Annotated in this window: 51 protein-coding genes (1 of these 51 only partly in view); 29 read left to right on the top strand and 22 right to left on the bottom strand. The window is 61.4% G+C overall.

The features are described 5' to 3' along the window. Positions 1 to 475, top strand: partial view of an SdiA-regulated domain-containing protein gene (locus AC1Z1G_RS25895; protein WP_483623317.1) — the 3' portion only. Its footprint begins 440 nt before the window's first position; the window shows 475 of its 915 coding nt (coding positions 441-915); its start codon lies beyond the left edge, outside the window; it ends in the stop codon at positions 473 to 475. Between the two features lie 146 nt (positions 476 to 621). Here AC1Z1G_RS25895 and AC1Z1G_RS25890 read toward each other — a convergent pair whose 3' ends face one another. Further along, positions 622 to 2,568 carry an autotransporter domain-containing protein gene (locus AC1Z1G_RS25890; protein WP_483623315.1) on the bottom strand — a complete coding sequence of 649 codons (1,947 nt, stop codon included), beginning with the start codon at positions 2,566 to 2,568 and terminating at the stop codon, positions 622 to 624. Between the two features lie 308 nt (positions 2,569 to 2,876). Further along, positions 2,877 to 3,548: a ribose-5-phosphate isomerase RpiA gene (rpiA, locus tag AC1Z1G_RS25885; RefSeq protein ID WP_483623313.1), complete on the bottom strand. Its 672-nt coding sequence runs from the start codon at positions 3,546 to 3,548 to the stop codon at positions 2,877 to 2,879. 352 nt (positions 3,549 to 3,900) lie between these two features. Here rpiA and ilvA point away from each other — a divergent pair, with 352 nt between their 5' ends. Then, complete coding sequence (gene ilvA / locus AC1Z1G_RS25880) at positions 3,901 to 5,415, top strand: threonine ammonia-lyase, biosynthetic (protein WP_483623311.1); 1,515 nt, start codon at positions 3,901 to 3,903, stop codon at positions 5,413 to 5,415. A gap of 39 nt (positions 5,416 to 5,454) precedes the next feature. After that, positions 5,455 to 5,880, top strand: coding sequence for a DUF2269 domain-containing protein (locus AC1Z1G_RS25875; protein WP_483623309.1), 426 nt, complete (start codon positions 5,455 to 5,457; stop codon positions 5,878 to 5,880). A gap of 167 nt (positions 5,881 to 6,047) precedes the next feature. Here the strand turns inward: AC1Z1G_RS25875 and AC1Z1G_RS25870 are convergent, their stop codons facing one another. After that, positions 6,048 to 6,704: a histidinol-phosphatase gene (locus tag AC1Z1G_RS25870; RefSeq protein ID WP_483623308.1), complete on the bottom strand. Its 657-nt coding sequence runs from the start codon at positions 6,702 to 6,704 to the stop codon at positions 6,048 to 6,050. Positions 6,705 to 6,847: 143 nt separating this feature from the next. On the opposite strand from AC1Z1G_RS25870, the gene AC1Z1G_RS25865 reads away from it, so the two are divergent. Further along, positions 6,848 to 7,327 carry an RNA pyrophosphohydrolase gene (locus tag AC1Z1G_RS25865; RefSeq protein WP_008064982.1) on the top strand — a complete coding sequence of 160 codons (480 nt, stop codon included), beginning with the start codon at positions 6,848 to 6,850 and terminating at the stop codon, positions 7,325 to 7,327. Positions 7,328 to 7,349: 22 nt separating this feature from the next. Continuing rightward, a complete protein-coding gene (gene ptsP, locus AC1Z1G_RS25860; protein WP_483623307.1) occupies positions 7,350 to 9,629 on the top strand; it encodes a phosphoenolpyruvate--protein phosphotransferase in 2,280 nt (759 codons plus the stop codon). 161 nt (positions 9,630 to 9,790) lie between these two features. On the opposite strand, the gene AC1Z1G_RS25855 is transcribed toward ptsP, so the two are convergent. Then, a complete protein-coding gene (locus AC1Z1G_RS25855) occupies positions 9,791 to 10,537 on the bottom strand; it encodes an NRDE family protein (protein ID WP_483623305.1) in 747 nt (248 codons plus the stop codon). Positions 10,538 to 10,669: 132 nt separating this feature from the next. Between AC1Z1G_RS25855 and AC1Z1G_RS25850 the strand changes: the two genes are divergently transcribed. The 5 genes from AC1Z1G_RS25850 to AC1Z1G_RS25830 all read left to right on the top strand — a co-directional run bounded on the left by AC1Z1G_RS25850 (position 10,670) and on the right by AC1Z1G_RS25830 (position 15,574). Continuing rightward, the gene (locus AC1Z1G_RS25850; RefSeq protein ID WP_483623304.1) at positions 10,670 to 11,452 is read left to right on the top strand and encodes a sulfite exporter TauE/SafE family protein; all 783 of its coding nucleotides are present in this window, start codon (positions 10,670 to 10,672) and stop codon (positions 11,450 to 11,452) included. 96 nt (positions 11,453 to 11,548) lie between these two features. Further along, on the top strand, positions 11,549 to 12,358 hold the full coding sequence (lgt, locus tag AC1Z1G_RS25845; RefSeq protein WP_347902568.1) for a prolipoprotein diacylglyceryl transferase: 810 nt from the start codon (positions 11,549 to 11,551) through the stop codon (positions 12,356 to 12,358). A gap of 63 nt (positions 12,359 to 12,421) precedes the next feature. Beyond that, complete coding sequence (locus AC1Z1G_RS25840; protein WP_483623302.1) at positions 12,422 to 13,393, top strand: thymidylate synthase; 972 nt, start codon at positions 12,422 to 12,424, stop codon at positions 13,391 to 13,393. A 352-nt stretch (positions 13,394 to 13,745) separates the two neighbouring features. Next, complete coding sequence (locus AC1Z1G_RS25835; RefSeq protein WP_483623300.1) at positions 13,746 to 14,333, top strand: undecaprenyl-diphosphatase; 588 nt, start codon at positions 13,746 to 13,748, stop codon at positions 14,331 to 14,333. A gap of 59 nt (positions 14,334 to 14,392) precedes the next feature. Then, positions 14,393 to 15,574, top strand: a complete 1,182-nt coding sequence (locus tag AC1Z1G_RS25830) for an MFS transporter (RefSeq protein WP_483623299.1) — start codon at positions 14,393 to 14,395, stop codon at positions 15,572 to 15,574. On the opposite strand, the gene cadR is transcribed toward AC1Z1G_RS25830, so the two are convergent. After that, the gene (cadR, locus tag AC1Z1G_RS25825; RefSeq protein ID WP_483623298.1) at positions 15,571 to 16,020 is read right to left on the bottom strand and encodes a Cd(II)/Pb(II)-responsive transcriptional regulator; all 450 of its coding nucleotides are present in this window, start codon (positions 16,018 to 16,020) and stop codon (positions 15,571 to 15,573) included. The two genes, AC1Z1G_RS25830 and cadR, sit on opposite strands and share 4 nt — an antisense overlap. A gap of 85 nt (positions 16,021 to 16,105) precedes the next feature. Between cadR and AC1Z1G_RS25820 the strand changes: the two genes are divergently transcribed. From AC1Z1G_RS25820 to AC1Z1G_RS25785, 8 genes are all read left to right on the top strand, one after another. After that, entirely contained in the window at positions 16,106 to 18,385 is a 2,280-nt protein-coding gene (locus AC1Z1G_RS25820) for a heavy metal translocating P-type ATPase (protein ID WP_483623296.1), read from the top strand. 16 nt (positions 18,386 to 18,401) lie between these two features. Then, a complete protein-coding gene (locus AC1Z1G_RS25815) occupies positions 18,402 to 19,265 on the top strand; it encodes a LysR family transcriptional regulator (protein ID WP_483623294.1) in 864 nt (287 codons plus the stop codon). 222 nt (positions 19,266 to 19,487) lie between these two features. Further along, positions 19,488 to 20,564 (top strand): putative 2-aminoethylphosphonate ABC transporter ATP-binding protein, encoded by a 1,077-nt coding sequence (locus AC1Z1G_RS25810; RefSeq protein WP_483623292.1) that lies wholly within the window; start codon positions 19,488 to 19,490, stop codon positions 20,562 to 20,564. Then, positions 20,564 to 22,288, top strand: a complete 1,725-nt coding sequence (locus AC1Z1G_RS25805) for a putative 2-aminoethylphosphonate ABC transporter permease subunit (RefSeq protein WP_483623290.1) — start codon at positions 20,564 to 20,566, stop codon at positions 22,286 to 22,288. Before AC1Z1G_RS25810 ends, AC1Z1G_RS25805 begins: the two co-directional genes overlap by 1 nt. Positions 22,289 to 22,337: 49 nt before the next feature. Beyond that, positions 22,338 to 23,363 carry a putative 2-aminoethylphosphonate ABC transporter substrate-binding protein gene (locus AC1Z1G_RS25800; RefSeq protein WP_483623288.1) on the top strand — a complete coding sequence of 342 codons (1,026 nt, stop codon included), beginning with the start codon at positions 22,338 to 22,340 and terminating at the stop codon, positions 23,361 to 23,363. Positions 23,364 to 23,552: 189 nt separating this feature from the next. Then, positions 23,553 to 24,686, top strand: coding sequence for a TIGR03364 family FAD-dependent oxidoreductase (locus tag AC1Z1G_RS25795; RefSeq protein ID WP_483623286.1), 1,134 nt, complete (start codon positions 23,553 to 23,555; stop codon positions 24,684 to 24,686). Further along, the gene (locus AC1Z1G_RS25790) at positions 24,686 to 25,285 is read left to right on the top strand and encodes a phosphonate degradation HD-domain oxygenase (protein ID WP_483623284.1); all 600 of its coding nucleotides are present in this window, start codon (positions 24,686 to 24,688) and stop codon (positions 25,283 to 25,285) included. Before AC1Z1G_RS25795 ends, AC1Z1G_RS25790 begins: the two co-directional genes overlap by 1 nt. Positions 25,286 to 25,351: 66 nt before the next feature. After that, entirely contained in the window at positions 25,352 to 25,783 is a 432-nt protein-coding gene (locus AC1Z1G_RS25785; RefSeq protein ID WP_483623282.1) for a hypothetical protein, read from the top strand. Between the two features lie 36 nt (positions 25,784 to 25,819). Here the strand turns inward: AC1Z1G_RS25785 and AC1Z1G_RS25780 are convergent, their stop codons facing one another. Together AC1Z1G_RS25780 and AC1Z1G_RS25775 are read right to left on the bottom strand one after the other, a co-directional pair. Continuing rightward, a complete protein-coding gene (locus AC1Z1G_RS25780) occupies positions 25,820 to 27,196 on the bottom strand; it encodes a GTPase/DUF3482 domain-containing protein (protein WP_483623280.1) in 1,377 nt (458 codons plus the stop codon). Continuing rightward, positions 27,189 to 28,559 carry a DUF2868 domain-containing protein gene (locus AC1Z1G_RS25775; protein ID WP_483623279.1) on the bottom strand — a complete coding sequence of 457 codons (1,371 nt, stop codon included), beginning with the start codon at positions 28,557 to 28,559 and terminating at the stop codon, positions 27,189 to 27,191. Before AC1Z1G_RS25775 ends, AC1Z1G_RS25780 begins: the two co-directional genes overlap by 8 nt. A gap of 85 nt (positions 28,560 to 28,644) precedes the next feature. On the opposite strand from AC1Z1G_RS25775, the gene AC1Z1G_RS25770 reads away from it, so the two are divergent. Further along, positions 28,645 to 29,157, top strand: coding sequence for a dihydrofolate reductase (locus AC1Z1G_RS25770; protein WP_483623277.1), 513 nt, complete (start codon positions 28,645 to 28,647; stop codon positions 29,155 to 29,157). Positions 29,158 to 29,308: 151 nt separating this feature from the next. On the opposite strand, the gene AC1Z1G_RS25765 is transcribed toward AC1Z1G_RS25770, so the two are convergent. Then, a complete protein-coding gene (locus AC1Z1G_RS25765; RefSeq protein WP_483623275.1) occupies positions 29,309 to 30,700 on the bottom strand; it encodes an L-cystine transporter in 1,392 nt (463 codons plus the stop codon). A gap of 239 nt (positions 30,701 to 30,939) precedes the next feature. Between AC1Z1G_RS25765 and AC1Z1G_RS25760 the strand changes: the two genes are divergently transcribed. From AC1Z1G_RS25760 to AC1Z1G_RS25745, 4 genes are read left to right on the top strand one after another with little or no spacing between them, the layout of a single operon-like run. Then, positions 30,940 to 31,995 carry an HAD family hydrolase gene (locus tag AC1Z1G_RS25760; protein ID WP_483623273.1) on the top strand — a complete coding sequence of 352 codons (1,056 nt, stop codon included), beginning with the start codon at positions 30,940 to 30,942 and terminating at the stop codon, positions 31,993 to 31,995. Between the two features lie 43 nt (positions 31,996 to 32,038). Beyond that, a complete protein-coding gene (locus tag AC1Z1G_RS25755) occupies positions 32,039 to 33,610 on the top strand; it encodes an MBOAT family O-acyltransferase (RefSeq protein ID WP_483623272.1) in 1,572 nt (523 codons plus the stop codon). Then, positions 33,597 to 34,736, top strand: coding sequence for a DUF459 domain-containing protein (locus tag AC1Z1G_RS25750; RefSeq protein WP_483623271.1), 1,140 nt, complete (start codon positions 33,597 to 33,599; stop codon positions 34,734 to 34,736). Before AC1Z1G_RS25755 ends, AC1Z1G_RS25750 begins: the two co-directional genes overlap by 14 nt. A gap of 1 nt (position 34,737) precedes the next feature. Continuing rightward, the gene (locus AC1Z1G_RS25745) at positions 34,738 to 35,964 is read left to right on the top strand and encodes an SGNH/GDSL hydrolase family protein (RefSeq protein WP_483623270.1); all 1,227 of its coding nucleotides are present in this window, start codon (positions 34,738 to 34,740) and stop codon (positions 35,962 to 35,964) included. 102 nt (positions 35,965 to 36,066) lie between these two features. Here the strand turns inward: AC1Z1G_RS25745 and ilvD are convergent, their stop codons facing one another. Continuing rightward, positions 36,067 to 37,908: a dihydroxy-acid dehydratase gene (gene ilvD, locus AC1Z1G_RS25740; RefSeq protein WP_483623269.1), complete on the bottom strand. Its 1,842-nt coding sequence runs from the start codon at positions 37,906 to 37,908 to the stop codon at positions 36,067 to 36,069. Positions 37,909 to 38,262: 354 nt separating this feature from the next. Here ilvD and AC1Z1G_RS25735 point away from each other — a divergent pair, with 354 nt between their 5' ends. Beyond that, positions 38,263 to 39,984, top strand: coding sequence for a DUF4153 domain-containing protein (locus AC1Z1G_RS25735; protein WP_483623268.1), 1,722 nt, complete (start codon positions 38,263 to 38,265; stop codon positions 39,982 to 39,984). 6 nt (positions 39,985 to 39,990) lie between these two features. Here AC1Z1G_RS25735 and AC1Z1G_RS25730 read toward each other — a convergent pair whose 3' ends face one another. From AC1Z1G_RS25730 to AC1Z1G_RS25715, 4 genes are all read right to left on the bottom strand, one after another. After that, a complete protein-coding gene (locus AC1Z1G_RS25730) occupies positions 39,991 to 41,196 on the bottom strand; it encodes an MFS transporter (protein ID WP_483623266.1) in 1,206 nt (401 codons plus the stop codon). Continuing rightward, the gene (locus AC1Z1G_RS25725; RefSeq protein WP_483623264.1) at positions 41,189 to 42,148 is read right to left on the bottom strand and encodes a diiron oxygenase; all 960 of its coding nucleotides are present in this window, start codon (positions 42,146 to 42,148) and stop codon (positions 41,189 to 41,191) included. Before AC1Z1G_RS25725 ends, AC1Z1G_RS25730 begins: the two co-directional genes overlap by 8 nt. After that, complete coding sequence (locus AC1Z1G_RS25720; protein ID WP_483623262.1) at positions 42,148 to 43,230, bottom strand: SagB family peptide dehydrogenase; 1,083 nt, start codon at positions 43,228 to 43,230, stop codon at positions 42,148 to 42,150. Before AC1Z1G_RS25720 ends, AC1Z1G_RS25725 begins: the two co-directional genes overlap by 1 nt. A 441-nt stretch (positions 43,231 to 43,671) precedes the next feature. Further along, on the bottom strand, positions 43,672 to 44,868 hold the full coding sequence (locus AC1Z1G_RS25715; RefSeq protein ID WP_483623260.1) for a class I SAM-dependent rRNA methyltransferase: 1,197 nt from the start codon (positions 44,866 to 44,868) through the stop codon (positions 43,672 to 43,674). Positions 44,869 to 45,069: 201 nt separating this feature from the next. Between AC1Z1G_RS25715 and AC1Z1G_RS25710 the strand changes: the two genes are divergently transcribed. Genes AC1Z1G_RS25710 through AC1Z1G_RS25700 form a run of 3 tightly spaced genes read left to right on the top strand, consistent with a single transcriptional unit; the run spans position 45,070 to position 47,107 of the window. After that, complete coding sequence (locus AC1Z1G_RS25710) at positions 45,070 to 45,885, top strand: HDOD domain-containing protein (RefSeq protein WP_483627991.1); 816 nt, start codon at positions 45,070 to 45,072, stop codon at positions 45,883 to 45,885. A gap of 30 nt (positions 45,886 to 45,915) precedes the next feature. Then, the gene (mutM, locus tag AC1Z1G_RS25705) at positions 45,916 to 46,728 is read left to right on the top strand and encodes a bifunctional DNA-formamidopyrimidine glycosylase/DNA-(apurinic or apyrimidinic site) lyase (protein WP_483623258.1); all 813 of its coding nucleotides are present in this window, start codon (positions 45,916 to 45,918) and stop codon (positions 46,726 to 46,728) included. A gap of 55 nt (positions 46,729 to 46,783) precedes the next feature. Then, positions 46,784 to 47,107, top strand: a complete 324-nt coding sequence (locus AC1Z1G_RS25700; protein WP_483623256.1) for a multidrug transporter — start codon at positions 46,784 to 46,786, stop codon at positions 47,105 to 47,107. 99 nt (positions 47,108 to 47,206) lie between these two features. Here AC1Z1G_RS25700 and AC1Z1G_RS25695 read toward each other — a convergent pair whose 3' ends face one another. The 5 genes from AC1Z1G_RS25695 to AC1Z1G_RS25675 all read right to left on the bottom strand — a co-directional run bounded on the left by AC1Z1G_RS25695 (position 47,207) and on the right by AC1Z1G_RS25675 (position 51,882). Then, complete coding sequence (locus tag AC1Z1G_RS25695) at positions 47,207 to 47,458, bottom strand: YfhL family 4Fe-4S dicluster ferredoxin (RefSeq protein WP_003195146.1); 252 nt, start codon at positions 47,456 to 47,458, stop codon at positions 47,207 to 47,209. Between the two features lie 104 nt (positions 47,459 to 47,562). Further along, positions 47,563 to 48,042 (bottom strand): pantetheine-phosphate adenylyltransferase, encoded by a 480-nt coding sequence (gene coaD, locus AC1Z1G_RS25690; RefSeq protein ID WP_008019993.1) that lies wholly within the window; start codon positions 48,040 to 48,042, stop codon positions 47,563 to 47,565. 115 nt (positions 48,043 to 48,157) lie between these two features. Beyond that, positions 48,158 to 49,753, bottom strand: a complete 1,596-nt coding sequence (locus AC1Z1G_RS25685) for a GMC family oxidoreductase (RefSeq protein WP_483623254.1) — start codon at positions 49,751 to 49,753, stop codon at positions 48,158 to 48,160. A gap of 127 nt (positions 49,754 to 49,880) precedes the next feature. Next, the gene (locus tag AC1Z1G_RS25680; RefSeq protein WP_483623252.1) at positions 49,881 to 50,426 is read right to left on the bottom strand and encodes a twin-arginine translocation pathway signal protein; all 546 of its coding nucleotides are present in this window, start codon (positions 50,424 to 50,426) and stop codon (positions 49,881 to 49,883) included. A 25-nt stretch (positions 50,427 to 50,451) separates the two neighbouring features. Further along, on the bottom strand, positions 50,452 to 51,882 hold the full coding sequence (locus tag AC1Z1G_RS25675) for a coniferyl aldehyde dehydrogenase (RefSeq protein WP_483623250.1): 1,431 nt from the start codon (positions 51,880 to 51,882) through the stop codon (positions 50,452 to 50,454). 146 nt (positions 51,883 to 52,028) lie between these two features. On the opposite strand from AC1Z1G_RS25675, the gene AC1Z1G_RS25670 reads away from it, so the two are divergent. Together AC1Z1G_RS25670 and AC1Z1G_RS25665 are read left to right on the top strand one after the other, a co-directional pair. Then, positions 52,029 to 52,700, top strand: a complete 672-nt coding sequence (locus AC1Z1G_RS25670; protein ID WP_483623248.1) for a TetR/AcrR family transcriptional regulator — start codon at positions 52,029 to 52,031, stop codon at positions 52,698 to 52,700. A gap of 34 nt (positions 52,701 to 52,734) precedes the next feature. Continuing rightward, positions 52,735 to 53,589 (top strand): sulfurtransferase, encoded by an 855-nt coding sequence (locus tag AC1Z1G_RS25665; RefSeq protein WP_483623246.1) that lies wholly within the window; start codon positions 52,735 to 52,737, stop codon positions 53,587 to 53,589. A gap of 15 nt (positions 53,590 to 53,604) precedes the next feature. Here AC1Z1G_RS25665 and AC1Z1G_RS25660 read toward each other — a convergent pair whose 3' ends face one another. The 4 genes from AC1Z1G_RS25660 to AC1Z1G_RS25645 all read right to left on the bottom strand — a co-directional run bounded on the left by AC1Z1G_RS25660 (position 53,605) and on the right by AC1Z1G_RS25645 (position 56,563). Then, a complete protein-coding gene (locus AC1Z1G_RS25660) occupies positions 53,605 to 53,934 on the bottom strand; it encodes an AzlD domain-containing protein (RefSeq protein WP_483623244.1) in 330 nt (109 codons plus the stop codon). Further along, positions 53,931 to 54,650: an AzlC family ABC transporter permease gene (locus AC1Z1G_RS25655; protein ID WP_483623242.1), complete on the bottom strand. Its 720-nt coding sequence runs from the start codon at positions 54,648 to 54,650 to the stop codon at positions 53,931 to 53,933. Before AC1Z1G_RS25655 ends, AC1Z1G_RS25660 begins: the two co-directional genes overlap by 4 nt. 77 nt (positions 54,651 to 54,727) lie before the next feature. After that, on the bottom strand, positions 54,728 to 55,561 hold the full coding sequence (locus AC1Z1G_RS25650) for an AraC family transcriptional regulator (RefSeq protein ID WP_483623240.1): 834 nt from the start codon (positions 55,559 to 55,561) through the stop codon (positions 54,728 to 54,730). Between the two features lie 3 nt (positions 55,562 to 55,564). Further along, positions 55,565 to 56,563, bottom strand: a complete 999-nt coding sequence (locus AC1Z1G_RS25645) for a hydrolase (protein WP_483623238.1) — start codon at positions 56,561 to 56,563, stop codon at positions 55,565 to 55,567. Between the last annotated feature and the right edge of the window lie 48 nt (positions 56,564 to 56,611).

Below are 56,611 nucleotides of genomic sequence, written 5' to 3'. Positions count from 1 at the left end.
CCTCGACGCCGCGGACGCCGAACAGATCACTCTTGGCGTGCACATGCGCAGCAACAAGGGGTTTGAAGGGCTGGCTTACGATTCGGTGGGCAAAAGGTTGTTCGTGGCCAAGGAGCGCGACCCGATGCTGATCTATGAGGTGCAGGGCTTTCCCCACTACAACCCGGAGAAGTCCTACGCCGTGCATGTGATCAACAACCCCAAGCGCGATGCCGGGTTGTTCGTGCGGGACTTGTCGAGCCTGCAATACGACGAGCGCAGCGGTCATTTACTGGCGCTGTCAGATGAGTCGCGGCTGGTGATCGAGCTGGATGTCGACGGTCGGCCGCTGAGCACGATGTCATTGCTCAAGGGCCGCCAGGGTTTGCGTGAAACCGTGCCGCAAGCGGAAGGGATCGCCATGGACGATGACGGCACGGTGTACCTGGTGAGCGAGCCGAACCTGTTTTACGTGTTCAAACAGCCGGCCCGCTAAGGCTTAGGGTCTGTACGAAAACTCGCCGAACGGCGATCAGGCAAGGCAAAAACAGGCAAGGAAGCGGAGTTTAGGTCCCTAAATGAGCATTCCGAACCTGTTTTTAACGCAGCCTGGTCGACGCGCAGGCCGTTTTAGTACAGGGCCTAGAACATCCATTGCACGCCGAGGGAGTAGCCGGTCTGGCTGCCTTCGTCGTGGCCGATGCGGCTGTTGACCTCCGCGAACACCCCAAGCTGTGGGGTGATTGCCAATTGGCTGCCGACTTGTGCGCGGCCAAAGCTCTTGTCCACGGAGCCCAGTTCGGCAACGCGTACCTGGCCGTCGGCATGGCTAGTGAGGTCGAGGTCTTCCAGGCGGCCGTCACCCAGTTCCTTGACCCAGGCGATGTCGCCGTAAGGCAGCAGGCTCATGCCGTAAGGCAGGCCCAGTGTGCCGCGTACGCGCCAGCCGAGGCTGGCTTCCAGCGAGTCGAAGCGTTGTTCCTGATAACCGAGGGCGGTGCGCAGGTCCTGTTTCTCGTGGAAGCCGTCGACGCGGTAGTGGTTGTAGTCGAGGCCGGCGAAGGGGCCGCTCTTGACCGGGCCGAAGTCGAAGTCATAACCGCCGAGCACTCGCGCGCCGAGGGTCAGGGCGTCGGTGTCACCGGTGAGCTGTTGATTGAGCAGCACCGGGCCGCCATTGGCCTGGATCAGCAGGTTACGTTTCGAGTCGAAACGCGTATGGCCGACGCTCAGGTCACCCGCCAGCCATTGCGGCCCGCCATCATTGAGCAAGGCGTAGACCGCTGCCTGCCAGGTGTCGCTGTCGAGTTTGCCGCCGTGCTCAAGTTTGTCGCGACCGTTGAGGTAGCTGAGGCTGGCGCCAATGTTCAGGCTTGAACTCAACTGATAGTCGCCGAGTGCGTGCACGCCCAGCCGTCGCGCTTCGGGGTTGGGCGCCGTGTCGAAACCGCTGTCGGGATTGTATTCGCCGTCGACGCCGATTTCGCCATCGAAACTGCCGACCTCGCGGCTCATGGCTTGCAGCGTCAGCCAGCGGCGGTCATGCAGGCGCACCATGGCTTGATGCTGGCGTTGCAGGTTGTCCTGCTGATTGCGCGCCACCGCGCCACCCGAGGCGGTGGAGGCCAGCAGGTCGGCGTTGGTCAGTTCCAGCACGAGGCGGCTGAGCAGGCGCGAGTAGTCGCGCAGGCGCTGGTCGATACGTTCCTGGCCGAAGGCGTTGGTCAGGACTTTCTCGTTGTCTTCTGCCGGGTCATGCCAGGTCGAACCGCCGGGGATCGCCGGGTTGCTGGTCTGGGTGTAGCCGTCCATGGCGCCCAGTTCCCAGTTGGTGGCTTCTATATAGAGAATCGGGATGTTGAGCTTCTCAAAGGCCTCGCCGTCGCTGCAGCAGCCGGTGCCTTTGGGGTAGGCGGGGTCCAGGCCAGGGTTGGTGAACAGGTTGATGTTCAGTTCCCTGGCGATTTTCAGGGTGTGTTCCCGCAAGGACGCCAGGGCCGGGTTGTCGATGCTGTTCTGGCCGGCGTGGGCATACATCATGTCGCCAGTGATCAGGCTGTCGAGGTTGATCATGGCCAGCATGTTGGCGCGCTGGCTGGCGCTCAGGGACTCGACAAACGCCTTGGAACCGCGCAGGCCTTCTTCTTCGGCGCCGAAGCCGACCACTTGCAGGCCGTTCTCCAGTTTCAGGCCGCCGAGGTTACGGGCGATTTCTGTCAGCACGCTGGCACCGGAGCCGTTGTCGTCCAGGCCTTGCAGGGTCGGGCGGCCGAAGTAGGTGTCGAAGTGCGCCCCGACCACGACGTACTGTGGTTTCGTGCCGGCGGCGTAGGCGACCACGTTCTGTGAACGGCGGCTGCCACTGTTCCAGCTGAAATCCTGACGGCTGATGCTGTAGGCGTTGCCCATCTGGCTTTGCATCCAGTCGGCGGCACCGGAGAAGTTGGCGGTGCCGCGATAGCGGCCGGGGTAATCGTTGATCAGGCGATCCAGGGTGGTGGCGGCATGTTCGCCGTATTCGTAGGCCTGGCTTGGGAGGGAGAGCAGGGCGCTGGCAACACTGACAGCAAGCGCGAGGGGCTTTATCACAGGAATCTTCCTTGAGCATGGTGGGAAAGTCGGGACGTTTGCACAATGCGCGCCTCATTCCGTGGGCGGCCGTGGTTTGGCGCATGGCTTATAGGGAGCGTCGCATGGCTGTAATTTGTAACGGTTTTGATACCGGATGTCGCGCACCGGGCTGCGACGCACTGCGCAAAATCGGGCACTAGTTCGCCGAAATGCTGCGAAAAGTAGCACTTGTGGTTGCGCAGGGAGGGGGTGTGGCGGGGGATGTATCGATATTCTTACGTTATCGACCCCGCGCAGGACGCGTGGGGTCGATCAATCTGTCAGGCTCAGGCCTTGAGGGTTTTCACGCCTTCAGGGGTGCCCAGCAGCAGCAGGTCGGCCGGACGGGCGGCGAACAGGCCGTTGGTGACGACGCCGACGATGGCGTTGATTTGGGTTTCCAGTTCCACCGGGTTGGTGATCTGCATGTTGAACACGTCGAGGATGATGTTGCCGTTGTCGGTCAACACACCTTCGCGGTACACCGGGTCGCCGCCCAGTTTCACCAGTTCGCGGGCTACGTGGCTGCGGGCCATCGGGATCACTTCGACCGGCAGTGGGAACGCCCCGAGTACCGGCACCAGTTTGCTGGCGTCGGCGATGCAGATGAAGGTCTTGGCCACGGCCGCGACGATCTTCTCGCGGGTCAGGGCTGCGCCGCCGCCCTTGATCAGGTTCAGGTGCTCGTCGCTCTCATCGGCACCGTCGACGTAGAACTCCAGGTCGCTGACCGTGTTCAGTTCATACACCGGAATGCCATGGCCCTTGAGCCGCGCAGCGGTGGCTTCGGAGCTGGCGACCGCACCGTCGAACGCGCCTTTGTGCAACGCCAGTGCATCAATGAAACAGTTGGCGGTGGAGCCGGTGCCGACCCCGACGATGCTTTTGTCGTCGAGTTTTGGAAGGATGAAGTCGACAGCGGCCTGGGCTACTGCCTGTTTGAGTTGATCCTGGGTCATGCGGGCTCCGAGGTGCCAAAGGGTAACGAAAGGCCCGCATTATAAGCCCCGTGGCGGTGAAGGTCATTGCCCGATTGGCGGGGCGGCGGCGCACATTGGCTTTTGTGGCGAGGGAGCTTGCTCCCGCTCGGCGGCGCAGCGGTCGTAAAATCAGTGTGCAAGATCTTTCTGATTTGTCTTGCGGTCTGGACCGCAGGGGAGCGCTTCGCGCTTCAGCGGGAGCAAGCTCCCTCGCCACAATGAATCAATGGTGGCTGGACGAGGGCTAAAACCTCTGGATTCGTGTGGTCGCCCGGTCAAAAGCCGGGTTAGACTCGTTGGCCCTGCCCAACCCGCTCAGTGATGCTTTCCGATGCTTGAACAGTACGTCAAAAAGATCCTCACCTCGCGCGTTTATGACGTTGCCGTAGAAACCCCATTGCAGACTGCTCGCCAGCTCTCCGAGCGGCTGGGCAACAAGATCTGGCTCAAGCGCGAAGACTTGCAGCCGGTGTTCTCGTTCAAGATTCGTGGCGCTTACAACAAGCTGACCCAGCTGAGCACTGAAGAGCGCGCCCGTGGCGTGGTCACGGCCTCAGCGGGCAACCACGCGCAGGGCCTGGCCCTGGCGGCCAAGGTGTTGGGCGTGAAAGCGACCATTGTCATGCCCAAGACCACCCCGGAAATCAAAGTTGAAGGCGTGCGTTCACGCGGCGGCAAAGTGGTGCTGCACGGTGATTCCTTCCCGGAAGCGCTGGCCTACTCGCTGAAACTGGTCGACGAAAAAGGCTACGTCTACATTCACCCTTACGACGATCCCCACACCATTGCCGGGCAGGGCACGGTGGCGATGGAGATTCTGCGCCAGCACCCCGGGCCGCTGGACGCGATTTTCGTGCCGGTGGGTGGTGGCGGCCTGATTGCCGGGATCGCGGCGTACGTGAAGTACCTGCGTCCGGAAATCAAAATCATCGGCGTCGAGCCAGACGACTCCAACTGCCTGCAAGCGGCCATGGCGGCCGGCGAGCGCGTGGTGTTGCCGACCGTGGGCTTGTTCGCCGATGGCGTGGCGGTGGCGCAGATCGGTCAGCACACGTTTGATATCTGCAAAGACTATGTCGATGAAGTGATCACCGTCAGCACGGACGAGATCTGCGCGGCGATCAAGGACATCTACGACGATACCCGTTCGATCACCGAGCCTGCCGGTGCCCTGGGTGTGGCCGGGATCAAGAAGTACGTCGAGCTGCGTGGCGTTACCGGGCAAACCCTGGTGGCCATCGACTCCGGCGCCAACGTCAACTTCGACCGCTTGCGCCATGTGGCCGAGCGCGCTGAGCTGGGCGAAGGTCGCGAAGCGATCATTGCCGTGACCATCCCCGAGAAGCCGGGCAGCTTCAAGGCGTTCTGCGAAGCCATCGGCAAGCGCCAGATCACTGAATTCAACTACCGCTACAGCACCGGCAGCGAGGCGCACATCTTCGTGGGCGTGCAGACGCATCCGGAAAGCGATCCACGCAGCGCATTGATCGCGAGCCTGACTCAGCAGGGCTTCCCGGTGCTCGACCTGACCGACAACGAACTGGCCAAGTTGCACATCCGTCACATGGTCGGTGGCCGTGCGGCGCATGTCGTTGATGAAGTGGTGTTGCGCTTCGAGTTCCCGGAGCGTCCGGGCGCGCTGTTCAACTTCCTGCATAAACTCGGCGGGCGCTGGAACATCTCGATGTTCCACTACCGCAACCACGGCGCGGCCGATGGCCGGGTGGTTGCCGGCCTGCAAGTGCCCGATGACGAGCGTCATCTGGTGCCGGCGGCGTTGGCAGAAATCGGTTACCCGTATTGGGATGAAAGCAATAACCCGGCCTATAAGCTGTTTCTTGGCTGAACGGCTACGCTGATGGGCAGGCCTTAAGGAAATCAAACCATGGAAACATTAACCGCCCTCAAGGCTGCGCATGTCGCGGCAACGGTCGTGCTGTTGCTGAGTGCACTGGGGCTGGCGATCTGGGTCTGGCGTGCGCGCCGCAACGGTGACGTTTCGGCGCCTGGGCGGACATTGCAACGGCCCTGGGTCTTTGTCTGGTTGCTGATGGGCCTGGCGTTGCTGAGCATGCCGTTTACCGGTTGGTGGCTGGTCCATCTGGTGGGCTGGCCGCTGGGGCAGACCTGGTTGCTGGCCTCCAGTGTGCTTTACACCGTCGCGGCGTTGGGCTGGTTCTGGTTGCTGGTGCGGCTGAACAAGCTGCGCAAGGCGAAGGCGGGCGGCGGAAAGTTCACCTTCGCATTGGCGCTGTTCAGCTTCGTGTGTTTTATCGCCATCGCGGGGTTGATGGGCGCCAAGCCGGTTTAACCTGATTCACGCTATCAACTGTGGCGAGGGAGCTTGCTCCCGCTGGAGCGCGAAGCGCTCCTGAAGTCTGCAAGGACGTTTTGTCAGGCGGAACGCGTCGGCCATATTTACGGCCTCTGCGTGACCGAGCGGGAGCAAGCTCCCTCGCCACAGGTAAAGCGCTGATATCAGTCGCGCAACGACATCACCGGCCAGCCACGTTTCTGTGCCTCGGCCCGCAAGTTCGGGTCCGGGTCCACGGCCACCGGGTTTGCCACCTGCTCCAGCAGCGGCAAGTCATTCATCGAGTCGCTGTAGAAATAGCTGTCTTCAAGCGACAACCCCGTTTCTTCCAGCCAACGATTCAAACGTGTCACCTTGCCTTCGCGAAAGCACGGCACGTCGGTGCTGCGCCCGCTGTAGCGGCCGTCGATCATTTCGCATTCGGTGGCAATCAGGGTTTCAACCCCCAGGCGCTCGGCAATCGGCCCGGTCACGAAGCGGTTGGTGGCGGTGATGATCACCAGTTTGTCGCCGGCGGCGCGGTGTTTGGCCAGCAGTTCGAGACCCTTGGGCAACACAATCGGCTCGATGCAGTCGCGCATGTAGTCGCGGTGCCATTCATCGAGCTGGGCCATGTCGGCGCGGCCGAGGATCTCCAGGCAGAAGTTCAGGTACTCGGCGTTGTCCAGCTTGCCGGCCAGGTAGTCCTGGTAGAACTCGTCGTTGCGTGCCTTGTAGACGACAGCATCGAGTATCCCGCGTTCGCACAGGTAATCGCCCCAAGCGTGATCACTGTCGCCGCCCAGAAGGGTGTTGTCCAAGTCGAATAAAGCCAGGCGCATTGCAGTTACCCGCTGAAAAGTCTGTAAAAAGGCCACAAGAATACGGTCTTTTCACAAGAGTGCACATAAGGTAGGAAGCTTCGTTGCCGCATTCACAACCTTTGTGGAACAATGCGGCGACATGCGTTTGCGAGGTTGTTGCCGTGATCGACCCCGATGGTTTCCGCCCCAATGTCGGGATTATTCTCACGAATGATGCTGGCCAGGTGCTATGGGCTCGCCGTATCAATCAAGATGCCTGGCAGTTTCCTCAAGGGGGGATCAACCCGCAGGAGACGCCGGAAGACGCCTTGTACCGCGAGCTGAACGAAGAAGTGGGTCTGGAGCGCGAAGATGTTGAAATTCTCGCCTGCACCCGGGGCTGGTTGCGCTATCGTTTGCCGCAACGTCTGGTCAGAACCCACAGCCAACCGCTGTGCATCGGCCAGAAACAGAAATGGTTTCTCCTGCGCCTGGTCTCCAACGAGCAGCGGGTGCGGATGGATTTGACCGGTAAACCGGAGTTCGATGGCTGGCGTTGGGTCAGTTATTGGTATCCGTTGGGCCAGGTGGTGACATTCAAGCGCGAGGTGTATCGCCGCGCTCTCAAAGAGCTTGCCCCGCGCCTTTTAGCGCGCGACTGACGACGGAGTTCGACCCCGAGCCATGCTCAATACGCTGCGCAAGATCGTCCAGGAAGTTAACTCCGCCAAGGATCTCAAGGCGGCGTTGGGGATTATTGTATTGCGCGTCAAAGAGGCCATGGGCAGCCAGGTCTGCTCGGTCTACCTGCTCGACCCCGAGACCAACCGCTTCGTGCTGATGGCCACCGAGGGCTTGAACAAGCGCTCGATCGGCAAGGTCAGCATGGCGCCCAACGAAGGTCTGGTCGGCCTGGTCGGCACGCGTGAAGAACCCCTGAACCTCGAAAACGCCGCGGACCACCCGCGCTATCGCTACTTTGCCGAAACCGGCGAAGAGCGTTATGCCTCGTTCCTCGGTGCACCGATCATTCACCACCGCCGCGTCGTCGGCGTGTTGGTCATCCAGCAAAAAGAGCGTCGCCAGTTTGACGAAGGTGAAGAAGCCTTCCTGGTGACCATGAGCGCCCAGCTTGCCGGCGTAATCGCCCACGCCGAGGCCACCGGTTCGATCCGTGGCCTGGGCCGCCAGGGCAAAGGCATTCAGGAAGCCAAGTTCGTTGGCGTACCGGGTTCGCCCGGCGCAGCGGTCGGGACCGCGGTGGTCATGCTGCCGCCAGCCGACCTGGACGTGGTGCCCGACAAAACCATCCACGACATCGACGCCGAGCTGGGTCTGTTCAAGACCGCCATCGAAGGCGTGCGCGCCGACATGCGTGCCTTGTCCGCCAAACTCGCCACCCAGTTGCGGCCCGAAGAACGGGCGCTGTTCGACGTCTACCTGATGATGCTCGACGATGCCTCGCTGGGCAGCGAAGTAACCACCATCATCAAGACCGGCCAGTGGGCCCAGGGCGCTTTGCGCCAGGTGGTCACCGATCACGTCAACCGCTTCGAACTGATGGACGACGCCTACCTGCGCGAACGCGCCTCGGACGTCAAGGACCTCGGTCGTCGTCTGCTGGCGTACTTGCAGGAAGAGCGCCAGCAAACCCTGGTCTACCCCGACAACACCATTCTGATCAGCGAAGAACTGACGCCGGCCATGCTCGGCGAGGTGCCGGAAGGCAAGCTGGTGGGGCTGGTGTCGGTACTCGGTTCCGGCAACTCCCACGTGGCGATCCTGGCACGTGCCATGGGCATCCCGACGGTGATGGGCCTGGTCGACCTGCCGTACTCCAAGGTCGACGGCATCGACATGATCGTCGACGGTTACCACGGTGAGGTCTACACCAACCCCAGCGACGTGCTGCGCAAGCAGTTCGCCGAGGTGGTCGAGGAAGAGAAGCAACTGGCCCTCGGGCTGGATGCACTGCGCGACCTGCCGTGCGTGACCCTCGATGGGCACCGCATGCCGCTGTGGGTCAACACCGGCCTGCTGGCGGACGTGGCGCGGGCACAGAAGCGCGGCGCCGAGGGTGTGGGCCTGTACCGCACCGAAGTGCCGTTCATGATCAATCAACGGTTCCCGAGTGAAAAGGAGCAGCTGGCGATCTATCGCGAGCAACTCGCCGCCTTCCACCCGCAACCGGTGACCATGCGCAGCCTGGACATTGGCGGCGATAAGTCACTGTCGTACTTCCCGATCAAAGAAGACAACCCGTTCCTGGGCTGGCGCGGGATTCGCGTCACCCTCGACCACCCGGAGATTTTCCTGGTACAGACCCGCGCCATGCTCAAGGCCAGTGAAGGCTTGAACAACCTGCGCATTCTGTTGCCGATGATCTCCGGCATTCACGAACTCGAAGAAGCGTTGCACCTGATTCACCGCGCCTGGGGTGAAGTGCGTGACGAAGGCACCGACGTGCCGATGCCGCCGGTTGGCGTGATGATCGAGATTCCGGCGGCGGTGTATCAGACCAAGGAGCTGGCGCGGCAGGTAGACTTCCTGTCGGTCGGTTCCAACGACCTGACCCAGTACCTGTTGGCCGTAGACCGCAACAACCCGCGAGTGGCCGACCTCTACGACTACTTGCACCCGGCGGTGCTGCAAGCTCTGCAAACCGTGGTACGCGACGCTCATGCCGAAGGCAAGCCTGTGAGCATCTGCGGCGAGATGGCCGGTGACCCGGCAGCGGCGGTGCTGTTGATGGCAATGGGTTTCGACAGCTTGTCGATGAACGCCACCAACCTGCCGAAAGTGAAGTGGATGCTGCGTCAAATCAACCTGACGTGGGCCAAGGACCTGCTCGCCGAGCTGATGACCATCGACAACCCGCAAGTTATCCACAGCTCGCTGCAACTGGCGCTGAAGAACCTTGGGTTGGCACGGATGATCAATCCGGCGGCGATCAAGAGCCTCTGAAACGCTGACGGCCCTTGTGGCGAGGGAGCTTGCTCCCGTCCGGCTACGAAGCAGTCGTAAGCCGGCCAATGCGATCTTTCTGAAAGAGCGCATTGGCTGAATTGGGAGCGCTTCACGCTCCAGCGGGAGCAAGCTCCCTCGCCACTATTTATGACCTGCCTTTAAATTCTCAACGCCACTTCCCCCAAATGCCCGCCATACGGCCCGAAACTTCTTTCGACCATATGCCGCGTCCCATCCGCCTGCACAATCAGCGCAGTACTTGCTCGCGTCCCGTAACTCGGGCTGGCAATGAACACACTCGACAACAAACTCTCGGTCGCCAACCCGACGCCGGTATCCGGCAGTTCGGCGGACGGCGCGGTCTGCGGGTCGTTCAACAGCGCCAGCAACGCCTGCGGTTGTGGATCGTCCAGCACTTCGCTCAACGCCGCCTTGGCCTTGAGGACCTTCGGCCAAGGGGTGTCGAGCCCGGCATTCGACAACCCGTAGACACCTGCAGCCAGCAGCGTCGGTTCAGAGGCCAATGAATGGTAGTGCCAGAGTTCGTGGGCGTTGCCGACTAACAGGTTGAAGCCGGCATATTCCAGTGAGCGTCTGGAAACGTCGGCTAAATAGTCATCAATCGGCATTTCACCGCTGAGAAAACGCGCCACCAATTCGCCTCGGGATTTACGCGCGGGGGGTTGGTGAGGGTTGCGGATGTTGGTCAGCGCAGCAAAGCGTCCGTTGGCGCCAATGCCGAGCCAGGTGCCACCGGCTTCCAGGTCACGCCCGGCATACACCTGCGGGGCTTCGGGCCATTGGGCCAGCGGCCGGCTGGGGCGGGCATAAAACTCATCGCGGTTGGCCGCGACGATCAGCGGCGTCGCGTGGCCGGGGCGCCAGGCGAAAACGATCAGGCACATAAGGCTGTCCCTTGGTGTTTTTTGCCACTCTACGCAGACATCGGCCGGGTATCCATCGCCATTCAGTGGAGCTTGAGGCCGTGCATCCGTTACCATGCCGCGGCTATTTTTGAGAAGCGGATAAGGACTGTCATGGAATTTCTGCTCTACATGGTGCTGGGCGCCTGCGCAGGCGTATTGGCCGGGCTGTTCGGGGTTGGGGGCGGGATCATCATCGTCCCGGTGCTGGTGTTCAGTTTCTCCTTGCAGGGCTTTGATCCGTCGGTGCTTACCCATCTGGCGGTCGGCACGTCGCTGGCGACCATCATCTTTACCTCGGTCAATGCGGTTCGCGAGCATCAGCGCAAAGGCGCGGTGCGTTGGCCGATCTTTGTCTGGATGACCCTCGGGATTCTCATTGGCGCCGGTTTTGGTGCGCTGACCGCCGAAGCGATTTCCGGTCCGCATTTGCAGAAAATCATCGGCGTGTTTGCCCTGGTGATCGCCGTGCAAATGGCCCTGGAGCTCAAGCCCAAGGCCAGCCGAACCGTTCCCGGCAAGGTGGGCCTGACCCTGGCCGGCAGCGTGATTGGCTGGGCCTCGGCGATTTTCGGGATTGGCGGCGGTTCGTTGACTGTACCGTTCCTGACCTGGCGCAGCGTGCCGATGCAGCAAGCCGTGGCGACTTCGTCGGCCTGTGGCCTGCCAATCGCATTGGCCAGTGCATTAAGTTTCATGATTCTGGGCTGGCATGAACCGCTGTTGCCTGCCCATAGTCTGGGGTTCATTTACTTGCCGGCGCTGCTGGGGATTGCCCTGACCAGCATGCTGTTCGCCCGCTTCGGTGCACGGCTGGCCCACAAGCTGTCGCCGCGTTTGCTCAAAAGACTGTTTGCCGCTTTGCTGTTGTGCGTGGGCATCAGCTTTTTGCTCTGAGCCTTTTGCTTCGAGCCGTGGCGCAATCCTGGCTTAATCCCGGCGTGGCACGGTCGCGCCAGGAATTTTAGGTTTCAACTCTAACGAGGAGTCGTAATGCTGCCTTACCCGCAGATTGACCCGGTGGCCCTGGCCATCGGCCCGCTGAAAATCCACTGGTACGGCCTGATGTACCTGATCGGCATCGGCGGCGCGTGGTTGCTGGCGTCGAGCCGGATGAACCGCTTCGACCCGACCTGGACCAAGGAGAAGCTCTCCGACATGGTCTTCTGGATGTCGATGGGCGTGATTGTCGGCGGCCGCCTGGGTTATGTGCTGTTTTACGACCTGAGCGCCTACATTGCCAACCCGCTGCTGATTTTCGAGGTGTGGAAGGGCGGCATGTCGTTCCACGGCGGTTTCATCGGCGTGATGCTGGCGGCGCTGTGGTTTGGCAAAAAGAACGGCAAGTCGTTCTTCCAGCTGATGGACTTCGTCGCACCGATGGTGCCGATCGGCCTGGGTGCCGGGCGCATCGGCAACTTCATCAACGCCGAGTTGTGGGGCAAGCCGACCGACCTGCCGTGGGCGATGATCTTCCCGACCGATCCGGCGCAGTTAGCGCGCCACCCGTCGCAGCTGTATCAGTTCGCCCTCGAAGGCGTGGCATTGTTTGTCATCCTTTGGCTGTACTCGCGCAAGCCTCGGCCGACCATGGCGGTCTCCGGGATGTTCGCGCTGTTCTACGGGATCTTCCGGTTCGTCGTTGAACTGGTGCGGGTGCCGGACGCGCAACTCGGCTACCTGGCGTTCGGCTGGGTGACCATGGGTCAGGTGCTGTGCATTCCGATGATTGTCGGTGGCCTGTACCTGATCTGGCTGGCCTACAACCGCGCCCCGGCGACTCCCGCTACTCCGGCGCCTTGACGCGCCGCGCTCTACATTCGAAACGCAGGGCTGCGGCCCTGCGTTCAAGGACACAGGTAATTCATGAAGCAATATCTCGATCTGGTCGCCCACGTCATCAAGAACGGCACCAAACAAGCCAACCGAACCGGCGTGAACACCATCAGCTTTCCCGGTGCGATGCTGCGTTACGACCTGAAAGACGGTTTCCCGGCGATCACCACCCGCAAGATGGCCTTCAAGTCGGCCATCGGCGAGATGTGCGGCTTCCTGCGTGGCGTGAACAACGCGGCTGAGTTCCGTGCGCTGGGCTGCAAGGTCTGGGACCAGAACGCCAACGAAAACGCTCAGTGGCTGGCCAACCCGTTCCGCCAGGGCGAAGACGACCTGGGCGAGATCTACGGTGTGCAATGGCGCAAATGGCCGGCGTACAAGCAGATTCCGGTCAGCAATCAGGCTGCTATCGAGCAGACGTTGAGCCAGGGCTATCGGCAGATCGCCGAAGGCGAAGAAAACGGCCAGGCCTACGTGGTGCTGTACAAGGCCATCGACCAGATTCGCCAGTGCGTCGACACCATCATCAAGGACCCGGGCAGCCGCCGGATCCTGTTCCACGGCTGGAACGTGGCGCAGCTCGATGAAATGGCCCTGCCGCCGTGCCACCTGCTGTATCAGTTCCACCCGAATGTCGAGACCCGGGAAATTTCCCTGACCCTCTACATCCGCTCCAACGACTTGGGCCTGGGCACGCCGTTCAACCTCACCGAGGGCGCCGCGCTGCTGAGCCTGATCGGTCGCCTGACCGGTTACACGCCGCGCTGGTTCACCTATTTCATCGGTGACGCCCACGTCTACGAAAACCATCTGGACATGCTCAACGAACAGCTCAAGCGCGAGCCGTTCCCGATGCCGAAACTGGTGATCAGTGATCGTGTGCCGGAGTTTGCCAGGACGGGTGTGTACCAGCCGGAATGGCTGGAGCAGATCGAGCCAAGCGACTTCTCGCTTGAGGGTTATCAGCACCACGCGCCAATGACCGCGCCGATGGCGGTCTAAGCCTTAACGCAATCCCTGTGGGAGCGAGCCGGCTTGCGAAGAAGGAGTGTCAGTCAACATCTCTGTTGAATTTGATGGCCTCTTCGCGAGCAGGCTCGCTCCCACATTGGTTATGCGGTGTTCTTAGTGGCCGTGACTGCGGCCAACAGGTGAGGGCTTGGCCTCACTCGCTGCAACCCCGGCGCTAAAACATTACGGATCAAGCCCCTGACCGCTTTTGTGATTGTTTCCCAGATGTGGACTTCCGAGCCTGCCAGAGTTGAAGGCGGCGATGGCAAGGTTCAGTCTCGGGTGGATGCTGCACACGGTATTGCTGCGTGGCATTTTCTGAAGATCCGGATGGCGTCTATTTGTGGAAGAACTCAATCGCAACCTGTTCCTGGCGATCAACGCCAGCGCGGACGTCTCGGCGCCGATGCTGTCCCTTGCGATGTTTTTGGCGCAGTGGCTGATCTACGGTGTACCGATTTTGCTGATCGGATTGTGGCTGCGAGGGGCACGTCAGGAGCGGGTGGCGGCGGTTACCGCGACGCTAAGCATCGTCTTCGCACTGGGTTGCAATCTGCTGATCAGCAGCCTCTGGTTTCACCCGCGCCCGCTCATGCTGGGGCTGGGGCAACAGCTTCTGGCGCATGCCGCTGAGTCCTCCTTCCCCAGCGACCACGCTACCGTGATGTTCACGCTGGCCTTTGGCTTGATACTGGCAACGCTGCGCAAACTGGGCCTGCTGGTTCTGCTGCTGGGTGCGTTGGTTGGCTGGGCGCGTGTTTACCTGGGCGTACACTTTCCATTCGATGTTGCCGGGTCGATACTGGTTTCGCTGGCCAGCGCCTGGCTGGTACGGGAAGTGTTGGGCTACAGACAACTTGGCGAGCACCTGCTCGATGCTCTCGAGCGTGTGTACCAGCGAATGTTTCCAACACTCAGTCGTAGGGGCTAGCGCCCGGGTATCTGTTTCATTACCGCCGCGCAGGCGTTGGAGCATGACAGGGTGAACAGGTGAGCCAGGCCAGGCCAGAACCTCCTCGTATTCCACGAACCGTTTGGGCCTTGGGTTTTGTCAGCCTGTTCATGGATGTTTCATCCGAATTGGTGCACAGCCTTTTGCCGGTGTTTCTGGTCACGACCCTGGGCGCCAGTGCGCTGACCGTCGGCCTCATCGAGGGCATCGCCGAGGCGACAGCGATGCTGGTCAAAATCTTCTCGGGTGCGATCAGCGACTTTATCGGTCGGCGTAAAGGCTTGCTGTTACTGGGGTACGGTTTGGCTGCGTTGACCAAACCGTTGTTCCCGTTGGCTCACTCGGTGGACGTGGTGTTCACCGCGCGCTTTCTGGACCGCATCGGCAAGGGCATTCGTGGTGCGCCGCGCGATGCCTTGGTGGCGGACTTGGCCCCCCCGCAGATTCGCGGTGCCTGCTTTGGATTGCGTCAGTCGATGGATACCGTCGGTGCCTTTGTCGGTCCGGCGCTGGCTATCGTGTTGATGCTGTGGCTCGCCGATATCCAGCAGGTGTTGTGGTTTGCCGTGATCCCGGCCGCTATCGCGGTGGCGTTGATTGTCACGGGCGTAAAAGAGCCTGGGCACGCGGTCAGAGAACACACCTTTCGATCACCAATTCATTGGCGAGTCCTTCAGGACTTTTCGTCCAGGTACTGGTGGGTGGTGCTCGTGGGCGGGGTGTTTACGCTGGCACGTTTCAGTGAGGCGTTTCTGGTATTGCGGGCGCAGCAGGCTGGCTTGTCCACCACGTGGGTGCCGCTGGTGATGGTGGTCATGTCGGTGTTCTATGCGGTGTCTGCGTACCCGGCCGGCTGGCTGTCCGACCGGATCAGTCGTACCCGGCTGCTTTTTCTCGGTATGGGACTTTTGGTGCTGGCGGATCTGCTGCTCGCACAAAGCCATTCGACCCTGACGATGCTGCTGGGCGTAGCCCTGTGGGGACTGCACATGGGGTTCAGCCAGGGCATCCTCGCCACACTCATCGCCGACACCGCACCCAACGAACTGAAGGGTACGGCGTTTGGCATTTTCAATCTGATCAGCGGCGTCTGCCTGTTGGTCGCCAGTGTTCTTGCAGGCTGGCTGTGGCAAACGGTTGGTGCACCAGGCACGTTCCTCACAGGCGCGCTGCTGTCGGGTTTAGCCATGCTGTTGCTGGTGCTACGCGGCGCCGCTTAATGCCCGTGGCTTCTGCCGACATGTGACGGCTCGGCCTCACTCGCTACCACGCCGCCGCTGACCTCCAGCCGCTGCAAAATCCCGCACTGTTCGATATCCGGCCCTTCGCTGCAGCGTTGGCGCAGGTCGATGAGTTGTGCCTGCAAGGCCAGCAGGCCATCGATCCGTGCCTTGACGTGGAGGATGTGCTCATCGACCAGCGCGTTGACGCTTTCGCACTGATCCTGCGGGCTGTCACGCAGGGCCAGCAGGCTGCGGATTTCTTCGAGGGTCATGTCGAGGGTGCGGCAGTTGCGGATGAAGGTCAGGCGTTCGGTGTGGGCCTGGGTGTAGACGCGGTAGTTGCCTTCACTGCGGGCTGGTTCCGGCAGCAGGCCTTCGCGTTCGTAATAGCGGATGGTTTCGACCGCGCAGTCGGTCAGTTTGGCCAGTTCGCCGATCTTCATTGCAGCAATCTCCAATGGGGTGCTTGACCCTATAGTGGCTACAGGGTCTTTACTTGGCAACAGGCACCTTTATGGACGCGACCCGATGAGCGATTCCCTGCACACCCACAAGCCCCACGCTGATCACGATCACGATCACGATCACGATCACAGCCACACGCTCAAGCCTGTGGAGAAACACGATCACGCCAGCCATGGCGGTTCTTGCTGCTCCAGCGCGGCGGCGCCGTCACTGATCAAGCTCAGTGAAACGCCGACCGATGGTGCACGCCTGAGCCGATTCCGGATCGAGGCTATGGACTGCCCGACCGAGCAGACGCTGATCCAGAACAAGCTGGGCAAGCTTTCGGGTGTGCAGCAACTGGAATTCAACCTGATCAACCGCGTACTCGGCGTCACCCACGACCTGCCGACCACCGCGTCGATCATCGCCGCGATCAAGTCCATCGGCATGGTCGCCGAACCGATCGAGGAGGGCGCCGACGCGCAAACCGGCAGCCCGGCCCCGGTGAAAAAGCCCTGGTGGCCGTTGGCGCTCTCGGGTGTCGGTGCCTTGGCGGCCGAAGTGATTCACTTCACCAGCGCCGCGCCGACTTGGGTGGTGGCCATCGTCGCGCTGATTTCGATCCTCAGCGGCGGTTTGGGCACCTACAAAAAGGGCTGGATCGCCCTGAAGAACCTCAACCTGAACATCAACGCACTGATGAGCATCGCGGTGACCGGTGCTGTGCTGATCGGCCAATGGCCGGAAGCGGCGATGGTGATGTTCCTCTTCACCGTGGCCGAGTTGATCGAAGCCAAATCCCTGGACCGCGCGCGCAATGCCATCAGCGGCCTGATGCAGATGACACCGGAAAAGGTCACCGTGCAGCAGGACGGTAACTGGATCGAGTCTGAAGCCAAAAACATTGAACTGGGTGCGCGGGTGCGGGTGCGCCCCGGCGAGCGTATTGGGCTGGACGGTGTCGTGGTGTCCGGCAACTCGACCATCGACCAGGCGCCGATTACCGGTGAAAGCCTGCCGGTGGAGAAAACTGTCGGCGACAAAGTCTTCGCCGGCACCATCAATCAGGCTGGTTCCCTGGAATACACCGTGACTGCCGCCGCCAACAACTCGACCCTGGCGCGGATCATTCATGCCGTGGAAGAGGCGCAAGGCGCACGGGCGCCGACCCAGCGCTTCGTCGACAGCTTCTCGAAAATCTACACCCCGGTGGTGTTCATTTTTGCCTTGGGCGTGGCACTTGTCCCGCCGCTGTTCATGGGCGCGGCATGGTTTGACTGGATCTACCGCGCACTGGTACTGCTGGTGGTTGCATGCCCTTGCGCACTGGTGATTTCCACCCCGGTAACCATCGTCAGCGGCCTCGCGGCGGCGGCGCGCAAAGGCATCCTGATCAAGGGCGGCGTGTACCTGGAGGGCGGTTACAAACTCGATTACCTGGCGCTCGACAAGACCGGCACCATCACCCACGGCAAACCGGTGCAGACCGATTACCTGTCCCTGGACCCAACGGTGGAGGCCACCGCGCAGGTGCTTGCCGCCAGCCTGGCCGGGCGCTCGGATCACCCGGTGTCGCTGGCCATCGCCAACGCGGCTGTGGATAAACAGCTGGCGCTGCTCGCTGTGGATAACTTCGAAGCACTGACCGGTCGGGGCGTGCGCGGCGAGATCAACGGTCAGGTGTACCATTTGGGCAACCACCGCTTGGTCGAAGAGCTGGGCCTGTGCTCGCCTGCGCTGGAAGAAAAATTGTTCGCCCTGGAAAAACAGGGCAAGACTGTAGTGTTGCTGCTCGACACCTCGGGACCGTTGGCGCTGTTTGCCGTGGCGGACACGGTCAAGGCGTCCAGCCGTGAAGCCATCCGGCAGTTGCATGACCTGGGTATCAAAACCCTGATGCTGACCGGCGACAACCCGCACACTGCGCAGGCGATTGCCGCGCAGGTGGGCATTGATCAGGCCCGGGGCGACTTGCTGCCGACTGACAAGCTCAAGGCCATCGAAGAACTGTACGCCCAAGGGCACCGGGTCGGCATGGTCGGCGACGGCATCAACGACGCACCGGCGCTGGCCCGTGCGCAGATCGGTTTTGCGATGGCCGCGGCTGGCACTGACACGGCGATTGAAACCGCCGATGTCGCCTTGATGGACGACGATCTGCGCAAGATCCCCGCCTTCATTCGCCTGTCGCGCCAGACCTCCACTGTCCTCACGCAAAATATCGCCTTGGCGTTGGTCATCAAGGCGATCTTTCTTGGGGTAACCTTCGTAGGCCTCGCCACCATGTGGATGGCGGTGTTTGCCGACATGGGCGTGGCCCTGCTGGTGGTGTTCAATGGTCTGCGCCTGTTGCGCAAGTAAATGAAGTGAGGGTGTCGTGCTGAGTGCCGAGCTGAAGGCTTTTTACATGGTCGCGCGTTTGGGCAGTATTACCCTGGCAGCGAAAAAGCTCGGCCTGAGCCAACCCACGGTGACGACCCAGATTCGGCACCTGGAAAGCCAGTATTCGGTTGAGTTGTTCTACCGTGGCGGTCGCCGGCTGACAGTCAGCGATGAAGGGGCGCGGTTGCTGCCGATGGTCAAGACGCTGATGCAGCAGGAGGCCGACATTGAGTTTTTCCTGCGCAACAGTGGTCAGGTCCAGGGCGCGCTGCGTATCGCCGCGACAGCGCCGTATTACATCCTGGATCTGGTGAAGGCATTTCGCGAGCGCTTGCCGCAGGTGGACGTCTCGGTGGAAATCGGCAACTCCCAGCAGGTGCTCGAAGCCCTTGAGGACTACCGGGTCGACCTGGCTGCGTCCTCGCAGTTGCTGGAGGACGCGCGATTGACCCGCCGGGTACTTGGCACCGACCCGCTGGTGCTGGCGGTGCATCGTAACCATCCACTGGCGGTGCATGATCATGTGCAACTCAGCGCGCTGGCCGGGCACACCTTGTTGATGCGCGAAACCGGCTCGACCACCCGGCGCCTGACGGAAGAACTGCTGGCCAGCGCGGGTGTGAGCTTTGGCCCGTTACTGGAGATCGGCAGCCGCGAATCGATCCGCGAAGCGGTGCTGCGCAACATCGGCATCAGCATCATCGCCCGCCAGGAAGTTCCCCACGACCCGCAGTTGCGGGTGCTGACCCTCGAGAACGCCCCGCAGATCCCCGAATATCTGTACTGCCTCAAGGAGCGCAAAAACGCCCGCCTGCCAGCGGCATTCCTCGGCCTGGCCCAGGAAATGGCCCCGGCCTGAGGCATGTGTTGTATGTGACGGCCCCTTCGCGAGCAAGCCCGCTCCCACAATTGACCGCGTAACCCTGTGGGAGCGGGCTTGCTCGCGAAAGCGTCCGTCCAGACACCGCCGATCTTGAACCAAAATCCCCGAATACCACTATCGGCCGTTTTTGCCTCGCTGCCACATGACGGACGCATTACAACTCTAGGATAGCCTGCATCTGCTAGATGAGGCCCGTCCATGAACCACCCGAACGCAACTGCCCAGGTCTTTCCCGGCGCACCGATGAAGGTGCGCGGTATCGAGAAGCGCTTCGGCGCCTTCACCGCGCTGGATAACGTGTCGCTGGACGTCGAGGCCGGTGAACTGGTGTGCCTGCTCGGGCCTTCCGGTTGCGGCAAAACCACCTTGCTGCGCTGCATCGCCGGTCTGGAACGTCAGGATCGCGGCGAGTTGTTTCTCGGTGATCGGGACGTTTCCCTGCTGGCACCGCAGGCTCGGGACTACGGCATTCTGTTCCAGTCCTACGCGCTGTTCCCCAACCTCACCGTTGAAGCCAACATCGCCTACGGCCTCGCTGGCAGTGGCCGCGATGAGGTGCGCAAACGCGTCGGCCAGATGCTGGAACTGGTCGGCCTGATTGGCAGTGAGAAAAAGTACCCCGGCCAATTGTCCGGCGGCCAACAGCAACGGGTCGCACTGGCCCGGGCCTTGGCGCCGGCCCCGTCGTTGCTGCTGCTGGACGAGCCCATGTCGGCTCTCGACGCCCGGGTTCGCGAGCACCTGTGCACCGAGTTGCGCCAGTTGCAGCGCAACCTCGGCATCACCACGTTGATGGTCACGCACAATCAGGATGAGGCCATGCTGATGGCCGACCGCATCGCCGTGATGAACAACGGCAAGGTCGAGCAGTACGCCACGCCCCAGGAAATCTACAACCGACCGGCCACGCCGTTCGTGGCGGAGTTCGTCGGGCAGGGCAACTGGCTGCCGTTCCAGCGCAGCAGCGACAGCCATGCGCAGGTCGGCGGAATGAACCTGCGCCTGGCCGATAACAGCGGCAAAGCCGCGTCGGGCCGACTGTTCTGCCGCCCGGAAGCCATCAGCATCAACCCGTTGGTGCATGAAGAAAACCTGTTCCCGGCCAAGGTCCGCGAGATCACGTTCCTGGGCAACCGTTGCCGGATGAGCTTCGAGTTAAACCAACTGCCGGGCCATGCGCTGCTCGCCGAACTGGCACCCGAAGCCATGCCGCGCCTCGGTGCCCAGGACATCATGGTCGCCCTGCCGCCGCGCAGCCTGCAGGTGTTTGCCTGATGAGCGCGCCCATCGCGCTGCCGATACCGCACAAGCAGGTTCGGCAGGCCTCCCGCGCCGAAATCGGCGACCGGGTGTTCGTGGTCGGCGGCAAGGTTCTGCTGCTGTGCCTGCTCTGCGTTGCAGTGTTGATGCCGCTGCTGGCGATCTTCTGGCGTGGCTTCAGTAGCGACGCCGGGCAGGGCGGTGGCCTGGTCGCCGCCCGCACACTTGTGACCAGCGCCAACTTCCACTGGCTGCTGGGCAATAGCCTGAAAGTCTCCCTCAGCGTCGCGGCCATCGTCGTGCCGCTGGCGTACCTGTTTGCCTACGCCCTGCAACGCACGCTGATTCCCGGCAAAGCGATCTGGCGCGGCATGTCGCTGCTGCCGTTGATGGCGCCGTCGATGCTGCCGGGCATTGCTCTCGTATACCTGTTCGGTAACCAGGGCATGTTGCGCGGGCTGCTGTCGGACAACATCTACGGCTTCTGGGGCATTGTGCTGGGCGAGGTGATTTACACCTTTCCCCACGCCTTGATGATTCTGCTGTCGGCGCTGTCCCTGGCAGATGCGCGGTTGTTCGACGCCGCGTCGAGCATGGGCGCCAGCCCGGCCAAGGCGTTTCGCAGCATCACCTGGCCCGCGACCCGGCAAGCGGTATTCGCCGCGTTCTGCCTGGTGTTCACCCTGACCATCACCGATTTTGGTGTGCCGGTGGTGGTCGGTGGCGACTATCAGGTGCTGGCGCTGGAAGCCTACAAAGCCGTGGTCGGTCAGCAGCAATTTGGTCGGGGTGCGCTGATCGGCATGGTGCTGTTGCTGCCGGCCCTGTTCAGTTTTGGCGTCGACGCCTGGCTGCGCCGTCGTCATGGCGACTCCATGAGCGGTCGGGCGCAAGTCTTCCAACCGGCACCGTCGCGGTTGCGCGATGGTTGCTACCTGACCGTCGTGTTGCTGATCTGCGCTGCGCTGTTGCTGGTGTTCGGCATGGCGGTGTACTCCTCGCTGGTGAAATTCTGGCCGTACAACCTGTCGCTGTCGCTCAATCACTACCAGTTCGGCGACACCGCCGGCGGTGGCTGGCTGGCCTACGGCAACAGCGTGAAGATGGCCTTGTGCACGGCGTTGATCGGCAGCGGTTTGATTTTTACCGGTGCCTACCTGATGGAAAAAACCCGTGGCCAGCGCGGCTTGAACCTGGCGCTGCGCATGCTCAGTTTCGTGCCGATGGCGGTGCCGGGGTTGGTGTTGGGCCTGGGCTACGTGTTCTTCTTCAACCTCACCGGCAACCCGTTGCACGTGTTCTACGGGACCATGACCCTGCTGGTGGTCTGCACCATTGCGCACTATCTGACCACCGCGCAAATGACCGCCACCACCGCGCTGCGCCAGCTCGACGCCGAGTTCGAAGCCGCCGCGCTGTCGCTCAAGGCGCCGCTGTACCGCCACTACCTGCGCGTCACCGTGCCGATCTGCCTGCCGGCGCTGCTGGACATCGTGCGCTATCTGTTCGTCTCGGCGATGACCACCGTTTCAGCGGCGATCTTCCTCTACAGCCCCGACACCATCCTCGCGGCGGTGGCGGTGCTGAACATGGACGACGCCGGCAATGTCGGCGGCGCGGCCGCCATGTCGACCCTGATTCTGTTCACCTCGGCGGGCGTTTCCCTGCTGCTGGCTTGGGCTTCGCGCGGCTTGTTGCGCCGTTCCCAGGCCTGGCGGCAAACCGCGCCCGGCAATTGATCCCGCTCACACCCAACCACTCTGATCTGCACTTAAAAGGAACCGCACCATGTTCAAGCCCCTGGCTCTTGCCGCTGCTGTCCTCGCTGCTTTCAGCCTGAACGCCTTCGCTGCGAAAACCGAGTTGACGGTGTACACCGCCCTCGAAGCCGAACAGTTGAAGACCTATAAAGAAGCCTTCGAAAAGGCCAACCCGGACGTGGAGATCAAGTGGGTACGCGATTCCACCGGGATCATCACCGCTAAACTGCTGGCCGAAAAAGCCCGTCCGCAGGCTGATGCGGTGTGGGGCCTGGCGGCCTCCAGCCTGGCGATCCTCGACCAGCAAGGCATGTTGCAAAGCTACGCACCCAAGGACCTGGGCAAGATCGGCGGTAACTACCGCGACGCTGCCAACCCGCCAGCCTGGGTGGGCATGGACGTGTGGGCCGCGACCATTTGCTTCAACACCGTCGAGGCCCAGAAGCAAGGCCTGACCAAACCGGTGAGCTGGCAGGACCTGACCAAGCCTGAATACAAAGGCAAGATCGTCATGCCGAACCCGGCGTCGTCCGGCACCGGTTTCCTCGACGTCAGCGCCTGGCTGCAAACCTTCGGCGAGAAGCAGGGCTGGCAGTACATGGACGACCTGCACCAGAACATCGGCCAGTACGTTCACTCCGGTTCCAAGCCATGCAAGTTGGCGGCTGCGGGTGAATTCCCGATTGGCATTTCCTTTGAATACCCGGCCGTGCAGCTCAAACGCCAGGGCGCGCCGCTGGACATCGTGCTGCCGAAAGAAGGCCTGGGCTGGGAAATCGAAGCCACCGCCGTGATCAAAGGCACGCCCCACGAAGACGCCGCGAAGAAACTCGCCGACTTCTCGGCAAGCCCTGCCGCGATGGAGCTGTACAAGGAAAACTTCGCTGTCCTCGCCCAGCCTGGCATCGCCAAGCCACAGACCGAGCTGCCGGCCGACTACGAGCAACGCCTGATCAAGAACGACTTCGCCTGGGCCTCGAAAAACCGCGACGAGATCCTCACCGAATGGCGCAAGCGTTATGACGGCAAGTCCGAGAAAGTGGTTGCCAAGTAACTGACGAAACCCTCTGTGGCGAGGGAGCTTGCTCCCGCTCGGCTGCGTAGCAGTCGTAAACCGGTTGACGCGTGGTATCTGAATAATCGCGGTATCAAGGTTTTGGGACCGCTTCGCGGTCCAGCGGGAGCAAGCTCCCTCGCCACAAGGGACTGTGTTGTACGCAGGATTTTTGCAGGACAAAACTCAATGACACACCACCGCGACATGCTGATCGTCGGCGCCGGTATTCTGGGCTTGTCCCATGCTTATGCCGCCGCCAAACGCGGCCTCAAGGTCAGCGTCTTCGAACGTAGCGAAACGCCGTTGGGCGCTTCGGTGCGCAACTTCGGCCAGGCGCTGGTCACCGGGCAACCGCCGGGCCAGATGCTCGAACTGGCCAAGGCCAGCCGGGAAATCTGGGGCCAATGGGCGCAGCTTGCGGGTTTGCAGCTCAAGCGTAACGGCTCGTACCTGTTTGCCCGCACCGAGGCCGAAGAACACCTGCTGGACGTCTTCTGCGAAGGGCGCGCCATCGAGCACGGTTACCGCGTCGACCTGCTGCGCGGCGCTGCACTGCGCGATCTGTACGGCGGCCAGTTCAGCCATCACCGCGCCGCGCTGCACGGCATGGACGATCAGCAACTGTATTCGCGTGAAGCCATTCCGGCGTTGATCGACTACCTGCGCCGCGAACTCGGCGTAGCGTTTCACTTTTCCACCCTGGTGCGTGACATCGAGCCAGGTCGCTTGCACAGCACGGCTGGCAGTTTTACCGGGGAGCAGATCATCGTCTGCTCGGGCCACGATTATCAGACCTTGCTGGCCGAGCCGATCGCTGCGCTCAATCCGCAAATCTGTCGCCTGCAAATGCTCCGCGCCCGGCCGCAGATCAACCTCAACCTGCAACATGCGCTGCTCACCGGGTTGAGCTGTGTGCACTACGGCGCCTTCGCCGATTTGCCGGAAGCGGCGGCGGTGCAGGCGCAGATTCTGCGCGAGGCGCCACACCTGCATGAGCATGGCATTCACTTGTTGATCAGCCCGACGCCACATGGCGAGCTGATCATCGGTGATTCCCACGACTACGGCAGGGACCCATCGCCGTTCAATGCTGAACAGGTCGATCACTGGATGCTCGAACTGGCCGAACAGACGTTGGGTTGCAAGGTGCAGGTGATCGAGCGTTGGCAGGGCGTTTATGGGGCTCGCGGGGCGGTGCCGTTCTCGTTCTTGCAGGCCGCACCGGGCGTGCACGCGGCGTTGATGCATACGGGCGTGGGCATGAGCGTCGGGCCGGCGATGGCCGAACGTAACGTCAGGACCTTGCTGGGAGAGCCCTGATGGATCGCACCTCGCAGGTCATTGCCGAGGTGTTCGGCTGGTACGAGCGCTTTGGCGACAGCGACTACATCGGCGAGCCGGTGTCGCAGGTCGAGCACATGTCCCAGGCCGCTGAACGGGCCATGGCCGAAGGCTTCGACGATGAAGTGGTGCTGGCGGCATTCTTCCACGACATCGGGCATCTCTGCGCCGAAAACGCCGGGAGCATGGGCGGTTTCGGCGCGGTCAGCCACGAACGCCTCGGTGCCGATTACCTGCGCCGCCTGGGCTTTGGCGAGCGCATGGCGCGACTGGTGGAGTATCACGTTCAGGCCAAGCGTTACCTGACGTTGACCGAGCCGGGCTATTACGCACGATTGAGCGAGGCCAGTCGGCGCACGCTGGACTATCAGGGCGGTGTGATGACGGCTGTCGAGGCGCAGGCGTTTGAGCGGGACCCGTTGTGTGGGATCAGCCTGCGGATGCGCCAGTGGGATGAACAGGCGAAGGTGTTGTGGGTGCCGGTGATTGATCTGGAGGTATTGAAGGCGAAGGCCTACAGATTATTGCGCAGCAGCATCGTGACGCTCGACGGCGCTGAGGTATCTCACGGCAAATAGCGAAACGAGGCATGGACCGCCTTGATGCAAGGATTTAGCTTGGTCTTTTGAGAAGGAAACGCACGGATGCGTTATGTGAAAGTGATCGCTTTTGACGGTACTGAAAGGGGAGCGGTGGACACCGTTCATTTTCAGTTTTACGCGGATGCAGTGTTGTATCGGGAGGAGACAATCCGTGGCGTAGGGGCTGATCGTCGCCCTCTTCGCAAGTTCGCCCAGGCTTACTTGAAGCTCGGCTGGTTCAGCGCGGGTGAGGGTGGGGAGCGCTGCTTGCACATCCTCGCGAACAACTTCACTGCCGACGGAACGCCTGAAGCGGTGTGGCTGTACTTCCGCGAAGGGGCGATGACGGCCTACAAGGCCGTTGCACGCGACCTTGATAACGACGGGGCTCTGGAGTTGATTTTGAGTTCGGACGTGAACAATGACGGGCGGGCAGACAGAAAGGATCGGGGCCTTGTCAGGTTGTTGGCTAATGAGTTTTTGAAGTTTGGCTAAACCGTTCCAACGCGAGAGCGTGGGAACGATGAGTGCCTATAGTTGCTGAGCCAATACCTCAACCTGCTCCTGGCGTTCGGCCTGACTCAACTTCGGTTGCGGATTGAGCGACGACCACTGTGGATGCGCCCGGGCCTTGGTCAGCGCTTCGGGCAGTTTGCCTTCGCGCCAGCTCTTGTCCTGGGGTGTCGCGACTTCGATGCTGTGCATCGCCGCGTGCCCGCGCAGGTTCAAAGCGTGCACCAGTTGCCGCTGACGCAACGCCAACAGGCGCAGCACGCTGTCGTCGACGGTCAGTTCGCGCTGGCCCTTGATTTTGCCCAGTAAACGGCTGCCGTAACTGCGCGCCGTTTGCAGGGCGCCTCCGGCAATGGCCCCGGCCAGCGCCGCTGCGCCCAGGGTCAAGCCGCCCACCAGCAAGTCCACGCCGGCACCCGCCGCCGCGCCCGCTGCGATCCCGCCGCCGACCCGTACGCCCAGTTGCTTGAGTGTTTCGGGGTTGAACAAATCATCGCCCCAACGACCGTCCAGCAGCGGCAGGTCACTGGCGGCGGCGTCCTGTGGGCGGAAGGCGTAAAGCTTGAGCAACGCCTCGACGCAACGTTGTTCACGCTGACGCACCGCTTTGCGCAGCTCGCTGATGGCTTGGCGTTCCTGCTCGGCGTCACTGGCCACGCTACGCCGACACGCCGCGCAGTCGATCAACAACTCGGCGATCAAGCGTGCCGCGCTTTGCTGGCGCGCTTCACGTTGCGCCTGTTGATCGGCGATCAAGCGTTCCAGTTGGCCGCGTGCGCTCTCCATCAGCAAGGCAAGGCTTTCATAGAGTCGGCGCTCGCCATCTTCGGGCGGCGCCACGCTGTCGAAACGCACCAGTGCATGCAGCCCCAGACGGGCCAGGGCTTCGCGCCAGTCCGGCTCGCGGTGGTTGGCGCTGCTGACGAAATTCAGCACCGGCAGCAGCGGTTTGCCACAACTGGCCAGCACTGCGAGTTCGTCGCGGTACTTGGCCAGCACCGGCTCGCGGGCGTCGATGACATACAGCCCGGCGTCGGAGGCCAGCAGTTGCCGCAGCACCTTGGCTTCCTGTTCGAAACGCTGACGCGCCTCGCTGCCATCAAGGAAACGCGCCAGTCGCGCCGGGCCGTCGAGGCGTTCGCCGGGGCGCTCCAGCCGCTCCAGGTAATCGAGCAGGGCGATGGCGTCTTCCAGGCCGGGCGTGTCGTAGAGTTCAAGCAAGGCTTCGCCGTCCACCGACAACCGCGCGCCTTCGACATGCCGCGTGGTGCTGGGGCGATGGGACACTTCGCCGAAGCCGACATCACGGGTCAGGGTGCGCAGCAGTGAAGTCTTGCCGACATTGGTGTGGCCGACCACGGCGAGTTTCAGCGGTGTGTTTGCAGTATCAGTCATGGCCCGACTCCAGCCAGTTCATGGGCGCGCAGTCAGCGAACGGCAGTTCCAGTTGTTGCAGCGCGGCATGCCAGTCGCCCAGGCGTTCGGCGTCCAGCGCCTGACCGGGCGGCGCTTGCAGCAACCAGACCCGTGTCGCGGCGGCGTTGCGGGCCAGTTCGGCGATCAACGCCAAGCTGCCGCGATCCGGCGAGCGCCGAGGGTCACAGGCAATGGCCAGGCGTGTCGGCGGGAAGCGTGTCAGCTGTTCGAGCAGTTTTTGTCGGGATTCACGGCTGTCGAGGATCCCGGCGTCTTTGACGTTTTTCGGCAGTTGCGGAGGCCATGGGTGCTGATCGTCCAGCTCGATGGCCACCAGCAGCGCGCCGTTGCTCTCCAGTGCGTGGCCGCCGCCTTCGACCTGATGCAAATGTTCAGGCGCGGCATCGCTGACGCCAAGACGCTCGCTGCTGGGCATCAACCGTTCGCGCAGCTGTGCGTAGCCGGGCAGTTTCAGGTCCAGCCCCAGCGCTGCGCGGCCGGTTTTCCAGCGCCACAGGCAAAACAGCGCCAGCAACAGGCGCGGCAACACGCCGTACACCAGCAACACACCGACCAGCCACGTCGCCCAGGCTTGCCGGGCGCTTTCGATGTTCAGCGCGGCGTCACCGCTGGCGCGGATCATCTCTACGGTGGGCACGTTGAAACCCAGCAGTGCGGGCAGGGCGCCGAGGGTTTGGGTCATGGCCACGAACGTGTCGCTGCTCAGGAGCGTGGTTTCCCAGACAAAGCCGTAGCGTCGGGTTGCCATCAGTATCAGCAGCATCGCCAGGGCACTGAGCATTGCCAGCAGCCACACGCCGTTGACCAGCACGCCGAGTACCCAGCGATTGAGTTTTCGGCGTTGCAGCAACAGCAGCAGGGCGGGCGCCAGTTGCGCGGCTTTGGCGTCACGGGCGAATTTTTCACTGAGCCACAGCCACAAGCGCCCGAGGGTGACGCCGTAGTCGCCGGCGAAGATCAGGCCCGAGGCCCAGCTCAGCAGTAGAATCAGGTTCAGCCCGAGCAGGCTGCCCAGGGCCCAGAACACATTCACCGGTTGCCGGCCATCGCTCAGCGCGGCCAACGCCAGGCCCGTGCCGCTGATGACCGCCAGCACGGCCAGCACGATCAACGCCAGTCGCGCCCCTTGCAGCCAGTGGCGCAGGGCGTCGGTCAAACCATCGCGTTTGGCCAGCCACAGGGCGCGGGCCTGGATGCGGGTCGGCAGGTCGCCGCCAGCGCTGCGGGCCAGTCGGTTGGCTTCCTGATCGTCCAGTGGGCCTGCATGTTCCTCGCGCAGGCGCACGGTTTCGGTCAGCCAGAGTGTTGTCAGTTCAGTCACGCGCCATCCCGTCGCTCAAATGAGTCGAGAGCATAACCGCTGTGGCGCTTATCGGGGTAAGCGAGCCTCTGGTATCCTCGCCGACATGAAAAAAACTCTCCCTCTCAGCCTGATTGCAGCCCTCGGTGAAAACCGTGTGATCGGCGTCGACAACAGCATGCCCTGGCACTTGCCGGGGGATTTCAAATACTTCAAGGCCACCACGCTAGGCAAGCCGATCATCATGGGTCGCAAGACCTGGGATTCCCTCGGTCGTCCGCTGCCGGGCCGGTTGAACATCGTGGTCAGCCGTCAGGCGGATCTGGTGTTGGAAGGGGCGGAGGTTTATCCGTCGCTGGAAGCTGCCGTTGTTCGGGCAGAAGAATGGGCGCTGGAGCAGGGCGTCGATGAGCTGATGCTGATTGGCGGCGCGCAGTTGTATGCGCAAGGAATGGCACTGGCCGATCGGCTGTACCTGACCCGCGTGGCGCTGAGCCCCGAGGGTGATGCGTGGTTTCCGGCGTTTGATGTGAACCAGTGGAAACTGGTGTCGAATGTTCCGAATCCGGCTGAAGGCGATAAACCTGCCTACAGCTTCGAAGTCTGGGAAAAAGCTTAGGAACTGTGGCGAGGGAGCTTGCTCCCGCTGGGTCGCGAAGCGGCCCCAATAAGGCTGGTGCGGTCTTTCAGAAAGAACGCAGCGCCGGGTTTTAGGGGTGCTGCGCAGCCCAGCGGGAGCAAGCTCCCTCGCCACAAAGTTGTTCTACCCGTTAAGCGTGCGCCAAATCCTCGTGTTCATCCGCATCCAGCAGCGCTTTGTCGGTCTGCTGCATCATCTGGCTGGTGATCGCACCGGCCGTCATCGAACCACTGACATTCAACGCGGTACGGCCCATGTCGATCAACGGTTCAACCGAGATCAGCAGCGCCACCAGTGATACCGGCAAGCCCATGGCCGGCAGCACGATCAGCGCGGCAAACGTTGCGCCACCGCCAACCCCGGCAACCCCTGCCGAACTCAAGGTCACAATCGCCACCAGCGTCGCGATCCACAGCGGGTCCAGCGGGTTGATGCCCACGGTCGGCGCCACCATCACGGCCAACATCGCAGGGTAAAGACCCGCGCAACCGTTCTGGCCAATGGTCGCGCCAAACGAGGCGGCGAAGCTGGCGATCGACTGTGGAATGCCCAGGCGACGGGTTTGCGCTTCGATGCTCAGCGGAATACTTGCGGCGCTGGAGCGGCTGGTGAACGCGAAGGTCAGCACCGGCCAGACTTTACGGAAGAAGCGCAGCGGGTTGATCCCGGCCAGCGACACGAGCAGGCCGTGAACCACGAACATCAGGCCCAGGCCGATGTACGACACCACCACAAAGCTGCCGAGTTTGATGATGTCTTGCAGGTTGGAACCGGCGACCACTTTGGTCATCAGCGCCAGCACGCCGTACGGGGTCAGCTTCATGACCAGGCGCACCAGACGCATCACCCAGGCTTGCAGGGTGTCGATGGCGTTGATCACTTTCTGACCTTTTTCCACGTCATCCTTGAGCAGTTGCAGGGCTGCAATCCCCAGGAATGCCGCGAAGATCACCACGCTGATAATCGAGGTCGGCTTGGCCCGGGCCAAGTCGGCGAACGGGTTCTGCGGGATAAACGACAGCAGCAACTGCGGGACATTCAGGTCTGCGACCTTGCCGGCGTAGTCGGTCTGGATGGTTTGCAGGCGCGCCATTTCCTGGGTGCCGGCCACCAGGCCTTCGGCGGTCAGGCCGAACAGGTTGGTCAGGCCGATGCCGACCAGCGCCGCAATGGCGGTGGTGAACAGCAGGGTGCCAATGGTCAGGAAGCTGATCTTGCCCAGCGACGAGGCGTTGTGCAGACGGGCCACGGCACTGAGGATCGAGGCGAATACCAGCGGGATCACGATCATTTGCAGCAACTGCACGTAACCGTTGCCGACCAGGTCGAACCAGCCGATCGAGGCTTTGAGCACCGGGTTGCCGGCACCGTAGATCGTGTGCAGCGCAACGCCAAACACCACGCCGAGTACCAGCGCGAGCAGGACCTTCTTGGCCAGGCTCCAGGTGGTGTGGCGGGTTTGTGCCAGGCCGAACAGCAGGGCGAGGAATACCAGCAGATTGAGGATCAGCGGCAGATTCATTGAGGCTCCGTTAAGTCTTTGCCAGTCGCACGCTTGGGCAACCGCGAACCGGCAAGCCTAACAGCTTGATATTTATTGATTTAATAACAAAAACGCATGGCAACTGTCGTTTTTGGAATAAGGCCCTGACGCTGTGGCGAATGTCGGTGGCGCAATCGGGACGCAAGCGGTCGTGCGCAGACGAGGACTGTCACACTTATTTGTTAGCGTCGATGGCTTTCAGTCAGGGAGAAATGCACATGAAGTTCGCTCCGAAAATGTTAGCCGTTGCGATGTGCCTGGGCCTTGCCGGGCAAGCGTTGGCCACCGATCTCAAGCACTGGCCCCAGGATCAGGCCAGGCAACTGGACGCCATGATCGCGGCCAACGCCAACAAAGGTAACTTTGCGGTGTTCGACATGGACAACACCAGTTACCGCTACGACCTCGAAGAGTCCCTGCTGCCGTTCATGGAAAACAAGGGCCTGATCACCCGGGAAACCCTCGATCCCTCTCTGAAACTGATGCCGTTCAAGGACACCGCCGACCACAAGGAAAGCCTGTTCAGCTATTACTACCGACTCTGTGAAGTCGACGACATGGTCTGCTATCCATGGGTCGCACAGGTTTTTTCGGGCTTCACCCTCAAGGAACTCAAAGGCTACGTCGATGAGTTGATGGCGTCCGGCAAACCGGTGCCGAGCACTTACTACGAAGGCGATGTGGTCAAGACCATCGAGGTTCAGCCGCCCAAAGTCTTCACCGGGCAAGCTGAGCTGTACAACAAGCTGATGGAGAACGGCATCGAGGTCTACGTGATGACGGCCGCATCTGAAGAGCTGGTGCGCATGGTCGCTGCCGATCCGAAGTACGGCTACAACGTCAAACCGCAAAACGTCATCGGCGTGAGCACGCTGCTCAAGGACCGCAAGACCGGCGAGCTGACCACGGCACGCAAGCAGATCAGCGCCGGCAAATATGACGAGAAGGCCAACCTGGGCCTGGAGCTGACCCCGTACCTGTGGACGCCAGCGACCTGGATGGCCGGCAAGCAAGCGGCGATCCTGACCTACATCGACGAATGGAAAAAACCGGTGCTGGTGGGCGGCGATACACCGAGCAGTGACGGTTACATGCTGTTCCACAGCGTCGACGTGGCCAAGGGCGGCGTGCACTTGTGGGTCAACCGCAAGGACAAGTACATGACTCAACTCAACGGCATGATGGCCAAGCACGCAGCGGCCCAGGCCAAAGAAGGCTTGCCGGTGACGGCGGACAAGAACTGGGTGATCGTCAAGCCGGAGGATATTCAGTAAGAACAGGCTGCCAGCATCGCCAATAGCGCTCTGGCTCGGACGGTTGCGGGGGATTTCGCCTCCGTCATCGGCGAGTCCGGGCGCTTTGTTCATTCGTAAGAGTGTTTCAACTTGTGACGGTCTAAGGCGTTCTGCCATACTCGCGGCCCTTTGCGCCCCGGCCTGTTTTTTCAGTGTCGGGCTCTGGTTTCTGCTGTACGTAATGGACTACGTTGTGAGCTATCTCTCGATTGAATTCGGCTTGTGTTTCATCCTCTTTTTCCTCGTTTACTGGTCTGTGTGCTGGAGTACGCGTCTACAGAACGTACTGTTGCTGGCCGCCAGTTACGCGATCCTCGCCAGTTTCAGTCTGGACTTCCTCTACATCCTGTTGGGCTACACCGCACTGGTGTACTTGCTTGGGCTGCTGAGCGAACGTTTTCCGGGGCGCTCATTCGTCAACGGGTTGATGTTGTTGCTGGTGCTCGGCTGTTTTTATCTGTTCAAGTACCAGGACTTCTTTACCAGCACGGTGCAAAGCGCCTTCGCCCAGCTTGGGCTGGAAGTCTCGCTGCCGCTGCTGGAAGTGCTCCTGCCGGTCGGCCTGTCGTTCTACACCTTTCACTCGGTCAGCTACCTGGTGTCGATCAACCGTGGCGAGCTGAAACCGGGTTCGCCTTTTGACTTGGCGCTGTACCTGGCGTTTTTCCCGAGCCTGATCGCCGGCCCCGTGAACCGGGCCACTGACATGCTGCCGCAGATTCGCCCGGCGCAAGCCCGGCAGGTGCTGGAGCCGCAGCGGGCGTTGGGGCTGATTGCTCTGGCGGTGGTCAAGCTGTTCTTCCTCAGCTCCTGGCTGGCCAACGAATGGGTCGACCCGGTGTTCGAGTCGTCCGTGAGCTTTTCGGCCGAGCAGATCCTGCGCAGCGTTTACGGCTATTCGTTCCTGATCTACTTCAACTTCAGCGGTTACACCGACCTGGTGACGGGCATCGCCTTGCTGCTGGGGTTCCGTCTGCCGCTGAACTTCAATTTCCCGTACACCGCGCGCAACCTCAAGGAATTCTGGGGTCGTTGGCACATCAGCCTGTCGACGTTTATTCGTGACTACGTGTACATCCCCCTCGGTGGTAATCGCCGTGGGGTCTGGCGCGGCAATCTGAACATGCTGCTGGCCATGCTGATTTCCGGGCTGTGGCACGGAGCCAGTGTGAACTTCATTATTTGGGGTGCGCTGCATGGCGTGGGTCTGGCGCTGTACAAACTCTTCAGCCACTGGCTGCCGGAGCGTCCGACCTGGCTGGGGGCCGATCTGCTGGCGCGGCTGCTGACCTTCCACTATGTGGCGTTTGCCTGGATCTTCTTCCGCTGTGCATCCCTGGGCGATGCCATTGAGATGCTCAGCGGTCTGGGTGGGATGTCGCGGGCGGGGTTGGTCAGCAACGGTCTTTCGCTGTTGGGCTGCCTGTTGTTCGTGGCGTTCTATCCGCAGATCGTGGCGCTGACGCGTCGGCTGTTCGACGCCAGCATCCGGTTGCCATGGCTGCTGTATCCGGTGCCGTTGGGGCTGTTCATTTGCGTGGTTATCTTTGCTTCACCATCGGGCGTACCGGGGTTTATCTATGCCAGTTTCTAATGCGTCGCCACTGTCCACGAACCTGCGCGGCGCACTCAAAGTGCTGTACGCGATTCTTGTCACCAGCGCGCTGCTGTTCTGGTTCAACCAGGACTCGATTCGCCTGTACTGCCAGCAGAAGTATCACGATGGCTGCGAGATTCCGGGCCTGGCGCAGAACCCGCAGTGGCGCTTCGGTGCTCAGTTGAACCAGACGCTGGCGGATGCACGGTCGGGGTTCATCGCCCGGCTTGAGGGCCTGGGTGACGTCAAACTGATCGCGCAGGCTCAAGCCGCAGCGAATGAAGAGGAACCGCTGGGCGAGACGCTTGCGCCATTGCCGACGCTCGAACCGGCACCGGTAGACGCTGCGCCCCAGGTCGTGACTCATCCGGCGGTGACGCCTGCGCCGCCCGTCGAGGTGGTCAGTGCACCGGCCGCGCCGGTTAATCCTGTACCGGTCGGCGACGCGCCGGTCACTGCGTTGATGGCGACGCTGGCGCTCGGTGACGAGGTGTTTTTTGTCGGTGATTCGCTGATGCAAGGGGTTGCCCCGCACATGGCGAACACCCTGCTCAAGCGTTACAAGGTCAAGAGCATCAACCTCAGTCGGCAAAGTACCGGGTTGGCCTACCCGAATTTTTTCAACTGGCCGAAGACCGTCGAAAGCACCTTGCAGGCCAACCCGAAGATTCGCCTGATGGTGATGTTCCTCGGCCCCAACGATCCCTGGGACATGCCCGAAGGCAAGGGCAAACCGTTCTTGCGTTTCAAGACCCCGGAATGGGAAGTGGCCTATCGTCAGCGTATTGATTCCATTCTCGACTCTGCCCGGGCGCACCAGGTACAGGTGATCTGGGTCGGCCCGCCGAACATGGAAAAGCCCAAGCTGTCGACGGCCATGGCTTACCTCAACGGGCTCTACAAAAGCCAGCTTGAGGCCTATCACCAGCATTTTGTGTCGGCCAACGAGATTCTGGGCTATCAAACCGATGAGTTCTCCTATTACCTGACGGTCGACGGGAGCCGGAAGGTCAAGACCCGGGTCGATGACGGCATCCATTTCACACCGACCGGGCAAAGGCTGATCGCCGAACACGTGTTGTCGCTGATCAACTTTCCCAGTCAACAATTGACGGAGCACTGACATGCGGCGACTGCACGGCATTGCGCTGTTGTTGAGCATTACCCTGCTGAGCAGTTGCAGCCCCACGGCCGAAGTCCAGGCGACACCGGTGCCTGCGCCGAAAAAACCTGGTTACACCTCGAAGAAGGTCGTGCCAGTGGCGGGCGGCGACCCGAACATGGTGGCATTGGCGCGCAAGTTCAATACGGCGGATCGCACGCCGATCACCATTGTGCAGTTGGGTGACTCCCACACAGCGGCCGACCTGTTCAGTGGTGAGGTGCGGCGGTTGTTGCAGGCTCAGTACGGTGATGGCGGGATAGGTTTTGTCGCCGCAACGCCGGTGCCCGGTACGCGCTATGAGCGCGTCATCCTTACCGCCGCCAAGCGCCAGTGGTCGCTGGTCTCGGCGCGTAATCAACAGAGTACGCAGTTCCCGCTGGGCGGTTACCTGTCACTGCCATTGACCCCGGGGGCCAAGGTGCAGATCGCCGAGCGCCAGGGCAGTCGCCAGCAATACCGGATTTCCGCGCTCTATCAGGCGACGGCCAACAGCAGCCTCAAGGCCCAGACCAATCTCACTCAGGCCAGCCGCATGCTCGCGGCCACGGGCGGGCAGTGGCGCTTCAGCCCGCCGTTCAACAACCTGACGTTGCCGGTGGAAATGAGTGTCGCCAACACCCAGGGACTGGCCCTGGGTGGCTGGAATATCCTGGGGCAGAAGAGCGCTGGGGTGGTTTATTCGGCGCTGGGCATCAACGGTGCACGGCTGGACGGGCTGGACAAGTGGCAGGCAGATTGGCCGGATACCCTCAAGGCATTGCGCCCGGACATGGTTGTTCTCGCCTATGGCACCAACGAGGCGTTCGACGACGATCTGGACCTGGATAAATACCGTAGCCAGTTGCAGGACAAAATCACCCTGTTGCGTAAAACCTTGCCCAAGGCTGTGATTTTGCTGGTCGGTGCGCCGGACTCCATCAAGCGCCGTGGCGTGAGTGCCTGCGCCGCCGCGCAGCCACCGCCCTTGCGGCAGGTCATCCAGATCCAGAAAGCCGTGGCGCAGCGCAATCGTGCACTGTTCTGGGACTGGCAGGCCTTCATGGGCGGCGATTGTTCCATCCGCCAGTGGCAGGCCAATGAGCTGGCCCGCAACGATCTGGTGCACCTGACCGCAGACGGTTACCGCAAAAGTGCCGAGGGGCTGTATCGCTTCCTGCGGGGCCAGTTGGGCGAGCGCATGCCGTGAGCCTTGTTGCGGCTGCACTGCTTTAGGCGCCAACAAGGTCTTCTGAAACGCAAAAAAATGCCCCGCATTTGGCGGGGCATTTTTATGGCCGACGGTTAAGCCTTACAGCCCGTCGAGCATCGCCTTGTTACGCACCGCGCCTTTGTCGGCGCTGGTTGCCAGCAGGGCGTAGGCTTTCAGTGCGGTGGTCACTTTGCGTGGGCGCACTTCAACCGGTTTCCAGCCTTTTTTGTCTTGCTCGACGCGGCGTGCGGCCAGCTCTTCATCGCTGATCAACAGGTTGATCGAGCGGTTCGGAATGTCGATCAGCACTTTGTCGCCGTCCTGTACCAGGCCAATTGCACCACCGGCGGCGGCTTCGGGCGAAGCGTGGCCGATGGACAGGCCCGAGGTGCCGCCGGAGAAACGGCCGTCGGTGAGCAGGGCGCAGGCTTTGCCCAGGCCTTTGGATTTCAGGTACGACGTCGGGTAGAGCATTTCCTGCATGCCCGGGCCGCCTTTCGGGCCTTCGTAACGGATGATCACGATGTCGCCGGCCTTCACTTCGTCAGCGAGGATGCCGCGTACGGCGCTGTCCTGGCTTTCGAAGATCTTCGCGTTGCCTTCGAATACGTGGATCGATTCGTCGACGCCGGCGGTTTTCACCACGCAGCCGTCCAGGGCGATGTTGCCGTAGAGCACGGCCAGGCCGCCTTCTTGCGAATAGGCGTGCTCGACGCTGCGGATGCAGCCGTTTTCACGGTCATCGTCCAGGGTTTCCCAACGGGTCGACTGGCTGAACGCAGTCTGGGTCGGGATGCCCGCAGGGCCGGCCTTGAAGAAATGATGCACGGCTTCGTCGGTGGTCTGGGTGATATCCCACTTGGCGATAGCGTCGGCCATGGTTTTGCTGTGCACGGTCGGCAGGTCGGTGTGCAGCAGGCCGCCACGGGCCAGCGAGCCGAGGATGCTGAAGATCCCGCCAGCGCGGTGGACGTCTTCCATGTGGTACTTCTGGATGTTCGGCGCGACTTTGCACAGTTGCGGTACGTGGCGCGAAAGGCGATCGATGTCCTTCAGGTCGAAGTCGATCTCGGCTTCTTGCGCGGCGGCCAGCAAGTGCAGGATGGTGTTGGTCGAGCCGCCCATGGCGATGTCCAGCGTCATGGCGTTTTCGAACGCCTTGAAGTTGGCAATGTTGCGCGGCAACACCGAGTCATCGTTTTCGCCGTAGTAGCGTTTGCACAGCTCGACGATGGTGCGGCCGGCTTGCAGGAACAGTTGTTCGCGGTCGCTGTGGGTGGCCAGGGTCGAACCGTTTCCCGGCAATGCCAGGCCGAGGGCTTCGGTCAGGCAGTTCATCGAGTTGGCGGTGAACATGCCGGAGCACGAACCGCAGGTCGGGCAAGCGCTGCGCTCGTACTCAGCGACTTTCTCGTCAGAGGCGCTGGAGTCGGCGGCGATCACCATGGCGTCGACGAGGTCGAGGCCGTGGCTGGCGAGTTTGGTCTTGCCGGCTTCCATTGGGCCGCCGGAGACGAAGATCACCGGGATGTTCAGGCGCAGGGCGGCCATCAGCATGCCAGGGGTGATTTTGTCGCAGTTGGAAATGCACACGATGGCGTCGGCGCAGTGGGCGTTGACCATGTACTCGACGGAGTCGGCGATGATCTCGCGGCTCGGCAGCGAATAGAGCATGCCGTCGTGGCCCATGGCGATGCCGTCATCGACCGCGATGGTGTTGAATTCTTTCGCTACACCGCCAGCGCGTTCGATCTCGCGGGCGACCAGTTGGCCCAGGTCCTTGAGGTGGACGTGGCCCGGTACGAATTGGGTGAACGAGTTGGCAATGGCGATGATCGGCTTCTTGAAGTCGTCATCTTTCATCCCTGTGGCGCGCCACAGTGCGCGGGCACCGGCCATGTTGCGGCCGTGGGTGGATGTTTTCGAGCGGTAATCAGGCATGGAGCACTCCGGGCGGCTAATCAGGTATCAAAAGGGGAGTGAGCTTCTATTGACCTCGGTAACACGCAGCAATAACCGCATGCCCTGAAGATGCCGATGACTTTGCGGGATCGCCGCGCGCCTCAGCCTGAGCTCATAAACCCGCCGGGGGATGACTGGCGATGAATCTCGCGATTCTACACCGCTGGCGTCAGGAAGGAATGCCGGGAAAGCTTGATCCAGGGCTGACGCCGGGGGATGGCTGATGACCGGTCGCTGGGGGCATCGCCCAAATGGCGTTGGCGGGGATATCGGCGGGTGGCGCGCTTGGTTAGACTGCCGCCCTTCGCGCAGTCGCCACCAAAGGGAGTTGGAATGCAGGTCCTCAGTCGTTCGTTATGGTTTTACCTGATTATCGGTTTGGTACAGGGCGTGGTGATCTGGCACTCCGATGCCCTGGACATGTCGGGCGACTACCGCCTGTTGGCCGCCGTGGTCACCGCGCTGCTGGTGGGTGGCACGCTGCTGCAACTGTTGGGCGAAAAGGCCAGCAGGCCTCGTGCGCTGCTGGTGGCGCTGGGGTTCACTTTGTCGGTGGCGGGCATCAGTGCCTGGGTACTGACGTCCCATGGCAAAAGCCTCATGCAATGGCAGTGGGCCAGTTGGTCCTGGCTCTTCAGCCTGGTCTTGCTGAGTTACATCGCCAGCATCTTCATTGTCGCCTGGGCGACATCGGCAGATCGGCGCTTGCGCTATGAAGCGCTGTTCCTGCATGCCTGGAACAACGTGTTCATCGTGGGATTTGCCCTGGCGATGATTGTGCTGTTCGGCCTGTTGGTGGCGTTGTGGAACAAACTGTTCCTGATGGTGGGCATTGAATGGTTTACCACACATCTTCTCGGCGCAGGCTTTCTCTGTGTCAGTGTCGGCGTCGTGTTTTCCCTGGCCATGTGGCTGGCGCGGCGTAATGAGAAGATCTTTGCTCTGCTGAGTTCGCTGCTGTTCAATGCCTGCCGCTATCTGTTGCCGCTGATCGCCCTGATCAGCGTGCTGTTCACCCTGGCCCTGCCGTTTACCGGTTTGCGGCAAATCTGGTTTACCGGTTACTCGACACCGATCCTGCTGTTGTTGGCAGGGGCTCACCTGTTGCTGCTCAATGGTGTGTTTCAGGACGGTCAACAACCGCAGCCTTATCCTCGCTGGATGATGCGCGGTATCAATCTGAGCCTGTTGTGCCCGCCCTTGCTGGTGGGGTTGGCGGCGTACTCAAGCGGGTTGCGTGTCGATCAGTATGGTCTGACGCCGATGCGTTTTGTCGCGCTGCTGCTGACGTTGCTGCTGGGCATCTACAGCCTGTTGGTGGTCTGGGCGGTTGCCCTGCGTTCGTCGTCCTGGCTGGGCAGTTTGCGTGTCAGCAACCCGCTGATGGGTGTGATGTGCGCGGTGGTGTTGGTGCTCCTCAACAGTCCATGGCTCAACCCGCTGGAGATCAGTGCCAAATATCAGGTGCAACAATTGTTGGACGGCCGTCTGAAAGTCGAGAACTTCGACCCCTACTACCTGTACTACAACCTCGGTGAATTTGGTGATTCGGCTTTCTCGGCACTGGAAGAGGCGCTGAAAGAGGAGCGCATTCTCGACGCTGATTCACGTCGGACGCTGGGCCGGAAAATGAGAGAGGCAAAGGGTTCGGGCAAATGGTACGACTCGTTATCTATCGAAGAGAGTGTGCCGGTGCTGGAGTGGATCGGGCCTGAGGAACCGGGCAGTGAGCAGTTCGTGCAGCTCAATGGCAGTGAACACCGTTGTTTGCTCTCGGGTTGCGTGTTGTGGGGGGTTGATCTTGATGGGGACGGGCGCCATGAAGTCGTGCAGATCCCCCGCAGTGACTACGACGAACCCGTGCGCATTTTCTCCCGTACTGCTGGCAACAAGTGGGAGGCCGTGGGGGTCATGATGGGCAACAACGAGGGCGGACGATATGACCCACAGTCACTGATCAACCGCATTCGTGATGGTCAGGTCAAACGTGTTGCGCCCCGCTACAAGAGCCTGGATGTCGATGGCATGTTGCTCGCGCCTGTCGCCGTACCCTGACACGACTCAGGCTGGGCTGAGCACTCTGCCCCGATGACTAATGCGCCAGTTCAGCAACAGGCCCAAGGTGCTGAGCACCAGGAAACTGAAGGCCAGCGTGACTTGCAGGTCGGCGGTGCTCAGGTTGACCAGTGCGCTGATCAACCCGCCGAAAATGAAGATCAGCGTGTTACCCGCCGACGCTGACGCACCGGCATTGTCGGGAAACAGGCTCATGGCTTTTGACGTCGCCGCGGGGCGGGCGATGGTGGTACCGGCGGTGCAGATGATCATCGGTAGCAGGATGGTCACGGTCGACAGGCTGAACTGGTGCCACAGGAACAACAGCATCACACCGGCGAAACCGACCAGGCTCAGGCCTACGACGATTTGTGTGTTCGGGGTGATTCGGTTGCCGAGCACCCGGGCAACGATTCCGCCAATGATGTAGGCCGCGCCATAGAGCAGCAGGGTCAGGGAAAACTCATAGGCCGTCAGATGCAACTGTTCCATGAAGATCAGGGGCGAAATGACGATGAATGAAAAGTGGCAGGCGAACACGATCGCCGCGATCAGCCAATAGCCCACAAACGTGAAGTCGCTGAAGACCAGCCGGTAAGCCCCGATGATGCTGTGGCGTGGTCCTTGGGGGGTGTGTGAGTTTTCCAGAAACAGGCAGGCTTTCAGGAAGACGGCGGCGCAGAGGGCGATAAACACATGAAAGCTGCCGGGCCAGCCCAGCAGTTCTTGCAGCAGCGTACCGGCCAGGGGGGAGACGGAAATGAAGATTCCGCTCGCGGTGACCATCAGGATGCGCAACTGATCACGCTCCTTGCCTTCGAACAGGTCCTGGACCAACGCCTGGGACAGCACGAAGCAACCGCAGCCGAGTGCCTGGACGACCCTGAACAACAGGAAGTAGCCATATTCGGTGGACATCACGCAGCCCACCGAGCCAACAACCGACACCGCCATGCCCACCAGCAGCAGGCGTTTGCGGCCGATGACATCCGAGAGTGGTCCGATCAGCAGTTGCGAGACGGAAATGCCGACGGCAAACAGGCTGATGGAAAAGGCAATGTCGGCGGGTGACGTACCAAAATGTTCCGACAACGCTGGAAACGATGGCAGCAGCACATCCACCGGAAACACCCCGAGCATGACCATGGTCATCAATAGCACCGTGGCCGCGCGCCGTTTGTTGAGGTCTTTCACAGTGTTCACTTCAGCCATCGATAAGGCCCGCCTTCAAGAACAGTAGCCGGTTGTGGGAGAGGTCAAAGAAGCCTGCTTTTTTCATCGCCAGCAGCGTAGCAGTTGCGCCTGATCGCGCACGCTGGAGTTGCGCCTCAGCCGTCGAGAGGTCACCGAGCAGTTTGGTGATGGTATCAGCTGGCAGGCCGACGCTGTGCAGGCTGCTGCTCAGCCAAGGCTCATCGATTTCGAAGAATATCGTGATGACTTCCAGCAAAAGGGCCGCAGCGAATGTGCGCTGTCGGGCGTCCAGGGTCGGCCACAGGTATTGAAACACCTCACAGAAGTAACGACTGTGCCGGGCCTCGTCTTCAAGGTGGTCCCTGAGCATTTCGTAGACGCCGCCTACCAGGCTTTGCCGGGTGATGTTCAGCAGTTCTCTGGCGATGATCGTTTCGCTGACAAAACCCGTCAGCAACCACGCCAGTGCAGTGTGTCGGTTGGGTGTTTGCCCGATTACGCCGAGTAACCGGCTGATGCGGCGCGGGGACGTGCCGCGAAGGCTCATGCCGTAATGGCTCGCCACTTGCTCGGCAATCGTGTTGGAAAACAGCGCGTGATAACCCTCGTCCGTATAAAGCTGCAGGGCGGCGGTTTTCATGGCGCAGGGTACGACGATGTCGAGTTCGCCGTGGACGAGGGTTTCGACCGCCCGGTTGACGACCTTGTGTTCAAGGCGGGTGGTGTAGTCGAGGAAGTACACCAGATGATTGGCCGCCAGCCGCTGGCAGGCAGCACGGCCCATTGCTTCGACCCTCGGGTGTTGCAGGTAGGGCAGGAAGGCCGGGGGGAACCAGTCTTTGGTTTCCAGTGCCTGTTCCAGCGCGACGGGCAGCACATAGGCATGTCGGTGATTGCGCACCGCTGCTTTGGTGTCCCAGTCACCCAGGGTGAAACGTTGCGGCAGTGATTGCGAGGCGGTGCCGGGCATTATCGGGGCTCCCGGGTGTTGAGCAGTGCATTGAGTTCCTGGCACTGCGCATGTCCGTTCCCTGGCCCGCAGCCGACAAAGAACAATGGTTGCTCGGCGCTGTTCTCAAGCCCCAGCAGGGCTTCGACTCGCTGGTCCGTCAGTGCGCCGGTCAACCAGGTGTCCAGGCCCATGGCGGTGGCCAACAGTTGAAACGTCTGGGAAATATGACCAGCCTCGACGTAGGCCATTCGGTAGGCGCGCGAGTGTGGGTATTTCCACCAGAGCTTGTCGAACCGGGAGGTGATGAACAACCCGCAAGGCAGGTTGTCGATGAAGTGTTGGCCGCAGAGCAACTGCCCCAACGGTTGATCGGGCAGTGGACTGACCAGGCTCAGGGCGTGCACGTCTGGGTGATAGGCATAAAGGCCTGGGGCCAGGCCGTCGATGTTGCGGGCATACAGATAGCCTTCGCAGGCATTGAGGCCACCGCCGGAAGGGCTGCTGCGCCGCGCCCGCAGGTTTTCGGGGACGCAGGCGTCGACAGCGTCTTCGCGCTCCTTCAGGTAGCCCAGAGACAGGTAGAACAGGGTTGCAACCTTGTCGAGGGCAACGGCTTTGCCGGTAAAGGACCTGGAGGTTTTCCGGTTCAGCAGGGTGCTGGCGAGTGCGGCTGAAATGTCGGCGGCCGGCGAGGGATGAGGGAGGAAGATCAGCGTGTCGCTGTTACCCGCCTGCAAACCGGCGTGGGGCTGTTCAGTGGTGAGCACTTCGTCGCAGTGGGCGAGGTAGTACGCGGACCATTGGTGGGCATCTTCGGGCATCTGTTCAAAGGGAATGTCCTTGGTGCCGATATGGAATATTTTCGATAAATCGTCCCATCCCCATTCAATCTCGGGGCAGGGGTGTGACGTTATGATCCCGGCCTCTAGAAAGGCTGCGTCGATATTGTTGTTGCTGTCGAAGTGGTCGGGGGTACTTATAAGGTGTGCCAGTCGGGCCGAATGTTCTTCGTCCAGTTCAAACTGGGTGTGGTTTTTGTAGTTCCATACAACTTGATAAGGTGTGCGGGCAAGAATGAACAAGCAAGGGTTTATATGCATGGCTCATGGGGTACTCTGGAGAACCTCAGATAGAGCTGGGTAGCCGGCACTCCCCAGCGCACTGTTTACTTAGCGGGCTTTAGCCGCAACCAGGCAAGCCAGGTTGGCGATTTTTGTTGCTTCCAGAGTAATTGCTTTCATTTTTATTGCTCCTTTGGGTGTGGCGAAAGTCACGTTGGTTGTGACATCCAAAGAGTAGTTTGTAGTGGGCTCTTATCAAGGCTTAGTTAGGTAGGACTGATCCAGTAATTGTGTGGGAATAATCTTACTTAATTAGATATTCAGGCATTTTCCTAATCAAATAGCGGGCGAGCGGAAACTTCCCGCTGGTTGGTAGGCCAGGGGTGTCAGAAAGTTGTACGAAGTACTTAAGGGATAAGGCGAACGCAGTAAGGAAAACAGCAGTGGGGAGCCTGTTGGCTCCCCGCGCAGTCAACAGCCTTAGCTGTTTGGCAGCAGTCGGCAGGTGATGCTCTTGATGTAGCGGGTTTCGGCGATGGCCGGGTGTACCGGATGATCCGGACCTTGACCGCCACGCTCCAGCATCTGGATGTTGCGATCCAGGTGACGGGCGCTGGTCAGCAGGATGTTCTGCAAATCATCTTCCGGCAGGTGCATGGAGCACGAAGCGCTGACCAGGATGCCGTCCTTGCTGAGCAGGCGCATGGCTTGCTCGTTCAGGCGGCGGTAGGCGCCTTCGCCGTTCTTCATGTCTTTTTTGCGTTTGATGAACGCCGGAGGGTCGGCCACGATCACGTCGAAACGTTCTTCGCTGGCTTTCAGCTCTTTCAGGGCTTCGAATACGTCGCCTTCAATGCAGGTCATTTTGTCGGCGAAACCGTTCAGGGCGGCGTTACGTTCGACGCCGTCGAGGGCGAAGGCCGAAGCGTCGACGCAGAACACTTCACTGGCACCGAAAGCGGCAGCCTGCACGCCCCAGCCGCCGATGTAGCTGTACAGGTCCAGCACGCGTTTGCCTTTGGCATAAGGTGCCAGGCGTGCGCGGTTCATGCGGTGGTCGTAGAACCAGCCGGTTTTCTGCCCCTGGATGACCGGTGCTTCGAATTTCACGCCGTTTTCTTCCAGCGCTACCCACTCCGGCACCAGGCCGAACACGGTTTCGACGTAGCGGTTGAGGCCTTCGGCATCACGGGCGGCGGAGTCGTTCTTGAACAGAATACCGCTTGGCTTGAGCACTTGGGTCAACGCGGCAATCACGTCTTCTTTATGGGCTTCCATGGTCGCCGAAGCGATCTGCACCACCAGGATGTCGCCGAAACGGTCGACCACCAGGCCCGGCAACAGGTCGGAATCGCCGTAGACCAGACGATAGAACGGCTTGTCGAACAGGCGATCGCGCAGGGACAGTGCCACATTGATGCGGTGCACCAGCAGCGATTTGTCGAGCGCCAACTTGATGTCGCGCGACAGCAGGCGTGCGCAGATCAGGTTGTTCGGGCTCATGGCGACGATGCCCAGCGGCTTGCCGCCGGCCGCTTCAAGGATTGCTTGATCGCCCGCCTTGAAGCCATGCAGTGGGGTGGCGGCTACATCGATTTCGTTACTGTAGACCCACAGGTGACCGTTGCGCAGGCGACGGTCGGCGTTGGCTTTGAGGCGCAGGCTTGGCAGGGACATGACGTCGCTCCAGGTGAAAAAAAGAGCGGGATTATAGCGTTAGTCGGCCTGGCGCAGCGCGGTTGTTTCTGGACATTGCGTCGGACAGATCGCCCATGGCGCGGAAAATATCCGCTAGAATCCCCGCCTGGCCCAGAGTGAGTACTTATGTCCCAAGAGCTATCTTCCGAGCAGATTCAACAGGCCCTGCAAGGCATCAGCGTGCCGCCCCAGCCGCAAATCATGGTGGATTTGCAGATGGAGCAGTACATGCCCGACCCGGATCTGGAAGTGATCGCCAAGTTGATCTCCCAGGACCCCGGCCTCTCTGGGGCGCTGTTGAAGATCGTCAATTCGCCGTATTACGGCCTCAGTAACAAGATCGCCTCGATCCAGCGGGCGGTTAACCTGCTGGGCAGCCGTTCGATCATCAACCTGATCAACGCACAGTCGATCAAGGGCGAGATGAACGACGATACCATCGTCACGCTCAACCGTTTCTGGGACACCGCCCAGGACGTGGCGATGACCAGCCTCAGCCTGGCCAAGCGCATTGGTTCGCAAGCAGTGGACGAGGCGTACGCCTTGGGGTTGTTCCACGATTGTGGCGTGCCGCTGATGCTCAAGCGCTTTCCCGACTATATGACGGTGCTGGAACAGGCTTACGCCAGCGCGAGCCCCGAGTGCCGGGTGGTGGACACCGAGAACCATGCGTTCAACACCAACCATGCCGTGGTCGGCTATTACACCGCCAAATCCTGGCGGTTGCCGGAACATGTCACCAACGCCATCGCCAATCACCACAATGCGCTGGCGATCTTCAGCGATGAGTCGTCGCGCAACAGCCAGTTGAAAAACCTGTTGGCGATCCTGAAGATGGCCGAGCACATTTGCGCGTCTTACCGGGTGCTGGGTAACCAGACCGAAGACCACGAATGGAATAACGTGGGGGCCATGGTGCTCGATTATGTGGGCCTGTCGGACTACGATTTCGAGAACCTCAAACAGACGATTCGCGAGCTCGGCGCTCACCATTGAGTGTCGGTTCGCGCCTGATCCGAGAGCACCATGCCTGAACTGCCAGAAGTCGAAACCACCCGCCGCGGGATCGCGCCGCACCTTGAAGGGCAGCGCGTCAGCCGGGTGATTGTGCGTGACCGACGGTTGCGCTGGCCGATTCCCGAAGACCTCGATGTGCGCCTGTCCGGGCAGCGCATCGTGGGGGTGGATCGGCGTGCCAAGTACCTGCTGATCAATGCTGAAGTCGGCACGCTGATCAGCCATTTGGGTATGTCGGGGAATCTGCGTCTGGTGGAAGTCGGTTTGCCGGCGGCCAAGCATGAGCACGTGGACATCGAGCTCGAATCCGGCCTGGCCCTGCGCTACACCGACCCGCGCCGGTTTGGCGCGATGCTCTGGAGCCTGGACCCGCTCCATCATGAGTTGCTGGTTCGCTTGGGGCCGGAGCCGCTGACCGACCTGTTCGACGGTGATCGGCTGTTTCAGCTGTCCCGTGGGCGCTCGATGGCGGTCAAGCCGTTCATCATGGACAACGCGGTGGTGGTGGGCGTGGGCAACATCTACGCGACCGAAGCCTTGTTTGCCGCCGGGATCGATCCACGCCGCGAGGCCAAGGGCATTTCGCGGGCGCGTTATTTGAGGCTGGCCATCGAGATCAAGCGCATTCTGGCTGCCGCCATCGAACAAGGCGGTACGACGCTGCGCGACTTCATTGGCGGTGATGGACAGCCTGGTTACTTCCAGCAGGAACTGTTCGTGTACGGCCGGGGTGCCGAGCACTGCAAAGTCTGCGGTTCAGAGTTGCGGGAAGTTCGCCTGGGGCAACGCACCAGCGTCTTTTGCCCGCGCTGCCAGAGCTGAAAAAGTCCCACGGTCTATAGTCAGTTATCTCACTGACCAGCCGAAGGACCGCGCCATGAATCCGTTCCGAACCCTTGCCGTTGCGCTGCTGCTCAGCGTCGGTTTGTCTGCTCAGGCGTCCGAAGGCGGCAGCGGCGATCCGAACTACACCCTCCACAATCCTCCCGCCTACGCGATGATCGGCGACCTGCTGATTGCCCGACCCTTGCTGGTGGTGGCGACGGTGATCGGTGCGGGGGTGTTTGTGGTGTCGCTGCCGTTTACCGCGCTGGGTGGCGGCATTGGCGATGCAGGCAAGGCGTTGGTGGTCGACCCGGCAAAAGCGACGTTTGTGCGTTGCCTGGGGTGCATCGGGGAGGGGTTTGAACAGCAGCAGTAGCTTTAAAAGCATCGCGGGCAAGCCTTGCTCCTACAGATCGGTGAAATCCTGTAGGAGCAAGGCTTGCCCGCGATGGCGTCAGAACAGACACCAAAATACTTAAGCCTTGCCGGTAATCTTGCGGTACTTCTCCATCAACTGCTCTTCAGTTTCTGGATGGGCTTCATCCAGCGGGATGCAATCCACCGGGCAGACCTGCTGGCATTGCGGCTCGTCGTAGTGGCCGACGCACTGGGTGCACAGGTTCGGGTCGATCACATAGATCTCTTCGCCCTGGGAAATGGCAGCGTTCGGGCACTCGGGTTCGCAGACGTCGCAGTTAATGCAATCGTCGGTGATGATCAGGGACATGGGGCACTCCTGCCGGGGCCGTCGACCCAGGCACATGAAAACTAATGCGCGCAATTGTGCCGCATTGGCGCCCGCAGTGCACGCGGGCGCCGCTTGAGCGGTCGTTACTTCTTGAAGCGCAGGGTCAGGGCGTCGGCGACGACCGGGTGGACGAACTTGGTGATGTCGCCGCCCAGGGCCGCGATTTCACGGACCAGCGTCGAGGAAATGAACGAATAACGTTCCGACGGCGTGAGAAACAGGCTCTCGACGTCCGGCGCCAGTTGGCGATTCATGTTGGCCAGCTGAAATTCGTATTCGAAGTCCGAGACTGCGCGCAAGCCACGCAGGAACACGTTGGCGTTCTGCTCCTTGGCAAAATGTGCAAGCAGCGTCGAAAAGCCGACGACTTCGACGTTCGGCAGATGTTTGGTGACCTCGCGGGCCAGCTCCACACGCTGTTCCAGGGGGAATAGCGGGTTTTTCTTGGGGCTGGCGGCGACGGCGATAATCACATGATCGAACAGGCGCGAGGCGCGTTCGACCAGATCGCCATGGCCCTTGGTAATAGGGTCGAAGGTACCTGGGTACAACACTCGGTTCATCGCGTCGTCCTGGCGGGAATCCGTTGGGGAGTCGGATGGTATCGCAGCCTTCCCGGTCGGCCAAGTCGCCTTTAGGGGAAGAAAGCACTATAGACGGTCCGATTATTGTGCTTTTTCAGGTGTTTTTTAAGCGTTCGGCCAGCGCAGTGGCCAGTTGGGCGGTGAGCCCGTAAACCGATAATTGAGGGTTTGCGCCAATGCTGGTGGGGAACAATGAACCGTCGTGAATCGATAGATTACCCAGTTGATGGTGTCGTCCCAGGCTGTCGGTGACCGCATTTTTCGGGTCTTCGCCCATGGTGCAACCGCCCATCACATGGGCGCTGCCCAACCGGGTCCGGTACAGCTCCAGGCTCAAGCCTTCGATCAGCGTGCGGGCCTCGGCCAGGGTTTTCACGTAGCGCGCATCCGCGTGCATCGGCATCACGGCCTTGGCACCGCCCGCAAACTGGATCTCGGCCATGCTGTGAAACGCGCGCCGCAGCCCATCCCAGGCGTAGGCGGACACCTGATAGTCGAGCACCGGCGTGCCATCGCCGCGTAACTCGACGTGGCCGCCAGGGCTGTCCGGGTGAAAGCCGTCGCGCATCAGTGCGAGCATGGCGTGGGTGTGGGGCAATTGGCGCATGTGTTCGGCGTTCTCACCGCCAAAACCGCCGAGCAGGGTGGTGGCCAGCGCCGGGTGCAACGGCGGGACTTCGAGTTTGTAGGACATCTTGCCGGTGGTGCCGTGCTGCCACTGAAAGTGGTCGGAATAAATCGACTGCGGCGCGCCATAGAACGGGTTGATCACCTCGTCAAACAGCCCGGCGGACATGTTCACCAAGTGCAGGAACGTACGTTTGCCCAGCCGTTCGTGTGGGTCGGGGGCTTCGGAACGCAGCAGTAACGCCGGGCTGTTGATGCCGCCGCCGGCCAACACATAGTGCCGCGCCTTGACGGTGATGCTGCGCCCGGTCGGCGCCACGCAGCGCGCATCCATCGCCACACACTGCAGGCCCGTGACTTGGTCGTCCTTGATCAGCAGCCGCTCGGCACGGGCCAGATAGAGCAGCTCGCCGCCCTTTTCCAGGGTCGCGGGGATGGTCGTCACCAGCATGGATTGCTTGGCGTTGGTCGGGCAGCCCAGGCCGCAGTAGCCCAGGTTCCAGCAGCCGCGCACATTGCGCGGGATCACGTGCCAGCTGTAGCCGAGTTGTTCACAGCCTTTTCTGATCACGTCGTTGTTGGCGTTGGGCGGGACAAGCCAGGGAGCGACGCCGAGGCGCTGTTCCATCTTTTCGAACCAGGGTGCCATGTCGGCGGGGCTGTGGCCCTTGACGTTATGTTCCGTGGCCCAGTGCGTGAGGGTTGGTTCGGGGGTGCGAAAGCTTGAGGTCCAGTTGATCAGTGTGGTGCCGCCGACGGCCCGGCCTTGCAGGATGGTGATCGCGCCGTCCTTGCTCATGCGCCCGATACCTTCCTGATAAAGGCTGGAGTAGGCCTGGTCTTCGAGCATCTTGAAGTCGCTGCTGGTCTTGAGCGGGCCTTCTTCGATCAACAGTACTGTGTAGCCTGCCGCGCTGAGGATTTCGGCGGTGGTGCCACCGCCCGCGCCGCTGCCGATGATCGCAATGTCGGCTTCAAGCTTCAGGTCATTCGCAAGTTGCGAGCCGTCGTAGGTTTTCCAGCCACGGGCCAGGCCTTCGCGGAACGGATCGGGTACAGGCATCTTCAGGCTCTCTTGTTGTTTTGGATTCAGTGGTGATGCGGCTGGCGCCTTCGCGAGCAGGCTCGCCCCACATGGATCGCGAAACCCCTGTGGGAGCGAGCCTGCTCGCGATAGGGGCACCTCGGTCTCAAACGGTAGGCGGCCCGGGATACCCGCAATGCGCCCAAGATTCCGCCCGCCCGTACCAGGCCATCATCACCAGTTGCAGCAGTGAGCTGTGCCCCATGCGCAACAGGCTCAAGGCGCTGTTTTCCCAGCGTTTGAGAAACTGGCGAATGTCATCGCTGCTGGCGTTTTCCCAATGGCCCCAAATCCCGGTCAACGGCCCACGGGTGACCGCCATGGCGAGTACATCGAACAGTTGTTGGGTCAGCTTGAGCATTTCCGGCGACAAGTGATCGAGGTCGTGATCCAGCGATTGCAAGGTGCCGTCGAGGGCTGCCGCACGCTTGTCGGCCGCCACGGCGCCGTCAAGCATCACCGGGATCAGCGCCCGCAGAAACGGTAAATCGCTGCTGCGCAATGCGGCGTAACCGCTGGCCGGCGTGCTGGCCGAACAGCCACTGAGGCTGGCGCCCAATCCCGCCGCCGTCAGGAAGGCACTGGCGCAGAGGCTGAATTTGAGCAGGCCGCGCCGTGACAGCGCGGGAGTTTGGGACAGGCTGGGGTTCATTATTGTTATTACCCGACGGTCGTTTTCAGCGAATGAACAGCTTCTGGATCAGTTTCTGGATCGACTTGCCGTAAGGCGGGTAAATCAGCTTCGCTGCATTGAAACGCTGTTTGATCAGCACACCCTTGGCCTTGCTGAAGGTCAGGAAGCCTTCGTGGCCGTGGTAATGCCCCATTCCTGACGCCCCTATGCCGCCGAAGGGCATATCGTCCTGGGCAACGTGCAACAAGGTGTCGTTCAGGCACACGCCGCCGGAGTGGGTCTCGTTGAGTACGCGGTTCTGTTCGTTCTTGTTGTAGCCGAAGTAATACAGAGCCAACGGACGTGGTCGTTGGTTGATGTAGGCAAATGCCTGATCAAGGTCCCGGTAAGGCACGATTGGCAGCACCGGACCGAAAATTTCGTCCTGCATCACCAGCATGTCATCGCTGACGTTCAGCAGCAGGCTGTGGCCCATGCGCCGGCCCTGGCCTTGTTCGAACAGCGGAATCAGCAGCGCGCCTTTACTGGTGGCGTCGCTGACGTAGTTGTTGAGTCGCGCCAGTTGACGGTCATTGATGATCGCGGTGTAGTCCGGGTTGTCGACGAGTGTCGGATAAAAGCTGCGAACGGCGTGACGGTAGGCTTCGACGAACGAGCCTACACGGTCTTCCGGCACCAGCACGTAGTCCGGCGCGACACAGGTTTGCCCGGCGTTCAGGGTTTTACCGAAGGCGATGCGTTCAGCCGCGTCGCTGAGGGGGACATCGTGAGAAACAATGGCCGGCGACTTGCCGCCGAGTTCGAGGGTGACCGGCGTCAGGTGTTCGGCGGCGGCGCGCATGACGTGCTTGCCGATGCTGGTGGCACCCGTGAACAGCAAGTGATCGAACGGCAGCCGGGAAAAGGCCATGCCGACCTCGGCTTCGCCCAGGACCACGCAGACCAGATCCTGCGGGAAGACCCGGGCCAGCAGTTCCTTGAGCAGTTGCCCGGTTGCGGGGGTCGATTCACTGAGTTTCAGCATCACCCGGTTACCGGCCGACAAGGCTCCCACCAGCGGCCCGATGGCCAGGTACAGCGGATAGTTCCAGGGCACGATCACCCCGACCACGCCCAGCGGCTGATAAACGACTTTGGCTGAGGCGGGCTGAAAGGCCAGGCCTACAGCGCGACGGGATGACTTCATCCAGCCCTTGAGGTGTTTACTGGCGTAATGAATGCCGTGCAGGCTGGGCATCAGTTCGGCAACCAGGGTTTCGTCGGCGCTGCGATGGCTGAAATCCTGGCTGATGGCGTCGATCAAGGCCTGACGCTCATCGCTGAGGATTTCACGCAGGGCCTTGAGCCATTGCAGGCGCTGGGCGGCCGGAGGCATCGGGTTGGCGACGTACGCCTGCCGCTGGGTATCGAACAGGGTTTGGAGTTCGGCCAGATGCTGCTGAGCGTTTTGCAGGTAGGCTATTTCGGCAGACATTGTCGGCTCCGGTTTTATTAGAATGACGAAGTTTTTAGAGTCTATGCTCTAAATTGTCAATCGGGTTTATCGCTCCGACGTGTTTTATCCATCGCCGGATAGGTCGTAAGATGCCCGCCATCGCACATTGAATTAAAGCTCAAGCCATGGCCCCACGAATAAAAACCAGCGAGCGCATCGTGCAGAACAGCCTGGAGCTGTTCAATCAGTTGGGCGAGCGCAGCATCAGTACCAATCACATCGCCGCTCACATGGAGATTTCTCCGGGCAACCTGTACTACCACTTCCCCAACAAGCAGGCGATTATCGCCGTGTTGTTCAGTGAGTACGAAAGCCTGGTGGACAGCTTCCTGCGCCCTCCCCAGGGGCGGGCCGCAACCGTGGAAGACAAGCGCTTTTACTTGCAGGAGTTGCTGTCGGCCATGTGGCGCTACCGGTTCCTGCACCGCGACCTTGAGCATCTGCTTGAGAGCGACGCCGATTTGGCCGCGCGCTATCGACGCTTTTCCCAGCGCTGCCTGATCCATGGCACCGCCATCTACGAAGGATTTGTCGACGCCGGGATCCTCATCATGGACAAAGTCCAGATCGAGTCCTTGACGCTCAATGCCTGGATCATCCTCACGTCCTGGGTACGGTTTCTGTGCACCACGCGGGAAAATTCCAGTCACCTGAGCGAACAAGCCATCAAGCGTGGTGTGTATCAGGTGCTGGTGCTTGAAGCCGGATTCGTCACCGAGCAATCCCGTGAGGCCGTCGACGCGTTGTTCGAAGAGTTTTACGTGCCGTTGGCCCAAGCGTTGGAAGAAGTGCAGTAGGATCGACCTTCGACCCCCATCAGAGGAGCCTGCCATGCCCATTGCGCAACTGATCAGCCCGGTCGAACTGGACCTGAAAAAGAACCAGGCCGGGTTGGTGATTCTCGATTGTCGTTTCGCCCTCGAAGACCCGGACTACGGTCAGCGCAGCTATGCCGAAGGGCACATTGGCGGTGCGCACTATGCCGATTTGGAGCGTGACCTCAGCGGACCGGTGGTCAAGGGTGTCACCGGGAGGCATCCCTTGCCGCAGCCTGGGCACCTGATTGAACGGTTGCAGGCGTGGGGCATCAATGCCGACAGCGATATCGTGTTGTATGACGATGGCCCGGGTGCTTACGCTGCGCGGGCCTGGTGGTTGCTGGCCTGGCTGGGCAAGCGTGACGGCGTGTTCATTCTCGACGGCGGCCTCAAGGCCTGGCATGCGGCAGGGTTGCCCTTGAGCCTTGATTCGGCGCCAAACATGCGCGGGACATTCACCGGTCAATCGGACCCAGGGCTGTTGCTCAGCGCACAGGAGCTGCACAAGCGTCTCGGTCAGCCGACGCTGACCTTGCTGGACGCCCGCGCCGCGCCGCGTTTTCGCGGTGAGGTCGAGCCGATTGACCCGGTCGCGGGCCATATTCCCGGCGCTCACTGTGCAGCGTTCACCGACAACCTGGACAGCGACGGGCGTTTCCTGTCGCCTGCGCAGCTCAAGCAGCGTTTTGCCGCGAAGTTGGGTGATCGCTCGCCGAGCGAACTGGTGGCGTATTGCGGGTCCGGTGTCACGGCGTGCCATAACCTGTTTGCGCTGTGCCTGGCCGGTTATCCGCTGGCGCGGTTATATGCCGGATCGTGGAGCGAATGGATCAACGATCCGCAGCGTGGCATTGCCACGGGCGATTGAGCCACACGGGCCAGTTCAGACCGGCAACTGGCCCATCATCCAGCGCAGTAAAAAGAACACCAGCATCCCGCCGCCGATAGTCGCCAGCAAATGGCGGCTCAGTGCGGCAATGGCAATCGCCACCAGCCCTGCGAGCAAATACGCGTTGTTCAGGTTCAAAGCCCATTGCTGGCCGTCCGGCAGCAACATACCCGGCACGACGATGGCGGTGAGCACCGCCGTGGGTACGTAATGCAGGCCCTGGCGCACCAGCGGCGGGAAGCTCAGGTTGGGCCAGGCGAACAGGCTGTAACGCAGCCCAAACGTGATCGCGGTCATCCCGACAATCAGCCATCCGTAACTCATGAGTGAACCTCCTTGCCTGAAGGGCTGGCCAGTTGCCGGCGCTCCAGCACGACGCCGATGGCTATCCCGCTGAAGGCGGCGGCCATCAACCCGAGTTTGTAGGGCCAGTTGAACGTCATCAGCGCCACGGCGCCGGCCGCCAGTGCCGCGGCAATCTGCGGCTGGTTACGCAGCAACGGCACGACAATGCCGATGAACGTGGCCAGCATGGCGAACTCCAGCCCCCAGCTCGCCAGGTCCGGCACGGCCTGACCGAACAACACCCCCGCCAGTGAACTGACCACCCAGCAGGCGTAAAGCGAACTGGCCACGCCCAGCCAGTACCAGTGGGCCAGGGGCCGTTCGCTGTGCAGCAGGTAAAAGCGCTGGACCACGGCGAAGGTTTCGTCGGTCAGCCAGAACGCCAGCAGCATTCGCCAGCGTTGCGGCAACTGGCTGATGTGAGGTTGCAGGGTGGCGCTGTAGAGCACGTGGCGCAGGTTGACGATGAAAGTGGTCAACAGAATCACCCACACACTGGCAGCGGTCCCGAGCAGGCTCAGGACTATCAGTTGCGCGGAGCCTGCGTAAACGAACACGGACATGCCGACCGCTTGCCAGAGTGTCAGGCCTGCAGCCCCGGCCAGTGTGCCGAAGATCAGGCCGAACGGCAGAATGCCGACCGCCATGGCGAAACTGTCGCGGATACCGAGGGTGTAGAGGTGTTTTCGGGTCATGGAGACTCTCCTTGTGTCGGCATCCTGAGCCACACGCAAAAAGCCTGTCTTGAACGATCTTGCAGATGACTCCGTGCCTACGAGGGACTGCCGATTTGCCGGGCGCTGCGGTACGCGCCGGGGCCGACGCCGTAAACCTGTTTGAACTGGCGGCTCAGGTGGCTCTGATCGGCGAAACCCAGTTGGCTGGCGACTTCCAGCGGCAGGCAACCTCCCTGCAACAGTGCGCGGGCCTGGGCGATCCGCTGCTGCATGAGCCAGGTATGTGGCGGCAGGCCGGTGGCGCGACGGAACACCCGGGCGAAGTGAAACGGCGACAGGCTCACCGCGGTCGCCAATGCCTCCAGCGATGGCGGCGTTGCCAATTGCGAGCGCATCAGTTCCTTGGCCAACGCGATGGCCCGGTGCTCCCGGCCGGGGCGGCCGGGCTGTGGTACGCCGGCATGGCGTTGCAGCAACGCCAGCATCATTTCCCGCCACACGGTCTGTTGTTGCAGCGCGCTGGCGGGGCTTTCCAGCAAACGGTGCAATTGGCAGAACCCGTTTACCAGGTCCGGGTCGCGGTACAGCGTCGCACCAAACGTCGGCAGGTGAGTGGCGGGCAATTCGAGTTCGGCCAGCAGCGAAAGAATCTGCGGGTTGTCGGGGTAAAACGCACGGTACAGCCAGCCGTCGTCGGTACCTTTGTGGCCGGTGTGCAGTTCGTCCGGGTTGATCAGCACCAGCGTCCCGCTGCCCGCGAGGTGTTCGGCGCCGCGATAGCGATAGCGCTGGGCACCGGCCATGATCAGGCCAATCACAAAGCCGTCATGCACATGGGGCACGAAGCGCTGTTCGATGTAGCGTGCGGACAGCAGTTCGACCCCGGCCAGCGGTGCAGTTTGCCAGAAGCGGATCGACTCGCCCGACATGGTTCAACCACGCTCCAGGTCAGTCAGCCATTGCGGGATTCGCCGTTCCAGGTAGTAACCCGGTCTGTTCACGGAACCGTCGACGAAGCCGACATGCCCACCCTTGACCTGTAGTTCGAATCGGGTGCAGGTCGACAACTCGCCGGGCTCGGGCAGGCTGTGTGGGAATACGAACGGGTCGTCCGCGGCCTGGATAATCAGCGTTCGGGTGCGGATTTCCCCCAGAAAATAGCGACTGGATGCGCGTCGGTAATAGTCTTCGGCGTCCAGGAAACCGTTCAGCGGTGCGGTCACCCGGCCATCGAAATCCCAGAACGTGCGCATGTTCTCCAGCGAGCCCAGCCCGGCCAGTGTCGCCAGGCCATCGTGGCGGCCGTCATGTTGAAACTGGCGTTGTTTGGTTTTGATATAGGCGAGCATCTCGCGCATGAAATGCGCCTGATAGACCTTGGAAAACCCCTGGTCGATACGGTCGGCGCACTGGTCGAGGCGAAACGGTACCGACACCGCCACAGCGCCCTGCAAGCCGCTGCTGCTGCCGGTTTCGCCCAGATGCTTGAGCAGCACATTGCCGCCCAGTGAGTACCCCACGGCATACAACGGCGCCAGGGGCCGCGAGGCCCGAAGATGGCTGATGGCTTCGGCAAGGTCTTCGCTGGCGCCGGAGTGGTAGCTGCGTGGTAACAGATTCGGCTCGCCCGAACAGCCGCGCCAGTTCAGCGCGACACTGGCCCAGCCCAGGCCGGCCAGGGCTTTTTGCAGGCCGGCGACGTAGGGGGAATTGGAGGAACCGGTCAGCCCGTGCAGCACCAGCACCAGCGGTGCTTCGGCGCTGTGCGGGCCATGCCAGTCGAGATCGAGGAAGTCACCGTCCGCCAGCCACAGGCGTTCACGCGGGCGTTCAAGGTGAGTGGTTTTGCGCCACAGCGGGCCCCACAAGGTTTGCAGGTGCGGGTTGCCCAGGCCGAAGGCGGGGATGAAGCGGTCAGGCGGTGTGGACACGGTTGTTCTCGATGCAGCGGTGCATACCTGGACTGTAGACCCCCGGTA

The sequence above is a fragment of the Pseudomonas sp. JL27(2026) genome, assembly GCF_056933555.1.
This window is presented reverse-complemented; position numbering and strand designations above follow the sequence as displayed.

Coding starts and splice junctions, on each gene's coding strand:
- rpiA (WP_483623313.1), bottom strand. CDS start 3,548: ATGACCCAGGATCAACTCAAACAGGCAGTAGCCCAGGCCGCTGTCGAC.
- ilvA (WP_483623311.1), top strand. CDS start 3,901: ATGCTTGAACAGTACGTCAAAAAGATCCTCACCTCGCGCGTTTATGAC.
- AC1Z1G_RS25875 (WP_483623309.1), top strand. CDS start 5,455: ATGGAAACATTAACCGCCCTCAAGGCTGCGCATGTCGCGGCAACGGTC.
- AC1Z1G_RS25870 (WP_483623308.1), bottom strand. CDS start 6,704: ATGCGCCTGGCTTTATTCGACTTGGACAACACCCTTCTGGGCGGCGAC.
- ptsP (WP_483623307.1), top strand. CDS start 7,350: ATGCTCAATACGCTGCGCAAGATCGTCCAGGAAGTTAACTCCGCCAAG.
- AC1Z1G_RS25855 (WP_483623305.1), bottom strand. CDS start 10,537: ATGTGCCTGATCGTTTTCGCCTGGCGCCCCGGCCACGCGACGCCGCTG.
- AC1Z1G_RS25850 (WP_483623304.1), top strand. CDS start 10,670: ATGGAATTTCTGCTCTACATGGTGCTGGGCGCCTGCGCAGGCGTATTG.
- lgt (WP_347902568.1), top strand. CDS start 11,549: ATGCTGCCTTACCCGCAGATTGACCCGGTGGCCCTGGCCATCGGCCCG.
- AC1Z1G_RS25840 (WP_483623302.1), top strand. CDS start 12,422: ATGAAGCAATATCTCGATCTGGTCGCCCACGTCATCAAGAACGGCACC.
- cadR (WP_483623298.1), bottom strand. CDS start 16,020: ATGAAGATCGGCGAACTGGCCAAACTGACCGACTGCGCGGTCGAAACC.
- AC1Z1G_RS25820 (WP_483623296.1), top strand. CDS start 16,106: ATGAGCGATTCCCTGCACACCCACAAGCCCCACGCTGATCACGATCAC.
- AC1Z1G_RS25810 (WP_483623292.1), top strand. CDS start 19,488: ATGAACCACCCGAACGCAACTGCCCAGGTCTTTCCCGGCGCACCGATG.
- AC1Z1G_RS25805 (WP_483623290.1), top strand. CDS start 20,564: ATGAGCGCGCCCATCGCGCTGCCGATACCGCACAAGCAGGTTCGGCAG.
- AC1Z1G_RS25800 (WP_483623288.1), top strand. CDS start 22,338: ATGTTCAAGCCCCTGGCTCTTGCCGCTGCTGTCCTCGCTGCTTTCAGC.
- AC1Z1G_RS25795 (WP_483623286.1), top strand. CDS start 23,553: ATGACACACCACCGCGACATGCTGATCGTCGGCGCCGGTATTCTGGGC.
- AC1Z1G_RS25790 (WP_483623284.1), top strand. CDS start 24,686: ATGGATCGCACCTCGCAGGTCATTGCCGAGGTGTTCGGCTGGTACGAG.
- AC1Z1G_RS25785 (WP_483623282.1), top strand. CDS start 25,352: ATGCGTTATGTGAAAGTGATCGCTTTTGACGGTACTGAAAGGGGAGCG.
- AC1Z1G_RS25780 (WP_483623280.1), bottom strand. CDS start 27,196: ATGACTGATACTGCAAACACACCGCTGAAACTCGCCGTGGTCGGCCAC.
- AC1Z1G_RS25770 (WP_483623277.1), top strand. CDS start 28,645: ATGAAAAAAACTCTCCCTCTCAGCCTGATTGCAGCCCTCGGTGAAAAC.
- AC1Z1G_RS25765 (WP_483623275.1), bottom strand. CDS start 30,700: ATGAATCTGCCGCTGATCCTCAATCTGCTGGTATTCCTCGCCCTGCTG.
- AC1Z1G_RS25760 (WP_483623273.1), top strand. CDS start 30,940: ATGAAGTTCGCTCCGAAAATGTTAGCCGTTGCGATGTGCCTGGGCCTT.
- AC1Z1G_RS25750 (WP_483623271.1), top strand. CDS start 33,597: ATGCCAGTTTCTAATGCGTCGCCACTGTCCACGAACCTGCGCGGCGCA.
- AC1Z1G_RS25745 (WP_483623270.1), top strand. CDS start 34,738: ATGCGGCGACTGCACGGCATTGCGCTGTTGTTGAGCATTACCCTGCTG.
- ilvD (WP_483623269.1), bottom strand. CDS start 37,908: ATGCCTGATTACCGCTCGAAAACATCCACCCACGGCCGCAACATGGCC.
- AC1Z1G_RS25735 (WP_483623268.1), top strand. CDS start 38,263: ATGCAGGTCCTCAGTCGTTCGTTATGGTTTTACCTGATTATCGGTTTG.
- AC1Z1G_RS25730 (WP_483623266.1), bottom strand. CDS start 41,196: ATGGCTGAAGTGAACACTGTGAAAGACCTCAACAAACGGCGCGCGGCC.
- AC1Z1G_RS25725 (WP_483623264.1), bottom strand. CDS start 42,148: ATGCCCGGCACCGCCTCGCAATCACTGCCGCAACGTTTCACCCTGGGT.
- AC1Z1G_RS25720 (WP_483623262.1), bottom strand. CDS start 43,230: ATGCATATAAACCCTTGCTTGTTCATTCTTGCCCGCACACCTTATCAA.
- AC1Z1G_RS25715 (WP_483623260.1), bottom strand. CDS start 44,868: ATGTCCCTGCCAAGCCTGCGCCTCAAAGCCAACGCCGACCGTCGCCTG.
- mutM (WP_483623258.1), top strand. CDS start 45,916: ATGCCTGAACTGCCAGAAGTCGAAACCACCCGCCGCGGGATCGCGCCG.
- AC1Z1G_RS25700 (WP_483623256.1), top strand. CDS start 46,784: ATGAATCCGTTCCGAACCCTTGCCGTTGCGCTGCTGCTCAGCGTCGGT.
- AC1Z1G_RS25695 (WP_003195146.1), bottom strand. CDS start 47,458: ATGTCCCTGATCATCACCGACGATTGCATTAACTGCGACGTCTGCGAA.
- coaD (WP_008019993.1), bottom strand. CDS start 48,042: ATGAACCGAGTGTTGTACCCAGGTACCTTCGACCCTATTACCAAGGGC.
- AC1Z1G_RS25685 (WP_483623254.1), bottom strand. CDS start 49,753: ATGCCTGTACCCGATCCGTTCCGCGAAGGCCTGGCCCGTGGCTGGAAA.
- AC1Z1G_RS25680 (WP_483623252.1), bottom strand. CDS start 50,426: ATGAACCCCAGCCTGTCCCAAACTCCCGCGCTGTCACGGCGCGGCCTG.
- AC1Z1G_RS25675 (WP_483623250.1), bottom strand. CDS start 51,882: ATGTCTGCCGAAATAGCCTACCTGCAAAACGCTCAGCAGCATCTGGCC.
- AC1Z1G_RS25670 (WP_483623248.1), top strand. CDS start 52,029: ATGGCCCCACGAATAAAAACCAGCGAGCGCATCGTGCAGAACAGCCTG.
- AC1Z1G_RS25665 (WP_483623246.1), top strand. CDS start 52,735: ATGCCCATTGCGCAACTGATCAGCCCGGTCGAACTGGACCTGAAAAAG.
- AC1Z1G_RS25660 (WP_483623244.1), bottom strand. CDS start 53,934: ATGAGTTACGGATGGCTGATTGTCGGGATGACCGCGATCACGTTTGGG.
- AC1Z1G_RS25655 (WP_483623242.1), bottom strand. CDS start 54,650: ATGACCCGAAAACACCTCTACACCCTCGGTATCCGCGACAGTTTCGCC.
- AC1Z1G_RS25650 (WP_483623240.1), bottom strand. CDS start 55,561: ATGTCGGGCGAGTCGATCCGCTTCTGGCAAACTGCACCGCTGGCCGGG.